Annotated in this window: 51 protein-coding genes, 3 tRNA genes and 1 pseudogene (1 of these 55 running past the window's edge); 25 read left to right on the plus strand and 30 right to left on the minus strand. The window is 59.8% G+C overall.

What is annotated here, in order from left to right; translation table 11 throughout:
• The coding region (locus AC0L27_RS27645; protein ID WP_473320925.1) for a hypothetical protein at positions 1-391 on the plus strand (391 nt) is incomplete at its 5' end.
• Positions 392-615: 224 nt separating this feature from the next.
• On the opposite strand, the gene AC0L27_RS27650 is transcribed toward AC0L27_RS27645, so the two are convergent.
• Positions 616-689 (minus strand) — tRNA-Gly (locus AC0L27_RS27650).
• Between the two features lie 349 nt (positions 690-1,038).
• Positions 1,039-3,441, minus strand: coding sequence for an ATP-binding protein (locus AC0L27_RS27655; protein ID WP_354209201.1), 2,403 nt, complete (start codon positions 3,439-3,441; stop codon positions 1,039-1,041).
• A 380-nt stretch (positions 3,442-3,821) separates the two neighbouring features.
• Here AC0L27_RS27655 and AC0L27_RS27660 point away from each other — a divergent pair, with 380 nt between their 5' ends.
• Complete coding sequence (locus AC0L27_RS27660) at positions 3,822-4,535, plus strand: substrate-binding periplasmic protein (protein WP_354209200.1); 714 nt, start codon at positions 3,822-3,824, stop codon at positions 4,533-4,535.
• Positions 4,536-4,542: 7 nt separating this feature from the next.
• On the opposite strand, the gene AC0L27_RS27665 is transcribed toward AC0L27_RS27660, so the two are convergent.
• Positions 4,543-4,746, minus strand: coding sequence for a hypothetical protein (locus tag AC0L27_RS27665; protein WP_354209199.1), 204 nt, complete (start codon positions 4,744-4,746; stop codon positions 4,543-4,545).
• A gap of 29 nt (positions 4,747-4,775) precedes the next feature.
• Positions 4,776-4,955, minus strand: a complete 180-nt coding sequence (locus AC0L27_RS27670; protein WP_354209198.1) for a hypothetical protein — start codon at positions 4,953-4,955, stop codon at positions 4,776-4,778.
• Between the two features lie 197 nt (positions 4,956-5,152).
• On the opposite strand from AC0L27_RS27670, the gene AC0L27_RS27675 reads away from it, so the two are divergent.
• Positions 5,153-5,539, plus strand: a complete 387-nt coding sequence (locus AC0L27_RS27675) for a YciI family protein (protein ID WP_354209196.1) — start codon at positions 5,153-5,155, stop codon at positions 5,537-5,539.
• A gap of 9 nt (positions 5,540-5,548) precedes the next feature.
• Here the strand turns inward: AC0L27_RS27675 and AC0L27_RS27680 are convergent, their stop codons facing one another.
• The gene (locus tag AC0L27_RS27680; protein ID WP_275168189.1) at positions 5,549-6,139 is read right to left on the minus strand and encodes a TMEM175 family protein; all 591 of its coding nucleotides are present in this window, start codon (positions 6,137-6,139) and stop codon (positions 5,549-5,551) included.
• Positions 6,140-6,268: 129 nt separating this feature from the next.
• On the opposite strand from AC0L27_RS27680, the gene AC0L27_RS27685 reads away from it, so the two are divergent.
• Entirely contained in the window at positions 6,269-8,326 is a 2,058-nt protein-coding gene (locus AC0L27_RS27685; RefSeq protein WP_473320927.1) for an ATP-dependent helicase, read from the plus strand.
• A 57-nt stretch (positions 8,327-8,383) separates the two neighbouring features.
• A complete protein-coding gene (locus tag AC0L27_RS27690; RefSeq protein ID WP_473320928.1) occupies positions 8,384-9,364 on the plus strand; it encodes an NADPH:quinone oxidoreductase family protein in 981 nt (326 codons plus the stop codon).
• Between the two features lie 30 nt (positions 9,365-9,394).
• Here the strand turns inward: AC0L27_RS27690 and AC0L27_RS27695 are convergent, their stop codons facing one another.
• From AC0L27_RS27695 to AC0L27_RS27705, 3 genes are read right to left on the minus strand one after another with little or no spacing between them, the layout of a single operon-like run.
• On the minus strand, positions 9,395-10,642 hold the full coding sequence (locus AC0L27_RS27695) for a metal-dependent hydrolase family protein (RefSeq protein ID WP_473320930.1): 1,248 nt from the start codon (positions 10,640-10,642) through the stop codon (positions 9,395-9,397).
• 17 nt (positions 10,643-10,659) lie between these two features.
• The gene (locus tag AC0L27_RS27700; protein WP_473320931.1) at positions 10,660-11,157 is read right to left on the minus strand and encodes a GAF domain-containing protein; all 498 of its coding nucleotides are present in this window, start codon (positions 11,155-11,157) and stop codon (positions 10,660-10,662) included.
• Positions 11,154-12,512: an MFS transporter gene (locus AC0L27_RS27705; protein WP_473320932.1), complete on the minus strand. Its 1,359-nt coding sequence runs from the start codon at positions 12,510-12,512 to the stop codon at positions 11,154-11,156. The genes AC0L27_RS27700 and AC0L27_RS27705 overlap by 4 nt, the downstream gene beginning before the upstream one ends.
• A 105-nt stretch (positions 12,513-12,617) precedes the next feature.
• On the opposite strand from AC0L27_RS27705, the gene AC0L27_RS27710 reads away from it, so the two are divergent.
• Positions 12,618-13,547, plus strand: coding sequence for a LysR family transcriptional regulator (locus AC0L27_RS27710; protein WP_473320933.1), 930 nt, complete (start codon positions 12,618-12,620; stop codon positions 13,545-13,547).
• Between the two features lie 151 nt (positions 13,548-13,698).
• Complete coding sequence (locus tag AC0L27_RS27715) at positions 13,699-14,730, plus strand: LLM class flavin-dependent oxidoreductase (RefSeq protein WP_473320934.1); 1,032 nt, start codon at positions 13,699-13,701, stop codon at positions 14,728-14,730.
• A gap of 121 nt (positions 14,731-14,851) precedes the next feature.
• Here AC0L27_RS27715 and AC0L27_RS27720 read toward each other — a convergent pair.
• Positions 14,852-14,937 (minus strand) — tRNA-Tyr (locus AC0L27_RS27720).
• A gap of 206 nt (positions 14,938-15,143) precedes the next feature.
• Between AC0L27_RS27720 and rlmB the strand changes: the two genes are divergently transcribed.
• A complete protein-coding gene (gene rlmB / locus AC0L27_RS27725; protein ID WP_473320935.1) occupies positions 15,144-15,974 on the plus strand; it encodes a 23S rRNA (guanosine(2251)-2'-O)-methyltransferase RlmB in 831 nt (276 codons plus the stop codon).
• A gap of 66 nt (positions 15,975-16,040) precedes the next feature.
• Here the strand turns inward: rlmB and AC0L27_RS27730 are convergent, their stop codons facing one another.
• Together AC0L27_RS27730 and AC0L27_RS27735 are read right to left on the minus strand one after the other, a co-directional pair.
• Positions 16,041-16,574, minus strand: coding sequence for a hypothetical protein (locus AC0L27_RS27730; RefSeq protein ID WP_473320936.1), 534 nt, complete (start codon positions 16,572-16,574; stop codon positions 16,041-16,043).
• A 39-nt stretch (positions 16,575-16,613) separates the two neighbouring features.
• Positions 16,614-17,099, minus strand: coding sequence for a hypothetical protein (locus AC0L27_RS27735; protein WP_275168202.1), 486 nt, complete (start codon positions 17,097-17,099; stop codon positions 16,614-16,616).
• A 283-nt stretch (positions 17,100-17,382) separates the two neighbouring features.
• Here AC0L27_RS27735 and AC0L27_RS27740 point away from each other — a divergent pair, with 283 nt between their 5' ends.
• The 3 genes from AC0L27_RS27740 to AC0L27_RS27750 all read left to right on the plus strand — a co-directional run bounded on the left by AC0L27_RS27740 (position 17,383) and on the right by AC0L27_RS27750 (position 18,621).
• The gene (locus AC0L27_RS27740; RefSeq protein ID WP_275168203.1) at positions 17,383-17,892 is read left to right on the plus strand and encodes a hypothetical protein; all 510 of its coding nucleotides are present in this window, start codon (positions 17,383-17,385) and stop codon (positions 17,890-17,892) included.
• Between the two features lie 165 nt (positions 17,893-18,057).
• Positions 18,058-18,132, plus strand: a tRNA-Thr gene (locus AC0L27_RS27745).
• Positions 18,133-18,342: 210 nt separating this feature from the next.
• Positions 18,343-18,621 (plus strand): metal-sensing transcriptional repressor, encoded by a 279-nt coding sequence (locus AC0L27_RS27750; protein ID WP_354059643.1) that lies wholly within the window; start codon positions 18,343-18,345, stop codon positions 18,619-18,621.
• Between the two features lie 258 nt (positions 18,622-18,879).
• Here AC0L27_RS27750 and AC0L27_RS27755 read toward each other — a convergent pair.
• The 3 genes and pseudogenes from AC0L27_RS27755 to AC0L27_RS27765 form a co-directional block, all read right to left on the minus strand.
• Positions 18,880-19,014, minus strand: a pseudogene (locus AC0L27_RS27755) (DUF1259 domain-containing protein); the annotation flags it as partial.
• An 18-nt stretch (positions 19,015-19,032) separates the two neighbouring features.
• Positions 19,033-20,241, minus strand: a complete 1,209-nt coding sequence (locus tag AC0L27_RS27760) for a cation:proton antiporter (protein WP_354058665.1) — start codon at positions 20,239-20,241, stop codon at positions 19,033-19,035.
• A gap of 84 nt (positions 20,242-20,325) precedes the next feature.
• Positions 20,326-21,405 (minus strand): calcium:cation antiporter, encoded by a 1,080-nt coding sequence (locus AC0L27_RS27765; protein WP_473320939.1) that lies wholly within the window; start codon positions 21,403-21,405, stop codon positions 20,326-20,328.
• Positions 21,406-21,780: 375 nt separating this feature from the next.
• On the opposite strand from AC0L27_RS27765, the gene AC0L27_RS27770 reads away from it, so the two are divergent.
• Together AC0L27_RS27770 and AC0L27_RS27775 are read left to right on the plus strand one after the other, a co-directional pair.
• On the plus strand, positions 21,781-22,518 hold the full coding sequence (locus AC0L27_RS27770) for a recombinase family protein (RefSeq protein ID WP_473320941.1): 738 nt from the start codon (positions 21,781-21,783) through the stop codon (positions 22,516-22,518).
• Positions 22,421-22,627, plus strand: a complete 207-nt coding sequence (locus AC0L27_RS27775) for a hypothetical protein (protein ID WP_473321010.1) — start codon at positions 22,421-22,423, stop codon at positions 22,625-22,627. Before AC0L27_RS27770 ends, AC0L27_RS27775 begins: the two co-directional genes overlap by 98 nt.
• Positions 22,628-22,655: 28 nt before the next feature.
• On the opposite strand, the gene AC0L27_RS27780 is transcribed toward AC0L27_RS27775, so the two are convergent.
• From AC0L27_RS27780 to AC0L27_RS27820, 9 genes are all read right to left on the minus strand, one after another.
• Positions 22,656-23,297: a recombinase family protein gene (locus AC0L27_RS27780; protein WP_473320942.1), complete on the minus strand. Its 642-nt coding sequence runs from the start codon at positions 23,295-23,297 to the stop codon at positions 22,656-22,658.
• A 285-nt stretch (positions 23,298-23,582) separates the two neighbouring features.
• A complete protein-coding gene (locus AC0L27_RS27785; RefSeq protein ID WP_473320943.1) occupies positions 23,583-23,891 on the minus strand; it encodes a hypothetical protein in 309 nt (102 codons plus the stop codon).
• Positions 23,892-24,420: 529 nt separating this feature from the next.
• On the minus strand, positions 24,421-25,989 hold the full coding sequence (locus AC0L27_RS27790) for a porin (protein WP_354058659.1): 1,569 nt from the start codon (positions 25,987-25,989) through the stop codon (positions 24,421-24,423).
• 1,152 nt (positions 25,990-27,141) lie between these two features.
• On the minus strand, positions 27,142-28,857 hold the full coding sequence (locus AC0L27_RS27795; protein WP_473320944.1) for an arylsulfatase: 1,716 nt from the start codon (positions 28,855-28,857) through the stop codon (positions 27,142-27,144).
• 456 nt (positions 28,858-29,313) lie between these two features.
• On the minus strand, positions 29,314-30,291 hold the full coding sequence (locus AC0L27_RS27800; protein WP_473320945.1) for a formylglycine-generating enzyme family protein: 978 nt from the start codon (positions 30,289-30,291) through the stop codon (positions 29,314-29,316).
• 106 nt (positions 30,292-30,397) lie between these two features.
• Positions 30,398-30,931 (minus strand): HdeD family acid-resistance protein, encoded by a 534-nt coding sequence (locus tag AC0L27_RS27805; RefSeq protein WP_275168318.1) that lies wholly within the window; start codon positions 30,929-30,931, stop codon positions 30,398-30,400.
• A gap of 21 nt (positions 30,932-30,952) precedes the next feature.
• The gene (locus AC0L27_RS27810; protein WP_473320947.1) at positions 30,953-32,548 is read right to left on the minus strand and encodes an arylsulfatase; all 1,596 of its coding nucleotides are present in this window, start codon (positions 32,546-32,548) and stop codon (positions 30,953-30,955) included.
• Between the two features lie 92 nt (positions 32,549-32,640).
• Positions 32,641-34,374, minus strand: coding sequence for an arylsulfatase (locus tag AC0L27_RS27815; RefSeq protein ID WP_354058650.1), 1,734 nt, complete (start codon positions 34,372-34,374; stop codon positions 32,641-32,643).
• A 167-nt stretch (positions 34,375-34,541) separates the two neighbouring features.
• Complete coding sequence (locus tag AC0L27_RS27820; RefSeq protein ID WP_473320948.1) at positions 34,542-35,495, minus strand: helix-turn-helix domain-containing protein; 954 nt, start codon at positions 35,493-35,495, stop codon at positions 34,542-34,544.
• A gap of 332 nt (positions 35,496-35,827) precedes the next feature.
• Between AC0L27_RS27820 and AC0L27_RS27825 the strand changes: the two genes are divergently transcribed.
• Positions 35,828-36,829, plus strand: a complete 1,002-nt coding sequence (locus AC0L27_RS27825) for a SphA family protein (RefSeq protein ID WP_473320949.1) — start codon at positions 35,828-35,830, stop codon at positions 36,827-36,829.
• Positions 36,830-37,038: 209 nt separating this feature from the next.
• Here AC0L27_RS27825 and AC0L27_RS27830 read toward each other — a convergent pair whose 3' ends face one another.
• On the minus strand, positions 37,039-38,049 hold the full coding sequence (locus tag AC0L27_RS27830) for an HAD family hydrolase (protein ID WP_473320950.1): 1,011 nt from the start codon (positions 38,047-38,049) through the stop codon (positions 37,039-37,041).
• Positions 38,050-38,405: 356 nt separating this feature from the next.
• Here AC0L27_RS27830 and AC0L27_RS27835 point away from each other — a divergent pair, with 356 nt between their 5' ends.
• The 5 genes from AC0L27_RS27835 to AC0L27_RS27855 all read left to right on the plus strand — a co-directional run bounded on the left by AC0L27_RS27835 (position 38,406) and on the right by AC0L27_RS27855 (position 42,054).
• Positions 38,406-38,633, plus strand: a complete 228-nt coding sequence (locus AC0L27_RS27835; RefSeq protein WP_473320951.1) for a hypothetical protein — start codon at positions 38,406-38,408, stop codon at positions 38,631-38,633.
• A 753-nt stretch (positions 38,634-39,386) separates the two neighbouring features.
• Positions 39,387-40,076 carry a hypothetical protein gene (locus AC0L27_RS27840; RefSeq protein ID WP_473320953.1) on the plus strand — a complete coding sequence of 230 codons (690 nt, stop codon included), beginning with the start codon at positions 39,387-39,389 and terminating at the stop codon, positions 40,074-40,076.
• Between the two features lie 150 nt (positions 40,077-40,226).
• Positions 40,227-40,949, plus strand: coding sequence for an outer membrane protein (locus AC0L27_RS27845; protein WP_473320954.1), 723 nt, complete (start codon positions 40,227-40,229; stop codon positions 40,947-40,949).
• 60 nt (positions 40,950-41,009) lie between these two features.
• Positions 41,010-41,495, plus strand: a complete 486-nt coding sequence (locus tag AC0L27_RS27850) for a DUF992 domain-containing protein (RefSeq protein ID WP_275168325.1) — start codon at positions 41,010-41,012, stop codon at positions 41,493-41,495.
• 94 nt (positions 41,496-41,589) lie between these two features.
• Positions 41,590-42,054 carry a cysteine rich repeat-containing protein gene (locus tag AC0L27_RS27855; RefSeq protein WP_354058638.1) on the plus strand — a complete coding sequence of 155 codons (465 nt, stop codon included), beginning with the start codon at positions 41,590-41,592 and terminating at the stop codon, positions 42,052-42,054.
• Between the two features lie 790 nt (positions 42,055-42,844).
• Here AC0L27_RS27855 and AC0L27_RS27860 read toward each other — a convergent pair.
• Positions 42,845-44,359, minus strand: coding sequence for an arylsulfatase (locus tag AC0L27_RS27860; protein ID WP_354255035.1), 1,515 nt, complete (start codon positions 44,357-44,359; stop codon positions 42,845-42,847).
• A 1,698-nt stretch (positions 44,360-46,057) separates the two neighbouring features.
• Here AC0L27_RS27860 and AC0L27_RS27865 point away from each other — a divergent pair.
• From AC0L27_RS27865 to AC0L27_RS27875, 3 genes are all read left to right on the plus strand, one after another.
• Complete coding sequence (locus AC0L27_RS27865; RefSeq protein ID WP_473320956.1) at positions 46,058-46,372, plus strand: hypothetical protein; 315 nt, start codon at positions 46,058-46,060, stop codon at positions 46,370-46,372.
• Positions 46,321-47,100 (plus strand): phospholipase D-like domain-containing protein, encoded by a 780-nt coding sequence (locus AC0L27_RS27870; RefSeq protein WP_473321006.1) that lies wholly within the window; start codon positions 46,321-46,323, stop codon positions 47,098-47,100. The genes AC0L27_RS27865 and AC0L27_RS27870 overlap by 52 nt, the downstream gene beginning before the upstream one ends.
• A gap of 472 nt (positions 47,101-47,572) precedes the next feature.
• Positions 47,573-47,920: a hypothetical protein gene (locus tag AC0L27_RS27875; RefSeq protein WP_473320957.1), complete on the plus strand. Its 348-nt coding sequence runs from the start codon at positions 47,573-47,575 to the stop codon at positions 47,918-47,920.
• Between the two features lie 69 nt (positions 47,921-47,989).
• Here the strand turns inward: AC0L27_RS27875 and AC0L27_RS27880 are convergent, their stop codons facing one another.
• Positions 47,990-48,700: a Bax inhibitor-1/YccA family protein gene (locus AC0L27_RS27880; RefSeq protein WP_473320958.1), complete on the minus strand. Its 711-nt coding sequence runs from the start codon at positions 48,698-48,700 to the stop codon at positions 47,990-47,992.
• Positions 48,701-49,232: 532 nt separating this feature from the next.
• The gene (locus AC0L27_RS27885; protein WP_354058626.1) at positions 49,233-50,348 is read right to left on the minus strand and encodes a helix-turn-helix domain-containing protein; all 1,116 of its coding nucleotides are present in this window, start codon (positions 50,346-50,348) and stop codon (positions 49,233-49,235) included.
• Between the two features lie 524 nt (positions 50,349-50,872).
• Between AC0L27_RS27885 and AC0L27_RS27890 the strand changes: the two genes are divergently transcribed.
• Both AC0L27_RS27890 and AC0L27_RS27895 read left to right on the plus strand, forming a co-directional pair.
• Positions 50,873-51,136 (plus strand): hypothetical protein, encoded by a 264-nt coding sequence (locus AC0L27_RS27890; RefSeq protein WP_354058624.1) that lies wholly within the window; start codon positions 50,873-50,875, stop codon positions 51,134-51,136.
• 433 nt (positions 51,137-51,569) lie between these two features.
• Positions 51,570-52,589: a helix-turn-helix domain-containing protein gene (locus AC0L27_RS27895; protein WP_354058622.1), complete on the plus strand. Its 1,020-nt coding sequence runs from the start codon at positions 51,570-51,572 to the stop codon at positions 52,587-52,589.
• A gap of 83 nt (positions 52,590-52,672) precedes the next feature.
• On the opposite strand, the gene urtA is transcribed toward AC0L27_RS27895, so the two are convergent.
• Positions 52,673-53,914: an urea ABC transporter substrate-binding protein gene (gene urtA / locus AC0L27_RS27900; RefSeq protein ID WP_354059639.1), complete on the minus strand. Its 1,242-nt coding sequence runs from the start codon at positions 53,912-53,914 to the stop codon at positions 52,673-52,675.
• A 35-nt stretch (positions 53,915-53,949) separates the two neighbouring features.
• Positions 53,950-55,848 carry an adenylate/guanylate cyclase domain-containing protein gene (locus AC0L27_RS27905; RefSeq protein ID WP_354058619.1) on the minus strand — a complete coding sequence of 633 codons (1,899 nt, stop codon included), beginning with the start codon at positions 55,846-55,848 and terminating at the stop codon, positions 53,950-53,952.
• A 373-nt stretch (positions 55,849-56,221) separates the two neighbouring features.
• Here AC0L27_RS27905 and AC0L27_RS27910 point away from each other — a divergent pair, with 373 nt between their 5' ends.
• The gene (locus tag AC0L27_RS27910) at positions 56,222-56,593 is read left to right on the plus strand and encodes a hypothetical protein (RefSeq protein ID WP_354058617.1); all 372 of its coding nucleotides are present in this window, start codon (positions 56,222-56,224) and stop codon (positions 56,591-56,593) included.
• A 265-nt stretch (positions 56,594-56,858) separates the two neighbouring features.
• On the opposite strand, the gene AC0L27_RS27915 is transcribed toward AC0L27_RS27910, so the two are convergent.
• A protein-coding gene (locus tag AC0L27_RS27915) for a hypothetical protein (RefSeq protein ID WP_473321008.1) crosses the window boundary here: on the minus strand, positions 56,859-57,671 show its 3' portion. The gene runs 78 nt beyond the window's last position; only the last 813 of its 891 coding nucleotides appear in the window; its start codon lies beyond the right edge, outside the window; the stop codon is at positions 56,859-56,861.

The raw sequence follows: 57,671 nt of genomic DNA on the forward strand, positions 1-57,671 counted from the left end.
CGATCGCGCGTCATACAGTCGAAGCGTCCCTAAGCTTCACCCCTACCAGAAAGCCCCGCTTCCCCCAGGCGGGGTTTTCGCCGTCGGCGCTGCATCAACGCACCGATCTTTTCAAGCGCCCTTTTGGCTTGACCACTTTTTCCCGATGCAGCAGCCTAGCTATGGGCAGGGTTTTGAGGAGGCACAATTGCCGAAAACCCTAGTGGAATTCAGAGCGCAGAACCTTCGTTTACTTGAGCAGCTTTGTCCGGACGATCCGGGCTACATTCAATCATGGATCAGGAAGTTCGACCGCCAGAACGGGATCGAACCTGAAGCTCCTGCGAAGTCTCGCCGGGAGCGAGGTGTTGCTTCACCCAAGAAGGCCAGGTCCAGCGACCGAACCAATTGAGCTCGTGGTTGCCTTCGCTCGGCGCCGGAAGCTACGGCGAAGAGGCGTTGGGCTAGGCAGTTCGCCGCTTTTTCCGGGGAGCGCTCGCCTTTGTCTTCAACTTACCGGTCCCGGTATTCGACACACGAGCCACACCTCCGAGTGCAGCTGCAAGAACCTCGTGCTGAGCATCTCGGCCTTACCGTGCTCACAGCCGTCTTCAACGGGCCGGACAATGAAAACATTGGAGCGGGTGAAGGGAATCGAACCCTCGTATTCAGCTTGGAAGGCTGCTGCTCTACCATTGAGCTACACCCGCGACAGGGGCTCCCTAACACGGCCGGGCGGCGGTCTCAACTGCCCAGGATCAACTGCCAAATCGACGGCTTTCCAGCGCCGTCCTGGCCCTGCGAACAGCCGCTGCTTCCTCCCGACCCGCCTCCCCTTAACAACACCGGAATTGCCGCCTATATTGATGTCTTCCGTAACCAACGAAAGGAGGTGATCCAGTGTCTTTTACCAAGCGCTGTCACCTCGCTGGGATCGCCCGCTAAGCTTTGAATAGAGGCTTGGCATCGGGGCGCTCTCAGCCCTGGACCAGCGAGCAAGAAATCGGGCGCGGCGGGGTCTCCCCGCCGCGCCTTTTTCGTGGGTCACGCGCCTGCTGCTCAGGCGGGCGGCTCGCCGGCGAGCGCCTCGCGGACCCTCAGTGACAGGTCCGCCTTCCGGTACGGCTTCCTCAGCAACGCAACGCCGGGACCGAGCTGGCCCTCGTGGTCGAGGGCGTTGTCGGTATAGCCGGACGTATAGAGCACCTTCATCCCCGGGCGAAGGCGCCGCACGGCCTCGGCCAATTCCTGCCCGTTCATGCCACCGGGCATGATGATGTCGGTGAACAGCAGATCGAATTGGGCGCCCTGCTGCACCAGCGCAAGCGCGGTTGCGCCGTCGCCGGCTACGAGGGTGCGATAGCCGAGGCTGCCGAGCTGGGCGATGACATAGCCCTGCACCAGCGGATCGTCCTCGACGACGAGAACCGTCTCGTGCCCGCGTGCCGCCGCGGGCGCCTGCAGCGACCCGACCCTCGCCTGCGCTCCGCCCGCAGATCGCGGCAGAAACAGCCGAATCACGGTGCCGCGGCCTTCCTCACTCTCGATCGCGACGCTGCCGCCGCTCTGCTTGCCGAAGCCGTAGACCATGCTGAGGCCGAGCCCGGTGCCGCGACCGACCCCTTTGGTGGTAAAGAACGGCTCGAACACGCGGTCGCGGATATCGGCGGGGATGCCATGGCCGGTGTCGGTCACCGCGACCATGATGAAGGCGCCGCGTGTGGCGTCGCCGTCACCAGCACCATCCAATTCGCGGTTTGCGGTCTCGAGCGTCAGCGTGCCGCCGCCAGGCATCGCATCACGCGCATTGACGGCGAGATTGATGATCGCCGACGACAGCTGCGACGGATCGGCCATCGCCGGCCAGGCGTCGTCCGCGAGGTGGGTCACGATCTCGACGTTTCCGCCCAGGATCGGCTTCAACAGCTTCGCCGTCTCGAGCACGAGGCCGTTGACGTCGATCTCGCGCGGCTCCAGCGGCTGGCGACGCGCAAAGGTCAAGAGCTGCGAGGTGATCTCCGCGCCTCGCGCCGCCGCATCGTCGATCAGCTGGGCGATCGCGGCTAGGTCGGGCTTGTCCGCCAGCCCCTCCCGGACGATCTCGATGGTGCCGGTGATGACAGTGAGCACGTTGTTGAAGTCATGCGCGACGCCACCGGTGAGCTGACCGATCGCATCCATCTTCTGCGACTGCCGAAGCCGCTCCTCCGTCTCGTGCTGCTCGGTCAGGTCGGTGGCCGAACCACGATATCCCATGAAGCGTCCATCGGCGCCGAACACCGGCTGGCCGTTGACGCTGAAATGGCGCGCGCGCCCAGCCGCATCGCGGCCGCGATACTCGAACTTCCGGAACGGCTCGTGGCGATCCAGCGTCGCCAGGTGACCGCGCCATTTCTGCGGCTCGGCATCGTGGTCGAAGGCGGCGTCTGAACGGCGCCTCCCGATCAGCGCCCTCGGGTCCATGCCGAAAGCATCGGCCCGCTCTGAAATGTAGGTGAACACGTGATCCGGGCCGGTCTCCCAGAACCAGTCGGATGCAGTCTCGGCATAATCGCGGAAGCGCTGCTCGCTCGCGCGGGCGTTCTCCTCGGCGTGCTGCCGGATCTTCAGGTCACGCTCGAGATTCCCATTGGCCTCGCGCAGCTCGCCATAGGCGTGTTCGAGGTTGGCGCACATGGCGTTGAAAGCAACGACCACCTTGTCCAGCTCGTCGGCCTCGTAAGGCGGCCGGCGCTCCAGGCGCAGCGGCGGCGGCGGCCGTCCGAGGCTGTATTTGCCGACGTACTCGGCGATGGCGCCGAGATGCCGCGTCACCAGCAGATGAAACATGTAGATGATGAACAACGAGACAAGGAACGTCTTTGCCGCCTGGCTTGCCAGGATGACGAGGGCCCTGTTCAGCAAATGCTGATAGACGTCGGTCAGCGTCGCCTCGACCCGGAGCGTGCCGATGGCGCGCGAGGTCCCCTGCACCATGGTGGTCAGCGGAAATTCCCGGGTCATGATCGAACGGGTGTTTCGCTCGCCGACTTCGACACGGATCGGATCGGGCCGATCGGCGATCTCGCGGACCTCCGCCGCGCGAACGTCAGGCAGCCGCAGAATGCCATCGAGCTGGAGCTTGAGCTGGTTCTGGTCGAGATTCCACAGGCTCTCTCCGAGGCTGCCCGTGGTGCTGCGGCCGATTTCGTCCAGCCGCGTCTCGATCAGTCCGACCTCACGATTGTAATCCAGATAGAGCTGGAGCACGGTCAGGGTCAGCGTCACGACCGATGAGAACAGCAGCACGGCAGCAAGCAGCCGGGGCCCGACGCCGCTGCGCGACCAGTTGAAGATCCGCGACAGGAGCGCCGCGAACATGGGAGGCGCGAGCGCGGCGCCGATGCCGGTCAAATCCTGCTTCGCAGCCACCGGCGCAATGGCGCGGCCGCGCTTGCTATCGTCGTTGCCTGCGTTGCCCATGCACCACGTCCCGAAAATGGCGGCACCTGCTCAGCCTACCGGTCGCAGCCGCGAGCAAAGTGAACGGTTGAGGCCCTGCCTCAGCAGGCGATACGCGTGGCGATCCTGTCGGCCCATGATCCTGTCGGCCGATGATCCTGTTGGCCCTTGGGCGGCTTGAGCTCGACGGGGTCATATCTTGCGCCCAGCAACAGGATCCCCGGGCAAACTACCACCTCGCATGCTAGAATGACATCGGTGAAAGTCCGGAGCCGCCCGCACAGCGGGAACGCGCTGCAAACGTTGCGGGCCGGCACAGCTGCCATCTCCGGTAGATCGCGCGGCACCGCAATCCGATGGTAGCAGGGCACGCCCAAAAGGCATGGCCAGGGAGATGCGTCATGAGGCGGATAGTCGTGGTCTGCCTATTGCTGCTCGCGGCAAGCCCGTCGCAGGCGCAAGAGGTCATCCGGCTGGCACGCATCGCCGATATCCCCGATCAATATGTCGGCGGCGAGATGCTCCGCGCGGTCTATGCCAGGCTGAACATCAAGCTCGAATTCGAGGATGTCCCCGGCAAGCGCGCGCTCGCGCTGTCGAGCACCGGCGAGGTCGACGGGGAGGTCCAACGGATCGGAACGCTCTCTCGCGACTACCCGACGCTGATCCAGGTGACACCTGCGATCAATTACATCGAGCCCGCTGTCTTCACCACGAAACTGCAGTTCGACGTCGCCGGCTGGAATTCAATCAGGGACTACAGCATCGGCATCGTACGCGGCGTCGGCTCGTCGGAAGCCGGTACGCGCGGCATGACCCGGGTCACGGCGACCACAAGCCTCGACAACATGGTCAAGATGCTCGATGCCGAGCGCTTCGACGTGATGGTCGCCGACCTCTTCAGCGGGTTGGTTGCGGTGAGGAAACTCAATCTCCAGGCCAGGATCCATCCGCTCTCACCGCCACTCGAGCGCATCAGCATCTACCACCATCTGCATGAACGCCATCGCGATCTCGTGCCGAAGGTCGGAAGGATGATCGAGCAGATGGAGGCGAGCGGCGAGCTCGCCCGGTTGCGGGAAACCCTGATCAAGCAGGTGCTGAGCGAGATGTGACAAGCCGTCAGATCGTGCGAGGCCGCTCCCGCACCGCTACCGCGGCGATCAACAGCCCGACGCACCAGGCCATGGCGGCCCGCGGCGGCTCGCTGCCGAGAAGCACGGTGAAGATGCCCGCAAGCAGGCATGGCGCGACCGCCTTGCCGTTCCTGGTCGCGAGCGAGAGCAGGAACGGCATCGCGGCGATCGATTTCTGCACGACGTTCATGGTCGCACGCTGTTTCGTAAGCGTTGGGCTTAGAAGCCGCAAACGTTCATTGCGCGCGGGCGCTTGCCGCGCCGGCTTTCGACGATGCGCTCGCCGCCGCTCTCGGCCGAGCTGCCGTAATAGCGGTGGTGGCCGCTCTGGTCGTGCAGATCCGCGGCGTCCGACTTTTCCGTCCGACGCGCGTCGCAGATGATCTTGATGGTCGACATGGCCGCCTCCGAAGTGTTCTTGGTGGCAATCAGTCGCGCCGATTTCGGACGGCGTTCACATCTTTCGGCCGCAATCGGGTTTCGGGAAGGTTTCGTCGCCCCACCCCGCGACGCAATATTTTCCCCAACCCCATTGTCGGCTGCGACGGTGGTGATACGTCCTTTGGACGCGCGCAGCAAAAATCAACGAGGTGACGATGCTTTACGCCATCCTGGCCTATCACGTGGAAGACGAGATCTTGTCCTGGACGCCCGAGAAGGACGCCGCGGTCGTGGCCAAAGTCATCGAGGTTCAGGCTCCGCTGCGGGCAAGCGGGCATTTTGGCCCGGCCGCCCGCCTGGATGAGACCCGAAAGGCCCGCACCTTGCGTGGCCCCGGCGCGGGCGTCGTGCTGGACGGCCCGTTTGCCGAGACCAAGGAGCAGCTTCTGGGCTTCCACCTCGTCGAATACGACACGGACGAGGAGGCGATCGCGGCCGCGCGGACGCTGCGCCAGGTCAATCCGTCAGCGATCTACGAGATCCGCCCGGTCAAGCTTTACGTGCCGGCCGACGGGTTCGGCACGACGCCTTCCGGCGAATGAACGGCAGGCCTACTTGTCCGTCCCGGTCGGCCCGACATAGAAGCGCTGGATCAGCAGCCCGCCGAAGGCGATGAACCACACGAACGGGGCGACTTGCGGCGCGAACGCCGCAACGACGGTGCCCGGGATGAACACCAGCAGCGGAAACAGCGAGGCCATGATCTCGTGGCGCCAGCCGCCCAGGATCCTCCACCACAGCCAGGCATTGAGGCCGGCGATCGCAGTCAGGTGCAGGCCGTAGAGCACGGCGACCGCACTGCTCCTGGGGTAGTTGGTGTAGAGGCCGTTGGTCACCGGCAGCAGCACGATCGATAGCAGGAAGAACAGATTGAGGATCACCGCGCCGCGGCTGCCGACGGGCTGGCGCGCCAGCCGCCTGTGATGGCTGATCCAGAACACGCCGGCGATGATGAAGCTGAGCGCGAGACCCGCGAGCTTGCCGGAATAGACCCGGGCGAGATCGTTCCAGTCGGGCGCGCTGGTGAACACCGCAGCCTTGGGCAGGTCGTAGGCGAGCAGCGTCATGGCGACGCCAAAGATGGTGTTGCTGAGCGATTCCAGCCGTCGCATCTCGAACTGGTCGGATTTGAGCTCGGTCATGCCGGGTGGCGCTTTTTTCGGAATGGAACCTTGGGCCGTCTTGTCCCTAGGTCTTAACATCGGTCCCGTCCAGACGCATTGCGATTCGCAGCGGGATCGCCGACTCTGGCTGTTTCACCGGGGCGATTCGTGGCGACATATCTGGACACGCTCAATGCGGAGCAGCGCCGCGCCGTGGAGCATGGCGTGGCCGATGGTGCGACCGTGGGCGCGCCCCTGCTCGTCATCGCCGGTGCGGGCTCCGGCAAAACCAACACGCTGGCCCATCGCGTCGCGCACCTGATCGTCGCGGGCAGCGATCCGCGCCGCATCCTCTTGATGACGTTCTCGCGCCGCGCCGCGGCCGAGATGTCCGGCCGGGTCGAGCGCATCGCCCGAAAAGTACTCGGCGAGAACAATGCCGCGATCATGCGCGACGCGCTTACCTGGGCCGGCACCTTCCACGGCATCGGCGCGCGGTTGCTGCGCGAATATGCCGAGCGGATCGGCGTCGATCCTGCCTTCACCATCCACGACCGCGAGGATTCCGCCGACCTGATGAACCTGGTCCGGCACGAGCGCGGATTGTCGAAGACGGAGAGCCGCTTTCCCGCCAAAGGCACTTGCCTGTCGATCTACTCGCGCTGCGTCAATGCCGAGATGGAGATCGAGAAGGTGTTAGGGGCGCATTACCCCTGGTGCGCGGGCTGGGCGGCCGAGCTGAAGGGCCTGTTCGCGGCCTATGTCGAGGCCAAGCAGGCCCAGCACGTGCTCGATTACGACGATCTCCTGCTCTACTGGTCGCAGATGATGAGCGATGCGCTGATCGCGGAAGAAATCGGCGGCCGCTTCGATCATGTGCTGGTCGACGAATATCAGGACACCAACCGCCTGCAATCCTCGATCCTGCTGGCGCTGAAGCCGGACGGACGCGGCCTCACCGTCGTCGGCGACGACGCGCAGTCGATCTATTCGTTCCGCGCCGCCACTGTTCGCAACATCCTGGATTTCCCGCAGAGCTTCTCGCCCCGCGCCGAGATGATCACGCTCGACCGCAATTACCGCTCGACGCAACCCGTGCTGGCGGCGGCCAACGGCGTCATCGGCCTGGCGCGCGAGCGTTTCACAAAAAATCTCTGGACCGACCGTACCTCCGCGCAAAAGCCGCAGCTCGTCACCGTGCACGACGAGACCGACCAGGCCCGCTATATCGTCGAGGAGGTGCTGGCCAACCGTGAGCAAGGCGCGCTCTTGAAGCACCAGGCGGTGCTGTTCCGGACGTCCTCGCATTCGGGTCCGCTTGAGATCGAACTCACCCGCCGCAACATCCCCTTCGTCAAGTTCGGCGGGCTGAAATTCCTCGATGCAGCTCACGTCAAGGACGTGCTGGCGCTGCTGCGCTTCGCTGAGAATCCGCGCGACCGCGTCGCCGGATTTCGCATCCTGCATCTGTTGCCGGGCATCGGACCTGCGACGGCGCAGCGTGTGCTCGACCAGATGGCGGAGAGCTCCAATCCGCTCGCCGCGCTCGGCCAGCTCCCGGTGCCCCCGCGCACCGGCGCGGACTGGACCGACTTCGTCCGCACCATCGAAAATCTGCGCTATTCGGAATGGCCGGCCGATCTCGAACGCGTGCGGCTCTGGTACGAACCGCATCTAGATCGCCTGCACGAGGATTCCGAGACGCGCCGCGCCGATCTGATGCAGCTCGAGCAGATCGCGAGCGGCTATGCCTCGCGCGAGAAATTCCTGACCGAGCTCACGCTCGACCCGCCGGATGCGACCAGCGACAAATCCGGACCACCCTTGCGCGACGAGGACTATCTGATCCTCTCCACCATCCACTCCGCCAAGGGCCAGGAGTGGAAATCGGTCTTCGTGCTCAACGTCGTCGACGGCTGCATGCCGTCGGATCTCGGCGCCGGCACCAGCGCCGAGCTCGAGGAGGAACGCCGCCTGCTCTATGTCGCGATGACGCGCGCCAAGGACGATCTGCACCTCGTGGTGCCGCAGCGCTTCTTCGTCCACGGCCAGGCCGCCAAGGGCGACCGCCACGTCTACGCCTCGCGCACCCGCTTCATCCCGGAGCAGCTCGTCTATCTGTTCGAGCGCACCGCCTGGCCGAAGGCCGGGGCAAGCGCAGCGCGCACTGCCGCGCAAGGCCCGAAGGTCGACATCGGCGCTCGGATGCGGGGAATGTGGCGGTAAGACACAAGAGGCTGGTGTCGGGGCCTGTCAGGATAACTGGAACAACAGAGGTCCGACATGAAAGCGGTCGTCGTCGAACAATACGCGCCCATCGATCAAATCGCCCTGAAGGACGTTCCGTCTCCGCGCATCGAGCCCGGACAGCTGCGCGTCCGGGTAGAGGCCGCAGGGATCGGATTTGTCGACGGCTTGAAGATCGAGGGGCGCTATCAGACCAAGGATCCCCTGCCCTTTATTCCCGGAACTGAATTCGCAGGGATCGTGGACGAAGCGCCCGGTGCACCGGGCGGCTATCAACCCGGCATGCGCGTGATGGGGATGACGCGCTCGGGCGCGCTTGCCGAAGAGATCGTCGTCACCCCCGAAGCGCTCTATCCCCTGCCGGACGGCGTCGCGGCCGAGGTCGCCGCCTCGTTTCGTGCCAATTACCTGACAGCCCTCTATGCGCTGAGTGCGCGCGCGTCGCTCAGCGCAGGCGAACAGCTCCTGGTGCTGGGCGCAGCCGGCGGCACGGGAATTGCGGCTGTCCAGATTGGCAGGCTGCTCGGCGCCCGTGTGATCGCAGCGGCATCGACACCAGACAAGCGCGAGTTCGCGCGACAGCACGGCGCCGATGCTGTGGTTGACTACACGCAGATCAACTGGCGCGATACGTTGAAGGAATTAACCGGAGGACACGGCGCCGACGTGATCTTCGACCCCGTCGGCGGCGAGGTCTCGGTGCAGGCCTTTCGCTCCATCGCCTGGCGCGGACGTCATCTCGTGGTTGGCTTTGCTGCCGGCGCGATCCCCGCGCTACCGTTCAATCTGCCGCTGCTGAAGGGCGGCGCCCTGCTCGGCGTCGACCTCGCGCAGCTTCCGATCCGCGAGCCCGAGGTGCAGAAGCGCCTGATGTCGGAGCTGGCGGCCTGGTTGGCCGAGGGCCAGCTGAAGCCTGTGGTCGGTCGCGTCTTCGCGCTGGATGATTTCCGGGAAGCGTTCAGGACCATGCAGACGCGCCGGGCGCTTGGCAAGATGGTCGTGCGCATCCCGAAATAGGCCGCACCGGCACGCGGGATGTGGCGGCAGCTAAGCGTTCAGCCGGTCGAACTGGACCTTGCCTGCCTTCATCACCAGCGGAATGTGCTCGCCCTGGCCGAGCAGGCAGACGACATCGCGGAGCGGATTTCCATCGACCACCAGCAGGTCGGCCCACGCCTCGGGCGCGATCCGGCCGAGCTTGCCCTCCATGCCGAGCACCTCGGCGCCGACCAATGTCGCGCTGGCGATGACGGCGCGCGGACCGAGAATCTCGGCGCGGATACGGAATTCGTCGCTCTGGAGCCGTTGGGACGGCCCAAGCAGGTCGCTGCCAAACCCCATCTTCACGCCCGTATCGCGGTAGATCGTGAGCGAACGCAGGCCGGCGTCGCGGACATCGGCGATCTTGGCCACGCTTTCCGGCGGCAGGCCGTATTGGGCGCCCTCGTTGGCCAGCGCCTCGTAGGTGACGAGCGTCGGCACCACATAGGCACCCTTCTCGGCCATCAGCTGCGCGGTCGGAGCATCGACCAGGTTGCCGTGCTCGATGGTACGCACCCCGCACCGCACCGCGCGTTCGATCGCAGCAGCGGTGTAGGCGTGGGCGAGCACATAGGTCTGACGCCCGCGCGCCTCCTCGACGATGGCGCGGATCTCGTCCTCGGAGTAGCCGAAGGCGCCGACCGGATCGGTCGGTGAAGCCACGCCGCCTGAGGCCATGATCTTGATCTGGTCCGCCCCCATCTGGAGCTCCTCGCGCGCCGCCCTGCGCACGCCGTCGACACCATCGGCAACGCGCGCCAGCGCGCCGACACGCACGCAGCAGGGGCACGGTGCGTCGCTGGCGAGGTAATCCGAACGCGCCCGCATGTCGCCGTGCCCGCCGGTCTGGCTGAGCGCACGTCCCGAGACGAACAGCCGCGGACCGTCGGTGAGTCCGGTCTCGATCGCCTGCTTCAACGCATGGCCGGCGCCGCCGGCGTCGCGCACGGTGGTGAAGCCCCGCCGCAGCATGCCGCGCAGCAGCAGCGTCGAGCGCAGCGTCACCAGCACGTTCGGCATGTGCACCTGCTGCGCCAAATTGAGCTCTACGGCGATCGCATGCACGTGCAGGTCGATCAGGCCGGGCATCAGCGTCTTGCCCTTGAGATCGATGGTGCGATCGGCTTCGGCCTGGAGCGGCCGATCGGAGACCTCCTTGATCAGATTGTCCTCGACCAGCACGTGATGTCCCTCCAGGAGGTCGGGCTGAAGCGGATCGAGCAGAGCGGCGTTCTTGAAGAGCACACGGGACATGACGATTTCCTGTCTTATCAGGACTGGATGAGCAGCGCGGGCAAGGCGAGCTGGGCGAATGGAAGACACGCAGTGACATCGTCCTCGCCGTACCAGCCTGCCTCATGGAGCAGATTGAGCGAGCCGAGCGTGCGCCCACACCAGCGCACGGGCATGTTGAGCACGCTTTCGCAGCCGAGCGAAGCGATCAGCTCATGATCGGAAAACACCTCGCGCAGATCGTCCCGGGTGCGGCCGATATAGGCGTCGCCGCGGTCGAGCACGGCCTCGGTCCACGGCCCCGGCGCCAGGCGTTTGCGTCCGCCCGCGGGGTAAGGTCCGGGGAGATTGGAATACACCCGCGCTGCTTCCCTTGTGTCGTCGTCATAGGTCAGGATCGTGAACAGCTTGTGCCCGATCGCCGATTTCAAGGCGTCGTCCAGCGCCGAGTACACGGCATCCGGCTGATCCACCCTGCCCTGCGCGGCCGCCACGGCGCAGAGCAGCGGATCGGACCGGCGTTTCGTCTCCCTCAAGCGACTTCACCCCCCGCAATCTCTTCCAGCGAACGGCCGCGCGTCGGCACCCCCATCAGCACCACGGTGAGCGCGCCTAACAGCAGCACACTCGTGGTGAGGCCGAACACGCCGGCGAAGCCGAAATTGGGATAGAGATAGCCGACCAGGATCGGCGACACGATCGCACCGATGCGGCCGATCGCCGAGGCGAGCCCGGCGCCGGTGGTTCTGACCGCCGTCGGAAAGACCTCGGCGGTATAGGCATAGACGCCCGCATAGGTGCCGTTCATGAAGAAGGACAGCAAGATTCCCGCCACCATGATGTGCTGGTCGCTGTGCGCGAACGCCAGCCCGAGCGCGCTGGCGCCGCCGAGCACCATGTAGGAGGCGATCGTCGCCTGCCGGCCGATGCGCTCGTTGAAGTACGCGGCGCTGAAATAGCCGGGAATCTGCGCGCAATAGATCGCGATCGAATAGGCGAAGCTCTTGGTGATGCTCATGCCGTTCTGGACCAGAAGGCCGGGGATCCAGACGAAGAAGGAATAGTAGCTGAACGTGATCGCAAGCCACATGATCCAGGTCATGATGGTGATGCGCGCCTGGCGGCCGGCGAGGAGCGCGGCGAAATTGGCAAGCAGTGTCCCACCAGTCACGGGAGACACCGTGATTTCGATGACCGGTTGCGGCAGGACATGGCCTTGGCTCGCAAAACCGGCCTCGATCCTGTCCAGCACGGCTTCGGCTTCCTTCTCCCGACTCCGGCTTTCCAGCCAGCGCGGCGATTCCGGCAGCGCCCTGCGCCACCACAGCAGCATGACGACCGGCACCGCGGTGATCACCAGAACGATGCGCCAGCCGTTCTCAGAGGCGGGCACGATGAAATAGCCGAGCAAGGCCGCCGCGACGAAACCGAAGGAGAAAAATCCAGCCAGCGCGCCGGTAAAGCTGCCGCGGTAACGCCGTGCGACGAATTCCGCGAGATAGGGCGCAATGATTGCGCTCTCCGCGCCGGTGCCCATGCCCGCGACGACGCGGGCGGCGAAGAAGGACGACCAGTCGTTCACCGCCGCGCTGACGATGGATGCGACGCAATAGAGCGCCAGCGCCGACATCATCACCGCACGACGGCCAATCAGGTCACCCAGCGTGCCCGCCAGCAGCGCGCCGAACAGGAAGCCGATATAGGTGCTGCTGCCGAGCACGCCGATCTGGACGCTCGACAGATTCCAGGTCGTGCGCAGCACCGGCAAAATGAACGCCAGCACGGCTGCGTCCATCGCGTCGAACATGTAGCCGAGCCCGCCCATCAGCAGCAGATGCCCGTGGAAGCGCGCGAATGGAAGGCGCTCGATGCGCGCCGAAATCATCGACATGATAGTCCCCTCTGTCTGGCGGCCCGGCACTCCGCTCATCCCTGGGGAACCATAGACAAAGAGATATTATCGTCATAATTTATAATCATGATCTAGTACATCACTGTGGTGAATGTTCTGTCGTTCCGAACGCTCGACCTCAACCTGCTGAAAGTCTTCGAGGCCCTGATGACCGAGGGCAGCGTCACGCGCGCAGCCAACGCGCTTCTGATGACGCAGCCGGCGGTCAGCAACGCGCTCGCACGCCTGCGGGACGCGCTCGGCGATCCCCTGTTCGTCAGGTCCGGCACCGGCATCCGTCCGACCCAGCGCGCCGTGGTGCTGTGGGAGCCGATCGGCGAAGCGCTCGAAACCGTCCGCGGCGCGCTCGACGAGCAGGTGTTCGATCCGCGCCGTGCGCAGACCGAATTCAGCCTGTCCATGTCGGATTATGTCGCTTCGCTGGTGATGCCGAACCTGCTGAACCATTTCGGCAGTGTCGCGCCGAAGGCGCGAATCCATACCGTCCCCAACACCGTCGTGGAGATCGCCGACCAGCTCGAGGACAATCGCGTTGATTGTGTGCTCAGCGTCTATGTCAACGAAGCACAGCAGCCGGCCGCCATCCGCTCGCGCTCGCTGTGGACCGTCGACTACGCCTGCTTCATGCGGCGCGGTCATCCCCTCGCGACGGTGAAGCGGCTGAGCACGCGCAGCTTCCTCAACGCGGGGCATGTCGATGTGAGCCTCGCGGGCAAGACCTTGCCGTCCTACGACCTCTTCCTCGCCTCGCGCGGGCTGTCGCGCAACCTGGTCGCGACCGTCAACCACTACAGCGCCGCCTACGAGGTCGTGCGCCAGTCCGACCTGGTCGCCGTGCTGCCGAGCGATTTGCGCTCGCAATCCCGGCACGCGCCGTTCCTGCACGCGATGTCGCTTCCGCTCAAGGCGCCGCCGCGCATCGTCAGCCTGTTCTGGCACCAGCGCAATGACACCGTACCGGCGCAGCGCTGGCTGCGCGAGACCCTGGTCGAGATGTTCGCCAGGTCCGACTGAAGCCGCGGGCAGCGGGCGGCCGACACCATGAAAAAAGGAAACAATGGGTTTCTCGAAGCAGCATTGTGCACCCGTCCCGGCTGCTTAGCTGCGACTAAAGCAATCCCCCACAGTGACAGGCGCGCAAGCCGCGCCCGCAGAGATCTCATCGATGACCGCACCGCTCGAATTCGGACTGGACACCTTTGGCGACGTCACCAGGGACGCCTCCGGCGCGATGCTTCCGCACGCGCAGGTGATCCGCAACGTCATCGACGAGGCGGTGCTGGCTGATGACCTCGGCCTCGATTTCATCGGGCTCGGCGAGCATCACCGCGCCGACTTCGCGATCTCGTCTCCCGAGACCGTGCTGGCCGCCGTCGCATCGCGGACCAAGCGGATCCATCTCGGCTCTGCCGTGACCGTGCTGAGCTCGGATGATCCGATCCGCGTCTTCCAGCGCTTTGCCACGCTGGACGCGCTTTCGAACGGACGCGCCGAGGTGATCCTTGGTCGCGGCTCGTTCACGGAGTCCTTTCCGCTGTTTGGCTTTGATTTGCGCAAGTACGAAGAGCTGTTCGAGGAGAAGCTCGATCTGTTCGCGGCACTGCTGTCGCAGAAGCCGGTGACCTGGGAAGGCAAGCTGCGTCCGCCGCTCAAGGATCAGCTGGTCTATCCCCCGGTCGAGAACGGCACGCTCAAGACCTGGATCGGCGTCGGCGGCAGTCCGCAATCGGTGGTGCGCGCGGCACATTACGACCTGCCCTTGATGCTCGCGATCATCGGCGGCGATCCGGCGCGCTTCGCCCTTTTCGTCGATCTCTATCACCGCGCATTCAAGGAGTTCGGCCGCCCGGCACAGCCGATCGGCGTGCACTCGCCCGGCTACCTCGCCGAGACCGACGAACAGGCGCGCGAGGAACTGTGGCCCGACTACAAGGCGATGCGCGACCGCATCGGCAAGGAACGCGGCTGGCCACCGATGGGCCGCGACGAGTTCGTGAACGAGGCCGAGCATGGTTCGCTCTATGTCGGCTCGCCGGAGACGGTCGCGCGCAAGATCGCCAAGACCGCCAAGGCACTCGGCATCTCGCGGTTTCAGCTGAAGTATTCGGCGGGCCCCCTGCCGCACGAGAAGCTGATGAAGAGCATCGAGCTCTACGGGCGGAAAGTGGTGCCGATGGCGCGGGAGATGATGGGGTAACTTACGCTCTGAGCCAGTCCGCCTACGCCCTGCGGGCTACGGCGCGACAGCCTTCGCTCACTTCGCGCCATGACCATCGGTGCCGGCTTGCCGAGCCGTAGCTCGCGAAGCGAGCGAAGGATGGTGGGGGAGGCAGGACTCGAACCTGCGAAGCCATAAGGCGGCTGATTTACAGTCAGCTCCCTTTGCCACTCGGGACACTCCCCCGCTCGACGGCAGCACAATCGGGCCGGACCTTGCCGGCGACCGAAGACGGCCATGGAACGTGAAGGCCGCGACAGCCCGGATGGGGGCGCGACCGGGCGCGGTTATCGGCGAAGCGGTGGGGTAAAGTCAACCGAGGCGAACAGCTAAAATCGCCCCCGAAGCCACCCAAATTGCCATATTCCGGGACCCATGACACAAGCGAGCCCATGAAGGATCGAAAATTCAACCCGAGGGGCCCCCGCGGCGGGTCTAAGCCCTTCAACAGGACCGGAAAATCGGCCGGTCGGCCGGCCCGGCGCGATCGCGATTCGGATACCGACGGGCCTGTCATCCTCTATGGCTGGCACACCGTCACCATGGCGCTCGCCAACCCCCAGCGGCAGATCCGCAAGCTGACCCTGACCGAGAACGCCGCAAGGCGTCTGGCGGACGAGAACATCGCAATCCCGGTCACGCCCGAGATCGTCCGGCCCCAGGAGATCGACCGGCTGCTGTCGCCCGACGCCGTGCACCAGGGCCTGCTCGCCGAGGCCGATCCCCTGCCCTCGCCCGACATCGAGGATTTGGAGCAGGACGGCATGGTGCTGGTGCTCGACCAGATCACCGATCCGCACAATGTCGGCGCCATCCTGCGCTCGGCGGCGGCGTTTGCGGTGAAGGCGATCGTCACCACCGCGCGTCACAGTCCGGAAGCGACCGGCGTGCTGGCCAAGGCCGCCTCCGGCGCGCTGGAGCTGGTCCCGATGGTGACGGTGCAAAACCTCGCCCGCGCACTGACCACGCTGAACGAGCTCGGCTTCCAGACCGTCGGACTGGACAGTGAAGGCAGCGCGGATCTCTCCGAGGTCGCCCTGCGCGAGCCGCTCGCGCTGGTGCTGGGCGCCGAAGGCAAGGGCCTGCGGCAATTGACGCGCGAGACCTGCAGCGTCGTGGCGCGGCTCGACATGCCCGGCGAGATCAAGAGCCTCAACGTCTCGAATGCCGCCGTGCTCTCGCTCTATGTCGGCGCCAGTCGGCTCGGGCTGATGAAGCGATAACAAAGCAAAACAAAACGCCCGTCCGCATCGCGGACGGGCGTCTCGTTGGCTCAACCGATCAAGCGATCAGTAATAGCGGCGCAGCACGCGGTGGCCGCCATAGTACGGCGCATGGCGCGGAGCGTAGCCGTAGCGCGGACCGTAGCCGTAATGCGTGCGCGGCAGATAGCCGGCGCGCGGGCCGTAGCCGTAGCGATACGGACGGTAATACGGGCGGCGGTAGGGATAGGCGGCCGGCGCTTCGACCGCGGCGGCGCGATAGCCGTAGCCGTTGCCGTAACCATAGCCACGGCCGTAGCCGTAATTGGCGGGCGCAACCACCGCGTCTTCACGATAGGTCGGATACGGCGCGAAGGCGCCCGGGCCGGTATAGGTCGGGCCCTGGTTGACGTGATAATATTGCGTGGTGGGCTCGGCGAGACGCTCATAGGCGCCATAACCGTAGCCGTAGCCGGCCCCATAACCGCCGCAGCCGGTGTTGCAGCCGGAATAGACCGGCGCGACCGGCTGGCACGGATTGAAGCCGCAGGCCGCGGCGGGCGCGGTAGCGACGAACATCGCGGCAGCCGCCCCGACCAGTCCCGAAATCATCTGACGCATTACTCTCTCCTGTTGATTTTCGTTTGTTGTTTTCGTTTCTTAACCCGGCGGCCTGCCGGGCATCTCTGCACGCGGCCGCGGCCGAGGACGCCGCGGCTGGTCGTTGATCTCAGGCGCGAGGATCACCGGCGGCGGATTGACGGGCACGTCCATCTGCGGCGGCAGCGGCGCCGATTGCGCGCCCCAGCTCTGGTAATAGCTCTCGGCGGGCTTGGGCATTTTGCGGTTCGCGGGCGGCTCGACCTCGAGCCGCCCATAGCCGGGCCGCAGGCCCAGCGTCGGGTAGTAATGGCCGACGTCGGCGGGCTGGCGCTCGGCGACATAACGTCCGCCATAGATCGTGGGCTGCACCTGGACGTTCTTCCCCAGGCCCCAGGTCCCCTCGACCGCGGCATAGGACGCGTCGATGTTGTTGATGATGATGGGCACGCCCGGGCGGCCGGGAACGACGATATCGAAGCCGCCGCCGGCAAACGCCGTCGCGGGCAGTCCGATCAGAAACGCAGCGAGCGCAGATGCGCGCATGAGGGGATCCCATTTATTCGGCGACAACCTACCCGATAGCGACGCAGAGAGGGTTAAGGCCCTCTCACCAATTGCTGGTAAGCCTAATGTGTAAGGATTGCGCGCCGCTCAAATGCTGTAAGGCGAACTAGCGAAGCATTAACGCCGCTGGACCCTGCAGTCGGGAACCATGGTGCGTGCTCACTTCCGTTTGAATATCGTTGACGAAAATCCACCGGTTTCAGCGGAACGTCCGGCGTCCTCGGCGTTTAGCCCCCGTCAACAGAACGGGAGCCAAACAATCATGAATATCAAACTTCTCGGAGCCACGGCGATTGCGGCGACCCTGGTGACAGGCTCTGCCATGGCGCAGGCCGTGATCACCAATCCGGGCCGGTGCGCGGCGCAATTCCCCAACGCCAACTGTCAGAACGTCGGACCGGGAAATCCGTACACCGATAGCGGCTATCGGCATCGTCGCGTGTCCTATCGCCAGACCAACAACGGCGATTGGAATAACGACTGGAACAGGAGCCGCACCGGCTTCTGGCCGACCGACGTAGCCACTGGCGCGGTCGGAGCAGCCGCCGGCGTGGCCGGCGCAGCCATCGGGACTGCGGGCGCAATCGCAACCGCCCCGTTCCGTGCCACGAACGACGCCTACGCCTACGACAGTGGCTGGGACAATTCGTGGAATAATTCTTGGGACAACCGCGGCTGGGACACCCGCACCTACGCCCAGCGCAACGGCTTCGTCTGCACGCCCGGCACCTGGTTCAAGGGCCAAGACGGGCGCCGCCATATCTGCCAGTAAGGCGGTTTGAACCGAACGCGACAGATCAGGCGGCCTTCGGGCCGCCTGATTCATGTTTGCAGGAGCATCGCGGGTTCTGGCACTTTCCGGGCAAGTCTGGTATTGCGGCGCGCACGGGCGGACAGCCCCGGCATACGCCGGCCCTGCCCCGTTTTTCCAGGCGTCGCCGGCTTAGCTCAGCGGTAGAGCAGCGGTTTTGTAAACCGAAGGTCGGGGGTTCAATCCCCTCAGCCGGCACCAGCGTTACAACAAGTTATCCCCGATTTGTAGCCCCGACCGTCCCTCCGCTTTCGCAGCGGACAGCGTTCTGGGCTACGCCGGGCTACACACAATACGGACCCTTCACCCAAGGAAAGCCCGTGCGCCTCACGCCGCGGCAACCTGGTCCGAGAAGGGGGCTTGGCGGCGCGCCCGTCATGAACTATCCCCTCCCCGGGGATAGGATGATCCATGACGCAGCACATCCACGAGAGCCATCCGGATATCGTCAAGCGGCTGAAGCGCGCCGAGGGGCACCTGCGCAGGGTCATCGCGATGTTCGATGATGGCCGCTCCTGTCTCGACTTGGCCCAGCAGCTTCATGCGGTCGAGAAAGCCATCGCCGAGGCCAAAAAAGCCCTCATCCACGATCATGTCGACCACTGCCTGGATGCGGCCGCCAATGGCGGCTCCGGCAAATCTGCAAAGAATGCCCTCGCCGAGTTTAAGGCGATCTCGCGATATCTTTAGCGTGGAGTTCTCGATGCCTGCGGCCACTCGTTCGGCCGCCGCGATCGTGTCGGCCCTGCTTGTCATAGTTGGAGTCACACCGCAGGCCCTTGCACAGTCCGCACCGGCAAAAGTCGACGGCAAGCCGCCCGCCATCAAGTAATAAGCTGCTCTATGCGATCCATCGCCCGAATGGATTTGCTTTTTTCTCTTTTCGACATCTGGCGAGGCTCCTTCGCGGGTACGGGGCATGTGCTCGCAGCTCAAGAGCGCCGCAGGGATGTCTTCAGCGGACTTGACAGCATCCTCGTCGGCTCGGAAATGCATGAAGAAGGTGCGCGGCGAGTCATCAAACATTTGCCTGTGCAGCGCCATCACGTCCATGCACCGCTTCCGCAGCGCAATGACGACCAAGGTTCACCTCGACCCGGCTCAATCGCCGGTGATGCCCCCCTTACCCGCGCCCGGGCCGCTCGTCGCGCGTCTATGAAGAAGCTGCCCGGCGATCGTCGGGAACAGCAACACCGACAAGACTGCAGCTCCGACCAGCACAGAGCCCATCTGCTGACTCATGGTTTTTGCACGAACGGCAATCTCGGTGATGACAACGACCAACGAAAGCGAGGCGACCGAACTGTAAAGCGCGAAGGGTATCCGTTCTGCGGGCTTTAGATCCCTGCGATACAGAAATACCGGCGCACCTCGCACCAGCAGAAAAAGGGCGAGAGCGACCGGTACTAGCAACATCGTGACGACGCTACCGGTTATTGACGCGAGATCGAATTTTATACCCGTGCCGACGAAAAAAAACGGAATGAACCAGCCGAAGAAGATGGCATCAATTTTCATCCGCGGTGCTTTGCCGTCCGGCCCTTGTGTACCCAATCCTACGACTAATCCCGCAGCAAATGCTCCCAGGATACTCTCGAACCCGAAGCGCTCCGACAGAACGAAGAAAGCGGCAAACAATAGTAGGGTGATACGAACTGGAAGCTGGGAGCTCCCATGTAGCGAGCGAGCCAGGAGGGCGACAACACGGGGCGGACGTAGCCCCAAGCTGATTGCGGCCGCCAAAACTACGACCACAAGGAATGCCACCAGGAAACCAAACTCCTGGACAGTCGTATACTGCTGGCTAAGCAGCAACGACATTGCGACAATCGGTCCTAGTTCGCCCATTGTCCCTGCGGCAATGAAAAAACGCCCGAACGGTGTGTCGAGTTGATTTGCATCACGCAAAATGGGTAGCAGCGTACCCAGCGCGGTTGTGGCGAGAGCCAATGCCACGATCATAGGATCATGGAGCGAACTCGCACGAAGGATGGCTGCCGCTGACACCGCAAGCAAGACTGACATTCCCCACCCGCCCACCGCAAGTAACAAGGGCCGTCCGCGAATTCTTTCGAACTCGAGCTCCATGCCCGCCATGAAGAGCGTGGCCGCCATTCCGAAGGCGAACATAGAGGCCAAGACGCCGTCGAATCGCACCCAGCCAAGAACTTGCGGGCCGATGATGACGCCTAACACGACTTCAAGCACTACCGCCGGAATACGAAATCCGATCGGAAGCTCAGCGAGCAAAGGTCCGGCGACGGCCATGACCAGAACCAGAAGGACAGGCGAATGAGTGTCAGCCAACATCCCAAGTCCTATTGATTGTTCACCCTGCCAAGCCGCGACGAACACGCGTCGTTCTGCAATGATCGAATGGATGATTGCGTTTCATCATGGCACAACGGCAAAAAATAAATACGCCGCGAACATGACGAGATGCACGATTCCCTGAAGCACAGTTGTTCGCCCCGTGCCGAGAGTGATCACACCGAGAAGCAGTGTCAGGGCGAGAAGCCCCTGCTCCTTGGCATCCAATCCAAGCTCCAGACGGTAGCCGAGCGCAATCGAAACTGCCGCTACCGCGGGGATCGTCAGACCGATCGTGGCGAGCGCCGAGCCGAGCGCCAAGTTCAGGCTGGTCTGCAATCTGTTGTTTCGCGCCGCTTTGATTGCTGCTCCCGCTTCCGGCAGCAGAACCAGCAGAGCGATGATAATGCCGACGACTGATTCCGGCACCTGGAGATAACTGATTCCCCGCTCGATCGGAGGCGTCAGAGTCTTGCCGAGAGCGACCACGGCGGCAAGCGAAACCAGGAGAAGTCCTGCGCTTAGCGCAGTCGCTCTATTGTCGGGCAGCGCGACATGGCCGTCGTTGCTCGGCGGCTTGACTGGCAGAAAATAATGACGGTGGCGTACCGTCTGGATGAAGACAAATGCGAAGTACAGCACTAGCGATACGAGGCCGGCGAAGATGAGTTGCGGCGTGTTGTACAAGGGGCCGAGTTCCTGCGCCGCCAGATTCGGAAGAATCATCGTTAGGCCGGTGAGCGCGACGAGAACCGCCATCGCCGCACTCGCACCCTGAGCCTGAAATCCCTGTTCGTGGTGACGAATGCCGCCCCACAATAGACACGTGCCTACGATGCCATTGCACACGATCATGACGGCAGCGAAGACCGTGTCACGAGCTAACGCCGCTTTTTCGGCCGGCGCTGCGACCATAACCGAAACGATCAGGGCCGTTTCAATCACTGTTACAGCCAAGGCAAGAACAAGCGTTCCATACGGCTCACCAACACGGTGGGCAACCACCTCGGCGTGGTAAACGGCTGCAAAAACGGTACACAGCAACACGGGTCCGGCGAGTCCACCGACGATGACCCCGGTACCGATGATGGGGATCATCAGGAGCAGCAGCCACGCCACCACGGGCCAAGCCCAGCTCCACCGCGGCGTACCTGCTACAGTCATGACGCCCAGCCCGCATCAGAAAGTAACATCGGCCTGTGGGTTGAGCAAGGCATCTGCTGATGGTTGCTCTGGCTTTGGCAGCTAACACCCATCCGGTTCTCCGCCGCGCCCATGGGCTTTACTGGATCGTGATTGATATTTCCACGACCCACTATGCAGTTTCGGCTGAGGACGTCCGATCGCGTCATACTCGTGCTAGTGCTCCCAATGCGCGCTCGGCTCGGCCAGACGCCACATGTTGCACTGGTGATCGGAACCAGCTCGATAAGCCTTGCGGCCGGCCACATTTCGCCCGACTTTCTGCTCTCGAGATAAACTGATGATGGAAAATGGCTTCACTCCTATGACGATCACACAGAGCAAGAAAATTTCCGCGTGTGCGAGCTGGCTCGAACTGAGCGAGGACCGCAGGAGCTTCGTCTATTCGCGGATCGAGCCGAGATAATTCGAAAGATCTTTGAACTTTCGATTGGCGGGTTGGGCAGCTACGCAATAACCAACTATCTCGAGAAGCAGGGCATCCCTCCGTTTGGATCGTCGCCCAAGTGGGACCACACTACGATAGACAGCATGCTTCGCAACCGCGCCGTCTTAGGGGAGTATCAGCCGAAGAGTTATGCCGGCGGCCGAAGCAAGGGAATTCCGAATGGTCCGCCCGTGCCGGACTACTATCCGGCCGTAATAGACGAAGATACCTTCCAAAAAGCTCAGGCCGCCCGGCAGCAAAATCTGATCACCAACCGCGGGCGAAAGGGCAACAATTTAGCAAATCTGTTCGACGGACTTACCACGTGCGCTTACTGCGGGAGCGAAGTCCGGTTTCTTAGTAGTCACCCTTACAAGAGCTTGGTCTGCGCGAAGGTGCTAGATGAAAACGGGTGCACGAGAACGGCATGGTCCTACCAAGATTTCGAAGCAAACGTTTTAGAGTTTTTGGGCCCACCCTGCGCTCCTGGACTCAGCCGAGCCCTCGCGGAAGGACGAGCTTCGAAATTTGGTTGGAGACATCGTCCGCTTGGGCGACGACGGCGACCTTTACGTCACTCGTTACTCCATCGCCCTAAGTCTCAGAAAAATCGTGACGCAGCTCACGCTTTCAAGCAGCGGGTCTAACCCGGGGAATCGTCTGGCGGATGCAGCTGTTCGACGCGACGTCAAAGGACGATTCTTCGAGCTGCGTTTGTGGGGCGGTCACATCTACAAGGGCATCTCAACTACCTGAGTTGAGGCTTGTGTCTGCAAGACGGTTTCTATCGGTTTGATGAGGTCACAAGCGACCGACGATGCGAAAGACTATGGCTCGAACTGAAGGCCTTACTTCGTTCTGATCGGCCCACCTTCCGCAATCGTCGAGACGGACCTACGCATGCCGGCAAGCTTAGCTGCCTGAGCGTGCTCGCACCCGCCTTCTGTGCCTCGCGGATGATGGGGAGCACATTCGCAGCGTAGCGGTCGGCCTCGACCTTTACGGCTTCCACAGCTCCCTTGCGGGCCACGCGGAGCTTAGGGTTGCCCAGTGTAACCCCGCGGGCCTTCGCAGCGGATAGGGCTTGCCGGGTGCGGGTGGAGATCAGCGCACGCTCCTTCTCGGCCAGGGCGGCAAACAGGTGCAGGACGAATGGGTCAACGTCGGGCCCAAGCTCAGCGACCACGAAAGGTACCTTGTGGGCCATTAGCGCGGAGATGCAGTGTACATCACGGCTGAGCCGGTCGAGCTTCGCAACTCCTACGTGACACCTGAGCTTCCGCGCTGCGGCCAAGGCGGCCTTGAGCTGCGGCCTGCGGTCGAGCGCGTCGGCGCCCTTGCCCGTCTCGACCTCAACGAACTCGCGGGCCGCTTCGTATCCCTCGGAGGACGCGAAGTGAGCCAGGGTCTGCCGCTGGGCTTCCATGCCCAGGCCTGAGCGACCTTGAGCAGAGGTGGACACGCGGATAAAGGTGATGAGCGGAGCCGATGGCAGGTCGAGGTTCTCCAGAGCTGGTCTGTAAAGAACCTATACGTCCACTTAGATTGTAGACAACGTGCAGAATGGAATCCCTGAGATTCCCTTTTGCATGCCTGCCCGAGTGCTGAGATGGCTCCCTGATCCGCGGCGCTCCGGGTGCCCGAGGTGCAGGATGGCCATGGCTGGCCTGAGATCCGCTCGTTTAATGCGATCGAACTTTAGCGATTTCGATCAGTTCGACGTGCCCTTCGAGCGCAGCGTCGTAATCGCTGTAGAAACGGCGAACACGGGTTTGCTCGTCAGCGATGAGAGCACCTTCGAATAGCAAGGGCGTCTGGTCCATGCTGTTGGAACGAGCGGTATTCCAGCCAAGAGTCTGGTCAAGATGTGCGCAGAGCCAATCTGGTCGAAACTCAGACGCACTTTTTCCGGATTTGCTCCCATCCAGCTGCGCACGGTTTTCTGCACTTCTAAGTCGTTGCCTACGTAGACCGGCCGTTTGCCTTCCAAGATATAGAAGCCAAATGGAAAGATGATCATTCGATCCGCTCCAGTCAGCTACGTGCTAATCCTCGATCTGCAATTTCGCACAATAACAGCGAAGACAACGCTCAAGATGCTGCAATAATTTCTAAGGTGCGCAATGTGGCAGCTTGCCTCATCTCGTTCTTGATGGAGCGAGCGACTGGTCTCCGCCGATTGGCCAAGTTCACTCCTCACCTTCGGCGTGATCGAAGATAGACGAACCTCTTATCGTCACTGGAGCTCTCCTTGGGATCAACCTAAGCTGTATCAAGGGCCTCGCTACGATGAACGAAAGGTTTCCCCGCAAGGCTTCGGCAACTGACTTTGTGGAGAGGCCGACCCTGTCTTCCGCATCGAACTGAAGAGAATGTCCCACTGCGGAATAGTCGGCTCCAACGCGCTCGCCCAGAGAACCTGAATGTCCGATATCTGGAAATCCAGGAATCTCAGCAAACGAACGCGTTCGCCAAGCCGAAGAACAACGCAAGAAACCCTCGGCAGTTTCCCGCCGAGGGCCTTTGGAGGTTAGGTCGCTAGACCGAACTTACCAGTTGCGCTGAGCGCGGAGCAGCAGCGTGTAGCTGTCCTGATCTTTCAGCTCGTACACGGCAGCCGGCTTCGCGATGGCAGCAGCACCACCGTAAGCAAAGGTACCTGCCATCTTCGAGTCCAAGTGCGTCCAGTTCACGTCGGCCGAGAACGTCAGGTTCTTGACCGGGGTCCAGCGAGTGATCAGGCCGACCTGGCCGATGGCGAAGTCAGGGTTACAATTGGTAACGCCGGCCACGGCGAACGTACCACCAACACCGCAGAGGGACCCCTTGGCGAGCGAGCCGAACTGCGCCTGAGCGTAGGCACCGTAGATGGCCGTATTCCAGTACGGATCCCAGTTATGAGTGTAAGCACCACGGAAGCCCCAGGTCTTGACGCTCTCCTGCTGGCTGCCGCCGCCCGCAGACGTGTACACCGTATCCGGGGCAGAGGCGAAAGCTACGCTCTGGTAAGCGATACCGGAGCTGCCGAACATCGAATACGAGCTACCCGCGAGGTTCTGGAAGTTGTAGCGGGTCGCGCCGTCCGTGTAGACGCCCGAAATGTTGATCACGTCACCCGCACCGGTCGGGATGTTCTTGATCGACAGAGCGAGCTGAACCGCCCAACCCCACTTGTCGTCGGGGTGACCAGTCGGCTCGGTCGCACCGTAGTAGGCAACGTGGTTGTCATGCGCAGCGACCGATGCCTGGAACAGACCCCAGGCCTGGTCGACACGGACCATACCGACGAGGTTCGGCGAACGCGAACCACCGATGCCATTGATACCACTGGTGCCGCCGACGAGGCCAGCCACGCTGGCGCCGGCGAGGTTGAAGTTGCCAGCCTGATAGTAAGCCGTGGCGTCTTCGGCCGAGAACGACGCAGTGATGCCTTGGCCGAAGTCCGCGGTGTAGGTGAACTGGTTGACACCAGTGACCGTGCCGGAGCCGCCGACGAGGCTGTCAATGTTGTTGCCGGGATAGTTGGTCCAGGGCGCGTCGAACTGCGACACGGCCTTACCCATGGTGAACCCAGCGAACTGGATGAAGGCATAGTACACGCCGAGCGAACCGCCCGAGGTGCCGCCGTCGGACGGGTTGATCGAGGAACCAACGAGCGCCGGGGTCGCACCCGAGGTGTTCAGGGCCAGCGTGCTGGTGTAGGCGGTATTACCGAAGGCTGAACCGGTGCCCTGATAGCCGCCCGTCGTCCAAGAGAACGTCGCATCGAAGAACGTGCGGACGACGCCATATTCGGTCGCGGTGCGCGTGTCGATGTTGAGGTCTTCACGAGCGCGCATGGTGTAGTAGTTGCTCAGACGGTTATGCGCACCGGCCGGAGAGCCGTTGGCAATGCCGTAGACGCTGTTGGTGCCCAGCGCGACTTCAGCGCGCAGGTAACCACCCAGCTTGATGCAGGTGTCAGTGCCGGGGATGTAATAGAAACCCGCACCGTACAGGGAGCAGATCTTCACGTATTCGACCGCTTTGGCCTTCACGGGGAGATCGGCTGCTTGCGCTCCGCCCACGGCGATAAGACCCGCCGCTGAGCCGAGCAAAAGGCTCTTAACCAACTTCATGTTAAACCTCCAAGTTGCTCTTCAGGGAAGGTCACTGACCGGACGGCCAATTCCCGAACCCCCTTCAAATCCACCGCTTGAGCCACTTCGCGCCTTTGGACACACCCGCGGAACGCGAGGGACTTAAGCGAAAGACCTAAACGGGACGACCTTGGGATGCCCCCCTCCGTCGCACTCACGATATGAGGCAAAGACCTCCGATCAATCAATGACAGAGTGCCTCTGATGAGGTCGGAATGGCGCGTTTTTGGACGGATGTTGCACAAATATCACTTTTTGCTGAACGGACGCCGCTGCTTAAGTGATTGATTTTGCCCCTAAATCTGTCCGGCTCTCGAAAAATCGCTTTGGAACCATTTCCTGCGGATCGGGTTCCCCACAGCCTTGGTGCTTCGCCGCGAGGGATCACGTGGCAGAATCACTCATCCCAAGGAGTCGTCCACGCATCGTAGCTGAGCGAACGAGAGCTTCGGCTCGATGCCGCGAGCAGATGCAGTGCACAGCTTATAGATTAGCGCTCTTGAGGGATCGCGCGGACGAAGCGCCTTACAGCACTTTTCGTATCCGGCGCGGACTGCTCCCCCTTATTCGATCTAGGGTCAGCTGCCGGGTTTCCCTTGGAGTGGCTAGGTATCCAGAGGAACGGACAGACCAAACTCGGACCTGCCTAAGTCTACTGGCCAGGAACTTTGTTCAGAACTCGTTCCATCCCCTTCCCTCTCTAACTAACGACTGAGACGAGCAGACATCCTGCCGGAAGGCGCGCGTCGCCACCAGTTGCGCAGATATTACCACCCACGACTCTGCGGAGCAGGGTCGCCTCTTGGTTGCGTGTGATGAAATACTTGGCCAGCCCCCTTCGCCAGCCTACATCGTGCGCCATAGGACGAAACGGCGAAGACAAGTCGTCGCTCAGAACTCGATCGTAGGCTCACGATGAATGTCGATCCCGCTTAGGCCCGGGATCGTTGAGCAAGTCGTGCGATGTCCGGATCAACGTCGTAAACAGACCTCCGCTCGAAAGGCCGAATACGCATGCTGCGGACCAACCATTCGCTGCCACAGGGCGCCCGCAGGTGATTAGCTTAATCAAAAAAACGACGGGCGCCTCGCTATCGGGGCACCCGTAGAATTTTGTCAACGAAGCTCAATTTACTTGGCGATTGCTGCTTGGGCTGCGGCGATCTTCGCTTTCACAGCCTCAAGATTGAAACTCGCGCCCTTCTGCATCGGCGGAAACTCGATCGCGGTCATCGCCAGCTTTTCAACCTGTTGTTGGACAAATACGAAGCGCCAGAATTCGTATTTGAACCAATCGAAATATTGCTGCGCGCCCTCCTTGGTCCCATTGTTCGGCCAGCCCGTGCGCTCAAACGGATCGAGGCGGAGGTTGGTTATGTAGGGTACGTCCGGCTTGGTTTTGTCACCCAGCCAGCCCCCGGGCTGGTCGATGAAACGAAACTTGTAGTCATCGATGCGAACCGCGCCGAGTTCGCTCTCGCCGAAGTACCAGATTTCGTGCCTTTTCGACGGCCCCTGACCGGTGATCATATCCATCTGGTTGTACCCATCGAGATGGCATTTGAACGTGGTATCGCCGATCTGTTTTCCCTTCTTCAATTCTTCCGCAATGTTGGGATTGCCCGCGGCTGCAAGAAGTGTCGGGAACCAGTCGAGGCCGGAGATCATGCCATTTTCCACCCTGCCCGCCGGCACTTTGCCGGGCCACCGGATCATTGCTGGCGCGCGGAAGCCGCCTTCCATCACCGTGCCTTTGCTCTGCGCGAAAGGCGTCTGCCCGCCGTCAGGCCAGGTGAACACTTCGGTGCCGTTGTCGGTCGTGAAGATGACGATGGTGTTGTCGTCGACCCCCATGTCCTTGAGCTTCTTCATAACGATACCGACGTCATCGTCGAGTTGTGCCATACCGGCTTCATGGATCGTCCAGCCGTTCTTGGAGTTGCGTAACGCTTGATATTTCGGCGACAGATGGGTGACGATGTGCATGCGGGTCGGGTTGAGCCACAGGAAAAACGGCTTGTTCTCAGCCCTGGCCTTATCGATGAACGCCAGCGAGAAGTCGCGAATTTCGTCGTCCACAGTTTCCATTCGCTTCGGATAGAGCGTTCCGGCGTCCTCGATCTTCTGCTTGCCTACCCTGCCCCAGCGTGGATCTACCGTCGCGTCGTCAACGCTGGTGGCATATGAATGAATCATGTTCCGCGGACCGACGGTGTTCAGCAGATCCTGCGGATAGGCGGGATGAGCTGGATCTTCCATCGCGTCGAGATGATAGAGGTAGCCGAAGAATTCGTCGAAGCCGTGAACGGTTGGCAAGAACTCGTTCTTATCACCGAGATGGTTTTTCCCGAATTGACCGGTCGCGTAGCCCATTCCTTTTAGCGCCTGAGCGATCGTTACCGCCTGAGCCGGCAGACCAGTGGGAGCGCCGGCTTGGCCAACCGTAGTCATACCGGTGCGGATCGGCAGCTCGCCAGTGATAAAGTTGGCGCGGCCGGCCGTACAACTCGCCTCGGCGTAATAGTCGGTGAACAGCATGCCTTCGGTGGCGATCTTGTCCAGATTTGGTGTCCGGCCGGCCATCATGCCGCGGTGATAAGCGCCAAGATTCCAGATGCCGATGTCGTCGCCCATGATGACGACGATGTTGGGCTTCTGTCCGGCAGACGCAGCTGCGGGCGCTGTCGTTGCCTGCTGCGCCTGGGCAGGGTTCGTCAACCCGACGGCTGCGAGTGCGGAGGCCGCGACCAGAGAGCTGCCGCTCAACAGCAATTCGCGGCGTTTCAATCCTGCGCTGCTCGGCCCGCTAGAGAGCTCTGACTTCTCGGACGCCTTTTTGTCGCTCATGACAGTCCTTTTTCCTGTTCGCGGTGGCTAACGGGCTTTAACTCAACCCAACGAATATCACGCAGAGCACATCAGATCTTGTGATCCGACACGCTGATGCCGACGCCGCACTTTGACTGTGTTTCCAGCGATCGACTATGCACAAACGGCAGCCGCTTCGAACGCACGCATATGCGTTTTGGACCCAACCCCGACAGTCGCGGCATGTCAGCTAAGAGCCAAGGACGAATGCGACACCGCACTGTTGGCGGCCGAGGGATCAACCTGAGCGCCGCCACACGCTAAAAACGTTAGCCTCCCTCTACAAGGGAGGCAGCACACTGGAAAATACCTGGACCGAGAAACATTTTGCTCGTCGAGAACGCTAAGATGAACCGACACGAGCGTTGCAATAGCGCTTACGTCGAGAAGCATCTGAGACATGGGCAGATGGCAAGCTAGGCAATGGCTTTTTCATCAGGATTTCGTCCTGGAGATACACCGGAATCCAACATGGCTCGCCGAAGTATCGATCGGCTCGGCGTGACGGGCTGCCGGGCGATACCGTCGGCAGTAGTTCGGCGCGCACAGATGCGAGCCTCCCTTAAGCACTCTCCGGGGAATGCTGATGTTTGGGGTACGTGGGTCGTAGCTTTCGCCTTCGGCGCCGCCGCGGGGATTCTGCGGAATGCAACAAGCCTTCGGCGCATCGGCGTCGTGCTTCGGCGAATACCAATCGGCCGTCCACTCCCAGACATTCCCGATCATGTCATAGAGGCCGTAGCCATTCGGTGGAAACGCGGTCACCGGCGAGGTACGTTCGAAGCCATCGGCTAAGAGGTTCTCATGCGGGAAGTTACCCTGCCAGATGTTTGCCATGTGTTTGCCAGCAGGCGTCAGTTCGTCTCCCCACGCGAACTCCGCCTCGCTCAATCCGCCTCGCGCGGCGAATTCCCACTCGGCTTCGGTTGGCAGATCCTTCCCGGCCCATTTTGCGTATGCGTCTACGTCGCGTAATGCGACGTGGACGACGGGATGATCTTCGAGGCCACGGATATTGCTGTGGCGTCCGTACGGCCGCCGCCAGTTGGCGCCGAAGGCGAAGGTCCACCACTCACCCCAGTAACGCAGATCCACCGCCTCTTTGGGCGGAGTGAAGACAAGGGAGCCAGCTTTGAGCATCTGCGGCAATGCGTTCGGATAATCCTTCGCTTCAGGAGTTATCTCGGCGAAGGTGACGTAGCCGGTCGCGTTGATAAAGTCGCGGAACTGGCGATTGGTTACAGGGGTCCGGTCCATCCAAAAACCGTCCACGGTGACGCGGTGGGCGGGAGCTTCTTCCGGATAATGCTTGTCCGAGCCCATCCGAAACGTACCGCCTGGTACGCGCACCATCTCTGGATGCGGCGGATCTTCAAGGGGGCGCCTGAGATCAGACTGGCGGGCAGAATTCATGTGACTTCCGTCCTGACGGTCACTTCAGCAGCAGAATGCCCACCCTGCGCCGTGCGCACTATGCGAATTCGGCAAAATCCGTAAACCCCGAAGAGAAAAGAAAGCCTTAGCTACGAACTCGAAAGGCCAGGATTACCAATCCCGCGCCCTGAATGAGGAGCAGCGCACCAAAGACAACCGGCACGGCCAATGCGGCTGCGATGGGAGACCCTAGTAGCAGAAGACCAACCAGGCCGTTGATCGCTCCCAAGATAAGCGGCCCGATGCCGCCACCCTTGAGGCCGGCAATGATCTGCAGAGTGCCCATGAGAAGTCCTTGAACGCCGAGAATGAGCACCAGCACCGTCGGCACAGTCAGGGCAGCAACGAGCGGGTGTCGCAGAACGAAAAGACCTGCGAGAACGCCAACCACTCCGCTGAGCAACGACCATATCCATGGCGTTGAGCGATCGATAAAAACTTGGACGAACGCAAGCAAGCCCGTTATGAGCCAGTAAAATCCCAAAAACGTTGTGAGCGCGAGGATCGTCGCGCTGGGTTGGGTGACAAGCATAAGGCCCAGTATGACGCCGGCAAACCCTTGCAGGAGGAAAACCCACCAGATGCTGGACTGCTGTGGCAGGACGGCGATGTTGGTCATGACCTAAGCTCCCGAGATTTGCTAGTTGTTGGCCGGCGGCAGCCTCAGCCTCTCCATCGCCTGTTCGACAGAGAACGAACCAGGTCGTTGCCGAGGCGGAAATTGCGCGAAAGTCGCCAGATGCTGCCCGACAACTAGCTGCGCGGGCATGACCACGAACGCATGCTCGATAAACCATCGGACATAGTCGCCGGATTCATGTTGGGCCCGCTCGAACGGATCGGAGCGCAAGTTGAACAGCATGGGAAGGCGGAGCTGAACCATCGGTTGTTGCCAGACGCTGAAACCTTCGGCCTTCTGCTCGAGAAAGACTGCTTTCCATTGCTCGAAGCGGAGCCCGGCGAGGTCGCCGTCATCGGTCCAGTAAAAGAATTCCCGACGTTTGTCGGGACCTTTTCCCGCCAGCAGGTCGCGCTGGTCATAGCCGTCAAGATGAACCTTGAAGTTTTGGCCCGCCGCCTCATAGCCTTGCAGCAGCTTTTCCTTGATGGCGGGCTCGCCGGCCGCAGCGATCAGTGTCGTCGCCCAATCTTCCGCGGAAAAGATTTCGTTGATCCCTGTTTTCGCCCGGACGAGGCCGGGCCAACGGATCATCGCTGGGACCCGATAACCGCCCTCCCAATTGGTGTTCTTCTCGCCTTTGAACGGCGTGGTCCCGCCATCGGGCCAGCTGAAAGTTTCGGCGCCATTGTCAGTGGTGTAGATCACGATCGTGTTGTTAGAAATGCCGAGATCGTCGAGTTTCTTCAGCAACTGGCCGACCTGCCCGTCGTGTTCGACCATACCATCGGGGTAGATGCCCAAACCCGTCTTGCCTTGCGATTCCTTCTTAAGGCGCGTCCAGATATGCATGCGGCTGGGATTGAACCAAACGAAGAACGGTTTCTTGTCCCGATTGGCGCGATCGATGAAATCTGTCGATGCCTTTAGAAATTCCTCATCAATCGTCTCCATGCGCTTCTTGGTAAGAGGACCGGTGTCCTCACACTGCTGTTTGCCAAGAGGTCCAAATCGGGGATCGTCGCCGGGCGTGGCAATTGCCGTAGCAAAACACTTCATGACTCCGCGCGGACCGAATTTCGCCCGGAACGATGGATTAGCCGGATAATCCGCATGCTCTGGTTCATCCTCGGCATTTAGATGATAAAGATTCCCAAAAAACTCATCGAAGCCGTGCACGGTCGGCAGAAATTCGTTGCGGTCACCTAGATGGTTCTTGCCGAATTGTGCGGTTGCGTAACCCTGCGGTTTCAAGAGCTCCGCGATCGTTGGATCTTTCGCGGAGAGCCCTTCCTTGGCTGCAGGCAGCCCAACTTTCAAAAGGCCCGTGCGGAGCGGACTCTGCCCGGTGATGAAAGCAGCACGACCGGCTGTACAGGACTGTTGCCCATAATAGTCGGTGAAAATTGCGCCCTCGTTGGCGATACGATCGATGTTGGGCGTCCGATATCCCATCATACCCCGGTTGTAAGCACTGATATTCCAGTAACCGATGTCGTCAGCCATAATAACGAGAATGTTGGGCTTCTGCGGCTGTTGCGCTCGAACAGAAGTGTTGACGGCGGCCAAGGTGGCGAGTGCGATCAGGCTTGGTCGGATGATCTTGCTGAAGCCCATTCTACGTCCTGTGATTCCTGGAATTTCTGGAACATGCGGCCGGCCCTTCGCGGCCGGCCGCTAATTGTGTTCAATCGAGCACTAACCGTTCGCTAATCGCTCCGTCCAGCAGTCTTGGCCTGCTTGAGCTGCTGGATAACCTGGTCGAGGTTGTAGCTTGCAGGATCCTGGAGCGGCGGATATTCGACGTAGGTCTCCAATTCCTTCAGCCACAGCGTCTGACCGATGGGCAACATGTTCCAGTCGTAAACGTAGGCCGTCGAAGGTGAACCGATCGTGCCACCCTGGCCCATGAGGGTCTTGAACTGCGCACCGATCGACGTCTCGAACGGATCTCGCTTGATATTGACGACCTGTGCCCAGTGGTAGGGAAGCGCGCCAGCAATAAAGCCGGATGGAGCGTCAGATACCATCGTGAAGTAGATCTTCCAGTTCTTGTACCGAACCGCCGAGGGGTCCTTGCCGGAATAGTAGAAGAATGTGTCGCGCGCAGACTTTTCCGAACGTCCGGAGAGATACTCGGTCTGATCGACGCCATCCAAGGTCGTCTTGACGATGCCGGGATATTGCCCGGCCTCGATGCGCTTCTTCAAACCATCACCCTTGGCGCCGCCCGCAATATTGATAAGCGTCGGCATCCAATCCAACGACGCAAAAATATCGTTCTTGATCGTGCCTGGCTTGATCACTCCCGGCCAACGGATAAGTGCAGGTGCACGCATGCCACCTTCCCAAGTGCTAAGCTTACCGCCCTTGAATGGGGTAGTGCCGCCGTCCGGGAAGGTAATGGTTTCGGCGCCATTGTCGGTCGTGAACACGACGATCGTATTGTCGAGCTGGCCCATGTCCTCGAGCTTCTTAAGCACAGTGCCGATGTTATCATCCAGCTGCTTCATGCCGGCCTCGTTAAGGCCCCAATCCTTGCCGCCGGCTTCGCCAATCATGCCCGCGTACTTCTCATTCAGCACGGTCGTAATGTGCATGCGTGCCGGATTGTACCAGGCGAAGAAGGGTTTGTTGGTTTTCTTCGGGTCATTGCGATCGAGGAAGTCAACGACCTTCGCCGAGATTTCCTCGTCCACGCTCTTCGAGCGCTCAAGCGTCAGGGGACCTTGGTCGCTGCACGTCATGTTCTTTGCGGTGCCATCGGACGATTTGCACGACAAGACTGGTCGTGGCGGTGTCAGGCAAACTGGTGACGTTTTCGGATCAACCGCACCATTTACCTCCTGCAACCCAGGTATCGGCGTGTTCTTGCACGGCGGAGCAACGGTCTGTTGAGTAGGAGACTTGTTGAGGTCCGGGAAGCTCACGCCTTGCATCGCGTCGAGATGATACAAATAGCCCCAGAATTCCTGAAATCCATGCGCGGTCGGCAATGCATCGGTATGGTCGCCGAGATGGTTTTTGCCAAATTCGCCGGTATTATAACCGAGATCCAGCAGGAATTTTGCGAGTGCCGGTGTGCCGGGTCGTAGATAGGACGGGCTGCCAGGCAACTGCGGAGGAATCATACCTGTGCGCAACGGATGCATTCCAGTGAAGAAAGCGTTCCTTCCGGCCGTGCAACTTTGCTCGGCATAGTAATGCGTGAAGATCGCACCCTCGTTGCCGATGCGGTCGATATTGGGTGTCTCGCCAACCATCAATCCGCGATGATAAATGCCTGGCTGGTATAGTCCAATGTCGTCGCCCATGATGAAGAGGATGTTGGGCTTTCCGGCTGGTGCCTGTGCGAAGGCAGGCAGGGAGATCACCGGCAGACTGACTGCCGCCAAGGCGGTTGCTGACACCAGCATACGTTTGAAGTTTCTAGTGATCTTCATAACTCCGGCTCCTAGCTGTCACGATACTTGATCGGCAGACTTCTCGAAGTCTGTGGGGTGCAGAAGCGAAGAGGAGCTGCCCCACTCACAGGGCTCCGCTCTCCGTGGACATTAGTCTGTCCGAAGTTTCTTCGATCGCGCTATGCGAATTCGGCACAGCGCTTGAATTACTCCTCCTTGCTGGAGACGCGGCGCAACGTTGATGACGGCGTCTCTCCGAAGACGTCGCGGTAAGCCACCGCGAAGCGCCCGAGTTCGGTAAAGTGATGATTTCGCGCAATCTCTGAAACACTGGCTGATGCCGGATCGGCGCAACGCAATGCTGATCGCGCCCTATTCAATCGCTGCAACAGGTAGTAACGGCTTGGACTAACGCCCAGAAATTCGGCGCAGCAAAGTCGCAAGGTGCGCTCCGGCACCCCGATTGTGGTGCAGAGCTCCGACAGATTCAAATGAGGCTCTTTTTGTCGAGCCAAGCAGTCCTCGAAACCAACCATAATGTCCGAGTGGCGCCGCCTGGAGTTCGGGGGTCTACCCCCATTCTTGATCGACAGGCATTTGACAAGCGCGCTGAGCAACTCGCGCTCAAGCGAGGCGGCGCCCGCTGTTGAGAATACTTCCCCCACCAGTTCAGCGAGATCGCACAGCTTCGAAACGATGGCAAGAAACGCTGCGGTGGCGTCGTGTGCAGGCATGACGTCACAGGATTCTGATGGCACTCTGATACTTTCGCCGATCAACCTTCTGCTGCATGCGGTAAGCTCGTCTGGCGGCAGAGATATAAGGCACCACTCGGCTCCTCCAGTGGTGCGCTGGTGTGCTCGCTGTTCAAGGGAATGGAACACCAGGTCGCCGAAGTTCAAGGCCACGCCGCAATAGACCATGCTCCGCGTCCGGCTTGTCGAAAACGAGATATGCACATGGGCCGACGGCAAGGCGATAAAGGCGATGCGGGGAAGGTTCTCTCTTCCTCTCAGCACGTGCAGGCGACCAATTTTCAAGTGGGTCAATTGCCCCTTGAACTCTCCATTACCTGTTACAAAAAGCTCGACCTTTTCTGCTCCAATCGCCGCACCGTAGGCATCGGGACTAACGAAGATCGCCGTTCCGTTCTGGATCATCCGAATCCTCTCGTTCGAGATGGCCGCCACCGCCGCGAGCCGAGCCGGGCTACAGCATGGTAGATTGGCAACGACCTGCCTATGCAGCTTCGGAAGCCGATTGTGCTCCGTTGCGACTTTTTGGTGCCCTGAGATCTCCGCTACGCGACTCGCGCTTTACTCCGAGTGTTGCGCCGGTACATCAACCACGCACAGTTTGCTGTTTTTGCCGATTTTGCATAGCTTAAGGCCGAACCGCAGATAGCATAGGATTGGATCTATCGAGGAGCGGGCGGATGCGGCGTGATCGTTCGATCAGGGACTTCCAACTCGGTACCGGTGCGATCTGTGCGATGCTGATCCTCACCACCCAACAGTCCCGCGCCGACGAAAGCGGCATTTCGTTTTGGCTGCCTGGCCAGGTCAGCAGTCTGCCGGCAGTCCCGCAGGGCGCGCCGGGCTGGTCGATGGGAACCGTCTATTATCACACGAGTGTTGCAGCCTCCGGCTCCGTCGCCGCGGCAAGAGAGATCCAGGTCGGCAGATTCGCACCGACCGTCAATGTCAGCCTCAACGCAAGCCTGAATGCGCAAGCCGATCTCTTGTTGCTCAACCCGACCTACACTTTCGGCACGCCGGTCCTTGGTGGTCAGTTGGCGATGGGAGTAACCGGCATATTCGGCCGGTCAGCCGCGACCATTGACGGAACACTGACAGCGAACGTGGGAGGCTTTGCGGCAACCCGGATGGGGAGTATCGGAGATTCGATTACCTCTGTCGGCGACCTCTACCCGATGATCACGCTCAAATGGAATTCAGGCGTCAACAATTACATGACGTATATAACGGGCGACATTCCGGTCGGCGCTTACGATCCAAGTCGCATCGCGAACCTTGGTATCGGCCACGGCGCGATCGATGCCGGCGGCGGCTACACTTACCTGAACCCGGCTTCCGGCGTAACGATCTCCGGCGTTGCGGGGTTTACCTACAATTTCAAGAACCCCGACACTCAGGTTCAAAGCGGGATCGATTTTCATTTCGACTGGAGCACAGCCCAATTTCTTACGAAACGGGCTTTTGTGGGCTTCGTTGGCTACGCCTATCAGCAAGTCTCAGATGATACTGGCGGTCATCCACTGCTTGGTGGCTTCAGATCCCGCGTTCTCGGCGTGGGGCCCCAATTCGGATACATCTTTCCCGTCGGCGACATGCAGGGGTACTTAAACATTAAGGCCTATGGGGAATTCAATGCGGCCAACCGGCCATCTGGTTGGAATACTTGGCTGACGTTTGCAATTTCCCCAACTGCGGCAATTGATGCGAAAGCGACCCGGCATCTCGTGACGAAGTAGGGCCGCAAAGCCGCCGAGGCCTTCGCCTCCCAACGCGCCTTCTACTTTCCTTCTAATCGCTCGATCGGACGGGCTTGGCCGCCATGCCGGAAGCGCTCCCGGGCCGGCGAATTACACCCAACGGCCGCAACCATCGCCAATTTGACGTTCGTGGCTGCAATCGCGCCTGATTCCGAATGAAGTGCAGATAGAATGAACCAGCAGTGTTTTCAGCGCGTATCGAAGGGAAAGATCACTTTCCAGTCTTTTTTCATATCGATCACCGTCCACCTATTCGTAGCAGCGGCGTCCAAAGCAACGTCGAGATGCCCGAAATGCGACTGCCGATCGTAGGCGTACTCGCGCACTGCGTCGGTGTGATGAACGATAGCCCCAAAGCGCAAGCCGTCGCTGATGGTAGTCCATTGAAGCATTTCGAGATCTCCGTCTGAGTTTCCGAATGCAGCAATTGGGCGACGGCCTACGGCTTCGTTGATGCCGACGGGCTTGCCCGCCTTATCGTCGATGAAGTTCAACTCCGGCAAACGAAACAGCGTAGGAATTCCGTCGCGCATCTCGAATTTGGTCTTGATGGATGAGCCTACGACCTGGTCGGGAGGAACCCCGTAAACCTTATCTGTCCATGGACGCATGAACTCAACTCCACCGCCCGAGACGATAAAGGTCTTGAAGCCGTTCGCCCGCAGGTAAGAGAGCAACTCAAGCATTGGCTGGTAGACCAGATCAGTATATGGCCGCCGGAAGCGCGGATCGCGCGCGGAGCCGAGCCAATCCATTACTATTTTCGAGAACTCGTCAGTGGTCATCCCGGCATGGGTCTGCATGATCAGATCGAGGAGGCTCCGCTCGCTGAACCCCGCCAGTGCTTTCATGTCGCCCTCAAGAACCGATTGGAAAGGCTCGGTATATCGCCATTCCGGATGCAATGGCGCCAAAGCCTTTACCCGCTCGAGGGCGAATACCAATTGAACATACATTGGTTGCTCAACCCAAAGCGTGCCATCGTTGTCGAAGGTCGCGATACGTGCGGCGGGCGGCACATACTGGGAACTTCCGGACGTCGTAACTCGACGCACGAAATCGACGATAGCTTGTTTAGTCGAAGTATCGTTCCATGACGGCAATGGGTCATCTTGGGCAGACGCGCGCGGCAGCCAGCTGAGAGACAGCGCCACGCCCAGTATCGCGCCGGCAATGGCGCGCCAAAATTTGCGCCTCATAGCTCACCTCCAAAAGCCGATTGATGACAGCGGCCGTCTAGTCAAAGCTTGATGGACTTGGATGCTCACCGTCTATGCAGTTTCGGCGAATCTTCGGAATACACGGGGTTACGAGCAATGAAGGAGGGTGCTCGACATTGCTCAACCTTTCCGAAATATGTCTCCCCTACGGGCACGTTCACATGGAACTGCCGCAAAATCGAATGAATTGAATTTCTCCGGAATTGCATAGCGCGCCTGAGTGTTGAACTTCAGACTGCGGCAAGCCACTGCGATAAACCACCTCCAGGCACGATCGCTTTGGAGGCGAGGACAGCAACCACTCCATGGCCGACTGCAGGATTGTAGGATTGCTCATGATCACCGCCCGCTCGCTGGCTATCATTCTCATCCTTGAACATGCGCTGCCGTCAGTGGCCATCGCCAAAGACGGGCACGAACGCACCGTGACAATTCGCGATACTCGGTCCGCTCCGCGCGTGAGATCTAGCATGGTCGCTCGACAGGATCTGTTTGATCGGCGCAACCCAAATAACTTCCGCGTAGACTGGCCCAGCCCTCCTGCCCAACCCGGCCAATTCTGAGGGAGCAGAACTTATTGATGAACTTCCTCATCCGTGAGGGTGAATCAAGTCGGTCCTGTCGCACGCGATCTTAGGCCGCGAAGGTCGATGCCACGAAGCGAACCGAGTTGCAGACAGGCCATTTTATTGTGATCTCGATGCCGACAACCGGACTGCCTTAACACTTCAGAGAGACCAACAATGCGCAAGATGCTCCTTGTCGTGACAACAATGCTTTTGGCGGAAAACTCGCATGCCAAGCGCAAACGGACCTCACCGCATATGCGGATGCAAACGGATACATCGACGTCCAAACATTGACCTGCGCCGCGCTTGCAAGCAAGGGGACGCCGATCGGCTCACCACCTGGTATAGCGGCTGGTACAACGGCCTCGCCAAGAAGCATTACTTCAATATAGCGAGATCAAAAGAGCTCGAGCATGAGGTGATCGTCTACTGCAAAGCAAGTCCTCAAATAGCATCATTGAGGCCATTGCCGTCATGCTCAAGCAAGAGCGGCCCTCGGCCGGATTCAAATGACATTGCTCTTGACCGCAATTTTTAAGCTTCACGATGTGGAGCACGTGGTCTTGCGAGAGCCTTCATCCCCAGATTCCGCGTCAGAATTGGCCGGCAGAGAGAATTACCTTTCCGGTCGCCGGAATTGCATAGCCAAACGCACAACGCTCTTCCATGGTCGCCCCGAGTAACGGGACGCCTTGCGACAATTCTGGAAGCGAGACGTCCGAGAACGTTGACGAAGAAGGGGGCGATATGACGAGCAAGACCACGACCGCCGCGCTCGCAGGATTTTTGGGCGTTTCCATCGCGTTCACAGGCATCGCCAGCGCATTTGGGCAGGCAGGTCCATCATCGTCCTCAATCAAAACGATCGGAACCCCCAGCGCGCCTGCCAAACCCGAAATCGTCCCGTCCCTGTTCGTAATGAACTCCCGCGGTGCATCACTGCAGGGAGATAGCTTGGTTCTGACTGGCGTCACGCCGAGCTCGATTATCTTCGCCGATCGCCCGATACGAGCTGCCGGTCACCAGGCCACCGCCGACGTGATTGCAGAATGGGGCGCAGGAGAGGACAGCTTCGCCAAGAACCCGCCCAATGCGACAGTGTCCGTTTTAGCGAAGGACGGCTCAGTGAAGGATGCAGTCGTGGTGCTGAAGAACCCGAAGCTCGAGGGTGACAAGCTGACGTTCACCGTGCAGACGCTGGAAGGTGATCTCGCCGGCGCCGACGGAGCGGCAGCGATCTTCATCGATATTATCGGGCGACCGCTGACGCCGCTATCGTTTGCCGGAGTTGCTCGCCGTTCAGCATTCCGCGGCGCAATGTACGCGGGCGCTGCAGGGGCTGCCGCATATGGGGCGGCAGCTTATGCCGCCCCATATTATCGTTCCTATCCGCCCCCTCCGGCCTGCGGCTACTACCCTTACCCGCCTTGCTATTGAAGACGCACCTCCGAGAACAGACCCTCTTGCCTTCGGAGCTCGGCGCCCTTTGCCGCGGGCGCTCAATCCTGACAGCCGCTCGGCTTCCCCGAATGCTCCTCCAGAATTCCGTCGGTAAACTTGGCGGCTTCAACTCATAAGGACCGGCTCATGTGGCGTTTGGCACGTATCGCTCTCCTCGCCACCACGACCGGCGCCGTTAGCGCATCGGCATCTGCTGCCGACCTCCCAGGTCGACTGGAGCCGCTCGCACCGGTCGCCTATGCGCCTGCGTTTTCATGGACAGGCTTCTACGTTGGTGGAGAGCTGGGGTGGATACAAACGAACCCCCAATACACGACCGGCGCACATTTGTTCGGGGCTCCATTCCTGCTCACATCCGGCTCGCGTAAGGATGGCCTGACATATGGAATTCTCACTGGCTATAACTACCAAGCGGGTCAGTTTGTGTTGGGCGTGGAAGGCGATTTTCAGGGATGGACGGTCGGCGTAATACGCTACACTGCCATCACCGGCGATTTCCTCACGGCGCATAGCAAATGGGGCGGCTCGATACGCGGCCGGCTCGGCTACGCTGCCGACCGCGCCCTGCTCTATGTGACGGGTGGAGCGGCGTTCGCATCCATCGAGACCTCGATTCCTTTTACCGGCATTTCGGTCGGCGGCGACGGCACGCGGGTGGGCTGGACGGCCGGCGCCGGAGTGGACTACGCCATCACAAACAACTGGTTCACAGGCCTCGAGTATCGCTACTCACAGTATCAATCCAGATCCTTGGTGTATCCGATACCGGTTCTCAATCTTGGCATCATTGGGCTTAAGCAAGAGCTGAGCAACAACCAGGTCACGGTTCGCCTTGGCTATAAGTTCTGAATCGCCTTCGACCCTTGACTGAGCCCACATCGAGTAATTGCAGCAACGCGGGATTTCGTCATGCTCAAATGTCTGTTCACGCTGTTGCTCGTGGGGCTCGCCGCAGTGGTCGTATCACCTTCGGTTGCCCAGCAGCCGGCTCCCGGAGTTAGCGTGGGTACCCTCACGTGCAAAATGGCGCCTTCCATCGGCTTGATCTTTGGATCACGCCAGCGGATGGCATGCCGCTTCGCACCCAATGGCCCTTATCCGCAAGAAGCATATCTCGGCGTAATGGGCACTATCGGTATCGATATCGGGATCACGGCAGGCGGGGCGATGGCTTGGGGCGTCTTCGCCCCCACGGCAGGTCCACGACGCGGAGCGCTATCCGGCACTTATGTGGGCGCGAGTGGCGCCGTTGGCGTAGGCGTCGGGGTCGGCGCCAATCTGCTGTTCGGCGGAACGGGGCGTTCGATCGCCTTGCAGCCGCTCTCCCTCGAGGGCTCGGTCGGGATCAATTTGTCGCTTGGAGTTTCAAGCCTCACGCTTTCCTTAGCGCAATGAATTACAGACAAGGAGCATCCCTCAGTGTTCATCACGAGCCCGCAGCCATTTCAACGACGGCGCGGTTCGGAGCCAGTCATCAGAGGACGTATCGATGAGAATGACAGTCAGATTAATTATCATCCGTGGGGCTCTCCTGTGCCTGGCCATTTCGTCGGCTGGCAACGCGTCCGCGCAGACCGACGTGGGAAAGGCCCTTTTGGAAAAGCTGACCGCCAGGGTGGCAAAGCTTGAGAGCGCCTGCGCAAGCGATATCAAGAAATACTGCAAATCGGTGACGCCTGGTGAAGGGCGCATGATTTATTGCATGCAAGCCCATGAAGACAAGATCAGCCCCAAATGCGCATTTGAACTCGGGGAAGCCGCGACAAGTGTGCAAACAACGGCAGACGTTCTGAAAGACGCTGTGATTGCGTGCAAAGCCGAGATAACCGGAACGTGTGGAAAAATAGTGCCCGGCCAAGGTCGAATTGCCGCTTGTCTGCTGTCTAATAAATCGACAGCCTCTGCGGGTTGCGTGGAAGCCATTCAGAGGGTCGAGACCATGTCGTCTCAATAGCACATCGTCGATCAAAGCCTTATTGACCTGCCAGGTCGCTATCCCCATCAGCCTGACGGTCTCCCGAAGATCGCTGGCCCAAACAGCGCAGAAGAACTTCCGTGTCCGACAACGAACCGGAAGAAACGACCCGAGCTTTTTTTTGCTCTCGCACCGAACCGTTCGGGCTGTTCAGAATTCCAATGGCGCGAGACGAAACCGACTGTTGACGATTTGACAAGTCAGTATTGGTTTGCTCGGAAGGGAAAACCGTGCCTACCCGGCACACGATCAATACACCTTTCCAAGAACCAGATTCTTAAGGCGCGCCAAGGCCCCGTAACACTCCGCCAATTCCAAAAGCTTCCGTCTTTGCGGTCCATCCTGCATGCTTGCGGCGTCTTGAATCAGGATTTGCGAGAGTTCGTCGCACTCCTCCACAGTCAGATGTTGATCTTCGATCGAGGGTCTGACGTTTATCGATGTGTTCACGCTGGCTACCCTTCTGGCGGTGCTCGCGATCAGGCCATCGAGGGGAAGCTTGCGCTATAACATGCGATAAACTTCGTTCATCTTTCTCGGTGGCGGTTCCCCGTGGAGCTACGTGCATGAGTTCTGAATGCTCGTTGCCGTGACAATGCCGGCTTTGCATATCCTGCGACCACCTATCCGGCCGATTGCCGCACCGCTCGGCGCGCTCACCGGCGCCCGGATGACGATGGACCGGCAGACCTGCGCTGCGCATCGGCTTCCGTCTGGCCGCTGGTGTCGCGCCGGTGTTCCGCTATCCGCTTGATGACGCCGCTCCGGATCAGCCGCCACTGCCAAATTGTGTGATGTTCGGCGCCGGCGGATTGGGATATCGCCTTGTCGTTGCCTTGTAGTCTTCGACAGTTTTGAGCGCCGGCCCCGACACCCAGCCAAACATCGCAGCCACAATGAGGTCCTCGTGAGGATCCATCTCAATGTTGAAAATCTTCGGGTAACCGGCCATTGGAGCACCGGCGGAGAACATTCCCGGCTGCCGCTGCGGGCCGATACCGGTGGGGTGAACGTCGGTAAAGTAAATGCGCCACTGCTTCCAGCGCGTGGCGACGAGCTCTCCTCCGATAAAGCTCAACATGCTTTCGCGACGACCCGTGGCCGCAGCGCCGATCAGGAGATCGAACTGATCGATGCCGTCAATCGCTCGGTCCGCTGGCATCGTGCCTCCCACGATATGTGAGAACGTCGGCAGGAAGTCCATGATGGAGAACATGGCGTATGTAGTCGTTCCCGGCCTGACCCTGCCAGGCCAGCGGATGATCGCCGCTGTCCGTATCGCTCCTTCGGTCACTTCGCCCAATTCACCGCGGAACGGCCCGGAACTGCCCATGTCGGGCGTCCCCTGATTGCCGTGTTCGCGCGCGGTTTGTCCTTGCGGGCCATTGTCGGAAGCAAAGACGACAATCGTGTTGTCCTCGAGTCCAAGTTCCTTGAGCGTGTCGAGAATCTCGCCGACGTGATAATCGCCTTCCATCAGCTTGTCGCCATAGTTACCAATCCGCGATTTGCCCTTGAATTGCTGAGAAGGCAGGTTCGGAAAGTGCCCCATGGAAAAGGGAAGGTAGAGGAAGAAGGGCATCGCGGCGGCTTTTTGACGCCGCATGAAATCGACTGATTTGTCCACCAGCTCATTGTCGATGTTGGCGCGCACCTCTTCGGTGAATGGCTTGACGGTCTGCAAGGGCCCCTTAGCCTTCCCCTCGACGATATGGGGCCCTGCTCTCAGCAACGCATCATAAGGCTCGTCGATCGAATGCGTGAGAGCGATCGTTGCGGGGTATGTTGCTGCATCCCAGCTGATGTCAGGCGGAATACCGTAGAACTCGTCGAATCCGTGCGCCGTCGGCAGGCTTTGGGGGGCGCTTCCGAGATGCCATTTCCCAAAGATCGCGGTGGCATAACCCACGTTCTTGAACAATTCCCCCATCGTGAAGGCGTTTGCAGGAAGTGTATAGGGGCTGCCTTCAATGGCGATCAGCGAAAGCCCACTGCGAATCGAGTACTGGCCCGTCATAAGTGCCGCACGGGAGGGCGTGCAGGCCGGTTCGACCAAAAACTGCGTGAGACGGAGTCCCTCTTGGGCAAGCGCATCGAGGCGCGGCGTCGGAGCTCCGCGCAGCTGGCCTCCGCCGTACGATCCGAGGTCGCCGTAGCCGACATTGTCAGCCAGGATAAAGACTACGTTGGGCTTGTTGCGCTGCTGCGCAAACGCGGTCGTCGACCCCATTAAGGCTAGTAGCGCCACACAGGACGTAAAGCGCAATCCAGCAGAGATCTTCATGGGAGCACCTTTCTGAGCCCGGACAATTGATCCTGTTTCCGCGTGAGAACTGAGCAGTGCACTAGGACCAGCGGTGCCGAAAGGCACTCGGGGCGATCAGTGCCATATCGTCTGTTGCGGTATACTCAAAACGCCGTGCTATCGCGCGAACCGGCTTCACCCAGCAGTACATCGGCTTGAAAGCGATTCGCCACGGCCGATGCCCTCGAATGCGTCCGCCGAACATGCTGCCCGCAAGCAGCGTTGATGCGAAAGTTGTTCGGCTGCTTGCGTACATCTGAAACCTCTCGCACTACGACGAAACGACCTTACGAACGTTCGTTTGCGCGTCTATGCGATTTCGGCACGCGCCGGTCCATGCTCCGAACAAGTAAGCCCGGAGCTACGAGCGTCTGCTTGCCACAAAGTCTAATCAAGCAAGCACGCTCTTATCCGCCGGGAGGCGGATGAGCCGCTTAGAAATTCTTCCGGCCCCCGTTCATGCTTCAGATCCTATCGCGCCGGCATATCGCCCATCCTGGAAACGCATCCTGTGCAGGGCACACCCGCCGCCCTCAACCTCCGCATACATCCCAGGAGCGCACTGGGTGATTGAACTTCTAGGCTTGGGCTGGTCCAAGGACCACACTCGCCCGCACTAAGCTGGGTCATGCGGATTCCGCTGGTTCTTTGCATCACGTTTATCTCCATACGATTTGGGCGGAGACACGACAGGACATCGACGCCGATTTGCGACCACAGCAAGCAATTCGATGACGTGAGTTCGGTGCGCGCACGCTTCCGGCGGGTTTCCGTGTAGCGACTATGTCCTACCGTTGCTCTAATTCGCGGCGAATGTACCTGTCTCTCACGAACAAGCGAGTAAAACTGCCCCGTGCTGGCTTTTCAGCAGCGGCCGATGTCGAGACTGCCGCCGATCTCAACGCGCTGTCGACGGTGCGCTATACTCGTCAACCCGAACTCAAAGAAGTCTACTTGGCCCATTGGTTCATTTGCAGGCACGTTTGCAAGCTGACGTAACTGGGAGTGCCCCCGATCGACTCCTGGGGAATGCATTCCGCTTTGCTCGAGGCCGGGAACGTCGACCATCGCTGGGCTAACTGCTTTCGCGCTCCCTGTTCATCCCTGATGCACGCCCGGAGCGATTGGGTATCGGACAGTCCGGATGTCGCAGCCAAATCGAGCTTGCAGCTTCTTGCCATGTCAAACGCCGGCACACCGTCCGCTACCGCCACAACCAGTTGTGTGCTCAGAGCGATCATAGCCACTGAAAACGGCATTTTGTATTCTCCTAGAAGTAGCGCTTTTTTGCCGAAGAGCTGCCCTCAACGAAGGCGCCAGCGGCAGTCTCGATCGCTAACAAAAGCTCATGTCAGTGCGCTTTTCTCTTTGTAGCAAGCGCCCCTGCGAAGCGGGTCAGAACACTTCCGGACCGCTACGCCAGTTAGCCACGCTCTGCGTACGACGCCTATGCAACTTCGGCAGACGCAATGACACAGGCTGGATTGACGGGTGGGCTTCTCGGGCGGAAGGCGCCTCCTGAGGTTTTGCCAACTCAGGTAGGCACTATGCCGATTTTCGGCGAACGGCCGATTCTGCATAGCCCCTAGCTGCAGCACCGGCGAACATCCTCCCGGCGGACATTCACTCAAGCACTCGGCCCGCATGATTACGACTCTTGCTGATGGGGAGAGCAAAATGACGCGTCTCGTGCTCGGATTGCTCCGACCTTATCGCGGCTGGCTCGCTATTGTTTTCGCAGCGATGCTGCTCGAGATTGCGGCCAGTCTGGCGGCGCCTTGGCCCCTAAAGCTCGTGCTCGACGACGCACTCGAAAAGCATAGATTGCCCGACTGGCTGGCATGGGCACATGACTATGGCTTCGGACGCCACACGCTCGGTGTGGCCATGTTCGCGGGCGCCGCGACGCTGGTCATCGCAATCATAAGCGCGCTCGCCACATACATCGACAATTACTACACCACCAGCATCGGACAATGGCGTTCGCGTTAACGCATCAAAAATCAATGGTCATCGACGACAAGATCGGTTTTGTAGAGTCCCTGAATTGGGAGCCTCGTGATCTCACGGGAACCAGAGACTATGCGGTCACGACGACCAAGAAGAGCGAAGTTCGGGAAATGGTACGGTGTTTCGACGCTGATTGGACCCGCAAACCATTCAAGCCAGATCCGAAGTCGCACCTAATTTGGTGTCCGAACAACGGGCGCGAGCGTATCGCGAATGTGATCGATAAAGCGAAAAAGACGCTCTGGCTGCAAAATGAACGTTATCAGGACACGGTGATCGTAGAAAGGCTGGTACGTGCTGTGAACCGCGGCGTTCGCGTCAAGATCATGGCTCGAGCTCCACATAAGCTAGGCGGCAAGAAGCTCGCCGAAGGGATCGGCGGCTTGCGCATCATGCACGACGTTGGAGCGAATGTGCATCTGTTGCAGGGGCTTAAGCTTCACGGCAAGATTCTGATTGCGGATGGGAAAGAAGCAATTGTCGGATCAATCAATCTGAGCCCGGGAAGTTTCGACTCGCGACGCGAGCTGGCGATCGCGACCAAATCCAAGCCTGTGATCAAACGGTTGGTCCAGGTCTCGCGGCGCGACTGGAAACATTCGCATAGGCTCGATTTGTCCGATCTCGGAATTTTGGCCGATCTGAAAAAGCACGGCCAGGATGGGGCGGCGTTGGTTCTGGGTCACGGTGATGGCAGCAGCAAGAAATAGCTGGCCGCGCTTTTCCAAAACAGTGCTCGGCGTGCGCTGACTCGGTCTAGCATGCCAAGCGGAACGTCAGGCTCGATACTGCCTTTAGACCATTAGACGTGCCGCCAGATATCAGGCAGCCCACACTTCGTCGGTGGCGCAGCGTCACCCGGTCGGCCTGCACGCTTGCTCCGGGCGCAGTTATCACGATCAGCGACGCCGCAACTTGTGGCTCGGCCTTCGCGAGTCACTTTCAACGTTTCTGTGTAGCGTCACGGAGGTGCAAAAGCCGGAAATGGCCGGATTTGCATACTGTCTTGCTACGCATCGGTCCACACTCGACGTGGCAAATCGGCCATCACTGCGGTGTATTGGACCATCTGTACTAAAAGCGGCCCCCTGCTCGTTGAGATCGGGCCATTCGGCAAGCCCGCGATCAGCAATGGCTTACATCTTCCAGTCACGACGATCTTCGAATTTTAGGGATGCTAGAATGCAAGCAACTCAATTTGCGGTTAGCCTGGCCATGCTGATGACGATGATCGGGCCAAGCTATGCCGCAGGCCAGCAATTCTTATGCAAAGGTCAAATCGTTCAACAGATGCTGGATCCGGCCATTCAACCAAAACCAGTCGACCTGAACGTCACGCTGGATGGCAGGGACGGGATGTCGCTGATCACGGCAAATAATAAACTCCCTCTCCGTGTTACCAGTAATAACAAGATCCAGCTCAAGTTTGTGACAAAGGAATTCGTTGGAGAAGACTTCCATTATACGGGCGACCTGTTTCTCATCTACAACTCAGGGCCTCTCGCTCGGCTTAGTTGCACACCCTCCTGATTCCCAATGAATTCTTCCCGTGAGACGTTTGAGGGATCTGGGCGCCGCGCACGCCAATTAGTCCAGATGCTAACGCCGGCCGCCCATGAGGCGCAGCATCATCATGAACAGATTGATGAAGTTTAGATAAAGCGACAGTGCGCCGATCACCGCCTTGCGGCCTGTCGAAGTTCTGTCATCGCCACCTTCGTACATCTCCTTGATCCGTTGGGTATCGTACGCTGTGAGACCTGCGAACACGCCGACACCGATCACGGAGATCATCCAATCCAGCCCGCTAGATCTCAGAAACAAATTCACCAGGCTGGCAACAATGATGCCGATCAAGCCCATGAAAAGAAAGATGCCGGCACCCGACAAGTTGCGCCGGGTCGTGTAACCCCACATGCTAAGCGCACCAAAGGCGGCGGCCGAGACAAAGAACACCCGTGTGATCGAAGACTCCGTGTAGATGTGAAAGATGGTCGACAGGGAGATTCCGACAAGCGCCGCATAGAGGAAAAACAATCCTCTCGCGGTTTCCACCGACATCGTGTTGATTCGTGCACTGATGAAGAACACCAGCGCCAGGGGAGCCAGCATCAGCACCCACATCAGCGGACTTTGAAGTAATTCCGGCCCGCTGAACTGATAGGTCAGCAGCGCCATGACGCCCGTTAAAGCAACCCCGGCAGCCATATAGTTGTAGACCCGCAACATGAAAGCGCGGAGGCCGATGTCAATCGCTGTAGCGTTCGGAGAAAGGGGGGCAGCGGGTGCATTTCCGTCGTAATTCGACATAGGTCGCGTCCTTGTTGATCCTCGCGCGAGAAATTCGGCGGCTGCTTATGACGGAGTCTTCGTAAATCTCGCGCTAGACCGGAGCACTTCGTCCTGAATGCGTGCAATCATGCCGCGGCCTGTTGACTGATCAAATTAGCGCGGGGGGCTGCGCGTTACTATGCGAGTTCGGCAAACCAAACGATTGCGCGCGCAAAGGCGACGGCCGTTAGAAGCCAATTTTGCATTCGGAATAGTTGCTGAACGGGGCACAGGCGGTTCAAAATCCGCGTAAAGATGACGCGACTGAATAGGCCTCGCGCGCCCTTTGTCTGATCGTTAGCTGTTGGAGCGAACCTTCAGGGGCGCACCACCTTGTAATTGGTAAGGCTTCTAGATTGGTGGCAACTCGGCTGGGCATGGGCAAACGGCAGCCTGAGTATTCCCGGCAATAACCTGTACAGTGGGCACACCGTATTGGGAAACTGATCGACAGCGCACCGCCTGCGGCCCGACGGCTCTTCCAAATCCATCGGTAGAGCCTTTGACGAACTTACGACACTAGCTTCAAGGGACGGCTTACCTTTTCCTGCCAAGAGTCTGGTGTTTTGCGAAGGGTTGCAATTGGTGATTCGTCAAACATCTGCCGATAAGCTACAGCGAACCGCCCCAATTCACAAAACCCGTGCGCGGTCGCCACTTGGGTAACGGTCTTTGCATCAGGAGCGGCTTGCCGCAAGGCATGGCGGACGAGATGCATTCTCCGCAACGTCAGATATCGAATGGGTCCCATCCCGAGATGCTCCTCGCATGCGGCGCGAAGCGTTCGCTCTGCCACCCCAATGGCTGCGCAAACTTCGCTCAAATGCAACGGAGTATTTGGATTCGCTTCCAAATACTCTTCGAAACGTCCGAGGATGATTCCGTGGCGCAGCAAACCTGTTCCAATGTTGGAGGCCTCACAATCAGCTAAACAGTTTATCAGCGCGTGCAGCAGATGCTGCTCAATCGCGTGAGCCACTTCCGGCTGTGTGAAGAGGTCGGGTGCGCTCTTCGCCAACCCTCCGGCTATCGCATGAAGGTTCAGGAATCGGCTCATTAATCCAGAATTCGGCCGTATGAACCGCGCGCCCTTGTGCGGATTGAATTCGGATCCGACCAATGCCCTCCAGGTCGTAGCCAGCGCCTCTGGTCTTAGGGAGACCCCCCCAAACCTATAATCCCCGGAGGTTTTGACATGTTGCACGTCATAATCGTGGACACACATTTCCCCCAGCGATAATAGTCGTCCCCGGCTGTGCACCTCGGGCTGTTCGTTTGTCAGAAAAGTATAAACCTGACGGCCTGGGCTAATCGTACCCCTGTGCACGCGTGGCAAGCACTCCGCAAAGCGCTGCATCCACAGTTCATTCAATGTAACTTGAGTCAACTCAGCCCGAAAATCCCCTTTGGTCGTCGGGAAAATCTGTATCTCCGCGGAACGTACGCTCGTCGCGTATTGAGCCGGATCGTTGAATACAAGGACTTTGCTCCAGGGCATTTCGACCCCCACAAACGCCACACGCGAAGGCTGTAGAGCAGACGATATTCGTGAATGACCGGCAGAAAGTCTATGCAAATTCGGCAGAATCGGGAATTTGGAGCAAAACGCCGCAGTCGCATAGTCCATGTGACTCAACCGTGACATAAAGCATCAAATCGGAACGGAAATGTCCAGGAAAAGCGCCATCGGAATCAACGAAATTGACCGCGAGTCTATGATGCACCAGCAAGAGCAATGCTTTAGCGCTGAGCCGTGCGACGAATTGGCGCAAGCTCTCCTTCAGGAAGCTGCAGGCATGCCATGCGGACATCGGAATGAGCGCCTGAAAGCTTACGGGACCCTTGGCCAGATGAAGCGAATGTTCCTCCGCGGCCCAAACTAGCTTACTCAGCATGTAAAGCGGCATAGCACCCGATGGATCGCATCGCTTCTTCCGTTCTCAAACAGCGCCTGACTTCTTGTTTCTATCCACCGGCTTAGATGTTTGCAGGGTTGTCCCGGTTTTGCAGGAGCGGCAGATGCTTGCTAACGCTCTTCCGACGTCGTCCATTTCGTGCGATCGACTATGGCGTGGGCACGCAGCGATCATAAGGCGGGTAGTAGTAATAGCCGTATCCACAGGTCACCGGCGCAGCAGCGCCATAATAACCGTGACCGTAGTAACCTGGCCTGTAGTACGCACCTGCGGCGGCACCGAGTGCAGCGGCACCGACTGCAGCAGCGCCGATGCCTACGGCGGGGCGGTAAATACCTCCTCGGTAAACGCCGCCTCGGTAGACGCCACCCCGGTAGACGCCGCCCCGGACCCCAACGGCGCGCACGCCGCCTGCGCGAAATCCGCCTGCGTGAAAACCACCAGCTCGAAAACCGCCGGCGTGAAAACCACCACCGCGAAATGCCGATGCTTCGCCTGAAACGGCCAACAAAACGCCTGTGCCGACAATGGCAGATGCGGCGAGTGCTCCAACGGTTCGAGCCGACATTTTGCTCCTCCTCACGCTGATGAGATCCGGCCGCGGGCGCCTAAATCGGCCCTCCTCGAGCCAACCGTACACCGTGACTGAACGGCGCCTATGCAGAAACGGCGCTATATGATTTCGACGCGAAGGGCTTCTGACTGGACTGGAGCGACGCCCTAAGCCGGCGCCGCCGACTTTCTCTGCCGTTTTTGCATAGTCAACGTCTTTCGCCAGCCTTTAACGTGTCCGCACGTTTTGCGTGTATGCAAAGATACCTTGCCGAACTCTCGCAGAAGGCGAAGTGCCCTCTCGGCGACAAGTAAGTTTTCGGATGCGGCATCAAATACTTCGCAGGGAGCACAAATTAGATCTCCGGACGTATTTAGCAATGGAAAGTGTTGAGCAGCCTATGGCCTGGAGTCGTGTTTTCAATTTTGACGATCCATTCCCTTTCCAGCAGTCTATCCGAGGGTCGGACAACAAGCTGCTGCTAACAAGAAAGGGGGACTTCCGCGCCGAACTGACCCAGGTGACATTCAATCGGCTAATGATGCAGCGCTTCGACGTTACGCTGCCGCAAGTCTACACGAGCCAGATCACCTCTGGTCGAAGGGTTATTGCCTTTCTTACCGGCGAGCAGCCGACGTTTCTCCATCGCGGCAGAGATCTTTCGCTCAACGAAATCGTCGTCTGCAATTACGACGTAGTGCATCACAGAACCGAAGGGGACTGCCGCTTTGGAGCGATGTCACTGGCCCCTGGCGATTTCGATGCCGCGTGCAGGGCTATCGCGGGTGATGAGTTTTCTGGAGTGGAGTTGGAATATTTGGTCCGGCCAAGTTCGGTTCTTATGCGGCAATTGCAACAACAGCACGAATTAATTGGTAAGATAGCCATCGCGACACCAAACCTTCTCGAACTCCCAGAGGTGGCCCGGGCCTTAGAGCACAACATAACGTACACTATGATCAAGTGCCTCACTGAGGGCTTAACGTCGAAAGTAGAAGGCGCCAACCATCGCCACGGGCGGATAGTTGCACGGTTCGAGGAATTCCTCGAAGCAAATCCCGTGCAGCCGTTGTATTTAGCTGATATCTGCACCGCGATCGGCGTGGCCGAGCGAACACTTCGAGTGGCCTGCGAAGAACATCTGGGGATGGGACCCATCCGCTATTTGACTCTGCGAAGATTGCATCTGGTTCGTCGCGCGCTGCTCAGGGCTGATCCTTCATGCTCGACAGTCACAAAGATTGCCACCGACCATGGCTTCTGGGAACTGGGGCGATTTGCGGCGGCTTACCGAACGATGTTCGGAGAACCGCCCTCGATCACGTTGCGCCGGTTCGCCGACGACAACTATGTCTTTGATCGTCCGACCTCTCCCGCAACCGTGTCGTTTAGCGACTGACGTCAGTTTAAGGAGTGCGCTGCTCCGCGGCGATAGCGGATAAGCTCATTCGATTCCGACGATTAAGCGCGAACAAGACCTTTTCACCAGTCTTTGAATGTGGGCTCGGCGCACCCCCCGCAAACCCAAGGAAAACTCCAGTCGGCTGTCAGTCTCGCGCTTGCGGGAATGTATCGGCTCCAAACCGACGGTTTGATTGGTGAGATCGATCGCCAAACTACGTCGAACGTTCCTGCGGAATTTATCTTACCAACCATGGCAGGCTTGGACAGATGGTGATTGGTGTTCATCACAACCTCAAAGCCGCTCGGCGCCTTCACTCGCTGACCGTACATCGCTTGACGGACGGCGTTCACATCAACAGTGCCGGCTTGGCTGACCGCCTGGGCCCACATTCGAAAACCGACGAAAGTGGCTTCCATCGGGTCATTTGTCATGCCGTCACGCTGCCCGTTGAAGTCGGTCCACATTTTGACAAAAGCGTCGTTTTCTGACGACTTAACGGACTGAAAATAATTCCATGCCGCCATTTGACCAGCCAGCCTGTCAACGCCAATCTGCTGCAGTTCGCGGTCTCCGATCGAGAGCGCCATAACAGGGAGGGTTTTAGCGCTGACCTGTTGAGCGATCAGCTCACGGTAAAAATAGGTGTTGGCGTCTCCATTAATGGTCGAGATGACAGCCGTCCGTTTCCCTTCCGAACCGAACGCCTTGATCCTTCCGACAATCTCGCGCCACTCTGATTGCCCAAAGGGCGTGTAGATCGTCGTGATATCCTCCGGAGCTACGCCTTCGCTGTACAGATAGGCGGTTAGGATCTTGTTGGTGGTGTGCGGATAGACATAGTCGGTGCCGAGCAATACCCACCTGCGAACTTGGCCGCCCTCCTTGCTCATTAGATATCGAACGGCCGGAATTGCCTGCTGGCTCGGCGCGGCGCCACTGTAGAAGATGTTACGCGAACTCTCCTCGCCCTCATACTGAACGGGATAGAAGAGCAGGCCATTCAACTGTTCGAAAACGGGGGTTGCCGCTTTTCGGGACACGGAGGTCCAGCAGCCGAATACGACTGCAACCTTCTCCACCGTGAGCAACTCGCGAGCTTTCTCGGCGAAAGCTTCCCAATTGGAAGCAGGGTCCACGACTACCGGCTCCAATCTTTTCCCCAGCAAGCCACCCTTTTTGTTCTGGTCCGCAATCATCATGAGAGCCGTGTCCTTGAGAACGGACTCGCTGATCGCCATGGTTCCGGACAACGAATGCAGAATGCCCACCTTGATGGTCTCTTCGGAAGCATGACCCAACGGACCAGAAAGAGCGAGCATCGCCCACAGCAAGCCGCGCCAAGTCGAAGCGAATTTCATGCGGCCCCTCCGTCGAGCCCGTAGATGCGCGTCTCAATGGACATCCCCTTCGCCATGACCGCATCGAAGGCCCTGAATTTAAATTGATCGCGAACGCGCGAGTAGACGGCTTCGCTCACTAGGATTGTCGTACCGACCTGCTTGTTCAGTCCTTCGAGCCGAGCAGCAAGGTTCACCGTGTTGCCAAGAGCTGTGTAGTTCATTCGCTCAGTTGATCCGACATTTCCAACGACGGCCTCTCCAACATGAATACCGAACCGCGTGATGAAGGGCTTCCACCCTTCCGCCGCGAACTCAGCGTTGAGCCGTTCACCGGCGGCTCTGGCTGCCAGTGCCGCACGGCAGGCACGCGCGACATGATCTGCTTGTGGCGCGGGCGCATTCCAGAATACCATCACCGCGTCACCGATAAACTTGTCGATTGTGCCGCCTTCCGCGAGGAAGGCTTGGCTTAGGGCCGAGAAGTAGCGCGAGGTCTGTTGCATCAACAAGTCGGGGTCGACCGATTCCGCGATCGTCGTGAAGCCCTGAACATCCGTAAAGATCAACGTGATCTCCTGTTTGATCCCTCCGAGCCTAGTGGAGATGGAGTTGTCCAGCACGCCGCGCACGATCTCTTTTGGAACGAAATGCGCAAACGACCATATCGCACGCTGCGCCAAATTCACGGTACTGCCTAGATCGTGTATCTCTGCAATGTAGGATGTTACTGGCACTGGATCAGGCTGAGCCAGATTCTGAAGTTTTCCGGCCTGCGCAGCAATAGCGTTTAAGGAACGCGCCATGCGATTGCCGAAAATCCAGACCATCGGGATGAAGGCCGCGCCAACGACCATCGCCAAGATCAAGCCCGTGAACTGTACTTTCCTGACATTCTGGACAAAATCATCCTGCGCCGCCACCAGCAATATGCTGGCGCTGTAGCCATCGCTCAAGGTGAAACTCGTCAATCTAAAAAGATAACCGTGGCCCCGGTTATCTTCGACCGAACCTTCGTCCACGCCAAGATTGCGTGACATCCGCAGCACAGAGGCAATGAGTCCATCTTTGATTTCGCCGATGTTGGGTAGCTGCGATCGCGCGGGATCGATCATCGCATTTTCGAGTAACTCCACAAAGTCAGGATGGGCGATCAGGGAGCCAGCTTGGTCGAAGATCGTTGCGGTGCCGTTTGGTCCTGGCCGCTGAGCCTGGACGAAAGCGCTGAAGCTATCGAGCTTAAGGTCGGCCGCGAGCACGCCGGTCACCTTGCCCTGCAAGGGCGCAGCCACGGTAATTACTGGTGCGCCAAGATTGAAGGAAAGATACGGCTCGGTGACAAAGGTCCGGCCCGTTTTCATGGTCTGGGTGTACCAAGGCCGCGTCCGAGCATCGTAGCCGTATTTCCAGAAATCGATTTCGTCGACGTCGCTGCCCTGCCGATCTTGGAACACCCGGCGCATCGGCAGCTCGCCCGCCGCCGTGGGCCGTACGAGATTAATCACGATGTCAGCATTGGCCGGCGCTCGCAGCTTTGCGCGCTGGTCCTCAGTGAGGTCGCTGGTGCGCCGCACTTGTAACCAGGCGCCATTCGCAAAGCCGACGTAGATACTGTCCATCTGCGGCATTTCGTGCAGAGCGGCCTTGAACAGGGGGATCGCCCTGCCCGTTTCAGATCGGTCATCCGAATCCGCTACGCTCGAACTAGTAGCAAGCACGTTCACAATTGAAGAGATGGAGCTCAACTCACTATGCAAGCGGCCCAAAGACTTGGCGCTTGCTGCGTCCATATAGGCTAAAGCCGCTTCGTGCGTTGCCAAGCGCAGAGATCGAGCCTGAATTGCGATCAATAAACCTGCAAGCGCAACCACAAAGGTAGCCACAGCAAGCGTTATCGACGTCCGGAACGTGAACATGCAGGCGCACCGCTACTTTGAGACTAGACTAGGGGAGCTTGCCTCTCGCCACTATGCTAGTTCGGCAACAACGTTGGCTTGATCTAAACACTTTCGGCTTTGCAGTTCCGCGCGCCCCGGGCGTCTGTTCGACCTAAGGCGACGGCCGTGATCGCCGACGAGACGAGTGCACGAGCAGGATAAGAGGTGCGCTCTTATGTGATTGTCCCCCACTGGTGTCGTTCCCCCGGCATGCGGAGAGAACTAGTGCCCCACAAAGCAGACCCGATTTCTGCAGCGCAGATTGGCCGAAGTAGCATAGTCAGGCCCGCACCTGTTGATACCCTCTTCACGTGGCGATTTCGGGCCACGTTGCAATCACTAGGAGCAAGCGATGATGACTCTAAGGGTTCTGGGCGCGACCGTGATTGTGGCATCAGCCCTGTCCGGCTCTGCTGCATCGGCACAATCGGCCCTCTCTAATCCAGACATGTGCCAAGCTGAATTCGCAAGCTGCACGGGACTCGGGACCGGGGCGACCCCTACCACCGGCTATCGATACCGGCAATCAACGCGGCGCGCCAATAGCCAGCCCGTCGCTGCGGCAGCAGGTGCTACGGTCGGCGGATGGGGCAACTCTTACGCCAACGCCGGCGAGATGGGCTGGCACGGCAACTGGAACACCTATGCCACTCGCAATGGCATCGTTTGCCGCCCCGGCACCTATTTCAAGGGTCCTGACGGCCTTCGACATGTCTGCCAATAGGTCATCCACTGTGACCAGAAGCAGGCGGTCCCTCAGGACCGCCTACTCCCTGCCCTGTAGTCGCGTTCGTCCTGAACAAGGAAATCGCACAATTGCAACCGCTTTTGTAGCGGCTGACGACCGCGTCCGAAGTTGCGAGGTGAGGACGCGAGGACGTCTCTGGGTAAGCAGACGCACTGGTTGCAATAGTTAAGCGGCTCAATTGACCTCAGGCCGCCGGTATCCGCCGCGCGGTGTTGTCAACAAGATAGCGCCGCCCGGCGTCTCAATTTCTGACGAAGTATAGCGGCGTTCTAATCGTCAACTGATAGGCCGGCTTTGGTGTCCATGCAATCTGGGCTGTGATGCCAAACAGGCGATTATCGTTATCGTCCATCCGGTCGAGGTCGAACCGTACAATTGGCTGAGTAAAGGATGGCACTGTCGCCAGGTTCAGCAGTTGCGCTCCGCCGAATGATTGAACGCCCGCGCGGCCCGTGAATTTCCAGTTGTTGGGCCACTGATAGTAGCCGCCGAGATAGCCAATGGTATTCGGGTTGATTGTTGCGGAAGAAGAGTCAACATTGATCCTCGTGTATTGGACGCCGGTCAGAAAGCCTTTGGTCTCGTCTTCGTTCAGCGCATAGTCGAACTCCACAATGTTGTTGAAGGACGTCGTCGCAAGCGCAGAATCCGGCACCGATCTCGTGATGGTGGTCTGCAGTGTAATCGTTGGTATGGATCCGCCATTCTGCTGATAAAGGTCAGCCTGGAAGCCCACGTTCCAGCTCGAGATCGCAAGGGACGACCAGTCAGACGTCCCACTTTGCAAAGCGCTCGCCGTGAACCCGCCATACAACGAAACGGCGTCGCTAACATCGACCGTCAGCGGAACGTCAAGTGCAACGCTTTGGGTTGAAGGCGACGATGGTGCCGGAAAGCTCGAAAGTCGCGGTAAACTCGACGGATCCGAGAGTGCTCGAAGCGCCGCGATGGCCGTTGACAGCGAAGGACTGCTGAAGCCGACCGAAAGTGTATTGGCGGGCACCGAGGCGTAGTTCGTTCTCAGGTCAAAATAAAGATTAGGCCACGAAGTCGG

The organism is Bradyrhizobium sp. Ken51 (genome assembly GCF_055807435.1).

Coding starts and splice junctions, on each gene's coding strand:
- AC0L27_RS27795 (WP_473320944.1), bottom strand. CDS start 28,857: ATGAGCGACAAAAAGGCGTCCGAGAAGTCAGAGCTCTCTAGCGGGCCG.
- AC0L27_RS27850 (WP_275168325.1), top strand. CDS start 41,010: ATGCTCAAATGTCTGTTCACGCTGTTGCTCGTGGGGCTCGCCGCAGTG.
- AC0L27_RS27680 (WP_275168189.1), bottom strand. CDS start 6,139: ATGACCGAGCTCAAATCCGACCAGTTCGAGATGCGACGGCTGGAATCG.
- urtA (WP_354059639.1), bottom strand. CDS start 53,914: ATGCTCGCTCTTTCTGGTCCGTTGGGTCATGCTTCCGAAGAGACCATC.
- AC0L27_RS27815 (WP_354058650.1), bottom strand. CDS start 34,374: ATGAAGATCACTAGAAACTTCAAACGTATGCTGGTGTCAGCAACCGCC.
- AC0L27_RS27675 (WP_354209196.1), top strand. CDS start 5,153: ATGCTTTACGCCATCCTGGCCTATCACGTGGAAGACGAGATCTTGTCC.
- AC0L27_RS27780 (WP_473320942.1), bottom strand. CDS start 23,297: ATGGAAGCCCAGCGGCAGACCCTGGCTCACTTCGCGTCCTCCGAGGGA.
- AC0L27_RS27825 (WP_473320949.1), top strand. CDS start 35,828: ATGCTGATCCTCACCACCCAACAGTCCCGCGCCGACGAAAGCGGCATT.
- AC0L27_RS27760 (WP_354058665.1), bottom strand. CDS start 20,241: ATGTTGGCTGACACTCATTCGCCTGTCCTTCTGGTTCTGGTCATGGCC.
- AC0L27_RS27840 (WP_473320953.1), top strand. CDS start 39,387: ATGACGAGCAAGACCACGACCGCCGCGCTCGCAGGATTTTTGGGCGTT.
- AC0L27_RS27695 (WP_473320930.1), bottom strand. CDS start 10,642: ATGTCCCGTGTGCTCTTCAAGAACGCCGCTCTGCTCGATCCGCTTCAG.
- AC0L27_RS27910 (WP_354058617.1), top strand. CDS start 56,222: ATGATGACTCTAAGGGTTCTGGGCGCGACCGTGATTGTGGCATCAGCC.
- AC0L27_RS27885 (WP_354058626.1), bottom strand. CDS start 50,348: ATGGACTATGCGACTGCGGCGTTTTGCTCCAAATTCCCGATTCTGCCG.
- AC0L27_RS27800 (WP_473320945.1), bottom strand. CDS start 30,291: ATGAATTCTGCCCGCCAGTCTGATCTCAGGCGCCCCCTTGAAGATCCG.
- AC0L27_RS27730 (WP_473320936.1), bottom strand. CDS start 16,574: ATGCGTCAGATGATTTCGGGACTGGTCGGGGCGGCTGCCGCGATGTTC.
- AC0L27_RS27905 (WP_354058619.1), bottom strand. CDS start 55,848: ATGTTCACGTTCCGGACGTCGATAACGCTTGCTGTGGCTACCTTTGTG.
- AC0L27_RS27670 (WP_354209198.1), bottom strand. CDS start 4,955: ATGTCGACCATCAAGATCATCTGCGACGCGCGTCGGACGGAAAAGTCG.
- AC0L27_RS27750 (WP_354059643.1), top strand. CDS start 18,343: ATGACGCAGCACATCCACGAGAGCCATCCGGATATCGTCAAGCGGCTG.
- AC0L27_RS27660 (WP_354209200.1), top strand. CDS start 3,822: ATGAGGCGGATAGTCGTGGTCTGCCTATTGCTGCTCGCGGCAAGCCCG.
- AC0L27_RS27875 (WP_473320957.1), top strand. CDS start 47,573: ATGCAAGCAACTCAATTTGCGGTTAGCCTGGCCATGCTGATGACGATG.
- AC0L27_RS27785 (WP_473320943.1), bottom strand. CDS start 23,891: ATGATCATCTTTCCATTTGGCTTCTATATCTTGGAAGGCAAACGGCCG.
- AC0L27_RS27705 (WP_473320932.1), bottom strand. CDS start 12,512: ATGTCGATGATTTCGGCGCGCATCGAGCGCCTTCCATTCGCGCGCTTC.
- AC0L27_RS27860 (WP_354255035.1), bottom strand. CDS start 44,359: ATGAAGATCTCTGCTGGATTGCGCTTTACGTCCTGTGTGGCGCTACTA.
- AC0L27_RS27810 (WP_473320947.1), bottom strand. CDS start 32,548: ATGGGCTTCAGCAAGATCATCCGACCAAGCCTGATCGCACTCGCCACC.
- AC0L27_RS27690 (WP_473320928.1), top strand. CDS start 8,384: ATGAAAGCGGTCGTCGTCGAACAATACGCGCCCATCGATCAAATCGCC.
- AC0L27_RS27895 (WP_354058622.1), top strand. CDS start 51,570: ATGGAAAGTGTTGAGCAGCCTATGGCCTGGAGTCGTGTTTTCAATTTT.
- AC0L27_RS27880 (WP_473320958.1), bottom strand. CDS start 48,700: ATGTCGAATTACGACGGAAATGCACCCGCTGCCCCCCTTTCTCCGAAC.
- AC0L27_RS27835 (WP_473320951.1), top strand. CDS start 38,406: ATGATCACCGCCCGCTCGCTGGCTATCATTCTCATCCTTGAACATGCG.
- AC0L27_RS27740 (WP_275168203.1), top strand. CDS start 17,383: ATGAATATCAAACTTCTCGGAGCCACGGCGATTGCGGCGACCCTGGTG.
- AC0L27_RS27765 (WP_473320939.1), bottom strand. CDS start 21,405: ATGACTGTAGCAGGTACGCCGCGGTGGAGCTGGGCTTGGCCCGTGGTG.
- AC0L27_RS27830 (WP_473320950.1), bottom strand. CDS start 38,049: ATGAGGCGCAAATTTTGGCGCGCCATTGCCGGCGCGATACTGGGCGTG.
- AC0L27_RS27715 (WP_473320934.1), top strand. CDS start 13,699: ATGACCGCACCGCTCGAATTCGGACTGGACACCTTTGGCGACGTCACC.
- AC0L27_RS27805 (WP_275168318.1), bottom strand. CDS start 30,931: ATGACCAACATCGCCGTCCTGCCACAGCAGTCCAGCATCTGGTGGGTT.
- AC0L27_RS27855 (WP_354058638.1), top strand. CDS start 41,590: ATGAGAATGACAGTCAGATTAATTATCATCCGTGGGGCTCTCCTGTGC.
- AC0L27_RS27845 (WP_473320954.1), top strand. CDS start 40,227: ATGTGGCGTTTGGCACGTATCGCTCTCCTCGCCACCACGACCGGCGCC.
- AC0L27_RS27665 (WP_354209199.1), bottom strand. CDS start 4,746: ATGAACGTCGTGCAGAAATCGATCGCCGCGATGCCGTTCCTGCTCTCG.
- AC0L27_RS27655 (WP_354209201.1), bottom strand. CDS start 3,441: ATGGGCAACGCAGGCAACGACGATAGCAAGCGCGGCCGCGCCATTGCG.
- AC0L27_RS27735 (WP_275168202.1), bottom strand. CDS start 17,099: ATGCGCGCATCTGCGCTCGCTGCGTTTCTGATCGGACTGCCCGCGACG.
- AC0L27_RS27820 (WP_473320948.1), bottom strand. CDS start 35,495: ATGATCCAGAACGGAACGGCGATCTTCGTTAGTCCCGATGCCTACGGT.
- rlmB (WP_473320935.1), top strand. CDS start 15,144: ATGAAGGATCGAAAATTCAACCCGAGGGGCCCCCGCGGCGGGTCTAAG.
- AC0L27_RS27865 (WP_473320956.1), top strand. CDS start 46,058: ATGACGCGTCTCGTGCTCGGATTGCTCCGACCTTATCGCGGCTGGCTC.
- AC0L27_RS27790 (WP_354058659.1), bottom strand. CDS start 25,989: ATGAAGTTGGTTAAGAGCCTTTTGCTCGGCTCAGCGGCGGGTCTTATC.